The 55,702-nt window shown below is 69.1% G+C and carries 58 protein-coding genes (2 of these 58 running past the window's edge); 20 read left to right on the forward strand and 38 right to left on the reverse strand.

From position 1 onward, the window contains the following. Positions 1 to 25: the final stretch of a hypothetical protein gene (locus ACWCOV_RS18065; RefSeq protein ID WP_449830403.1), read on the forward strand. 425 nt of this gene lie to the left of the window's left edge; only the last 25 of its 450 coding nucleotides appear in the window; the start codon falls outside the window, past its left edge; its stop codon occupies positions 23 to 25. Positions 26 to 527: 502 nt separating this feature from the next. Here the strand turns inward: ACWCOV_RS18065 and ACWCOV_RS18070 are convergent. The 4 genes from ACWCOV_RS18070 to ACWCOV_RS18085 form a co-directional block, all read right to left on the reverse strand. Beyond that, on the reverse strand, positions 528 to 1,550 hold the full coding sequence (locus ACWCOV_RS18070) for a hypothetical protein (protein ID WP_449830404.1): 1,023 nt from the start codon (positions 1,548 to 1,550) through the stop codon (positions 528 to 530). Beyond that, on the reverse strand, positions 1,544 to 2,116 hold the full coding sequence (locus ACWCOV_RS18075) for a hypothetical protein (protein WP_449830405.1): 573 nt from the start codon (positions 2,114 to 2,116) through the stop codon (positions 1,544 to 1,546). The genes ACWCOV_RS18070 and ACWCOV_RS18075 overlap by 7 nt, the downstream gene beginning before the upstream one ends. A gap of 159 nt (positions 2,117 to 2,275) precedes the next feature. After that, entirely contained in the window at positions 2,276 to 2,671 is a 396-nt protein-coding gene (locus ACWCOV_RS18080; protein WP_449830406.1) for a hypothetical protein, read from the reverse strand. A gap of 213 nt (positions 2,672 to 2,884) precedes the next feature. After that, positions 2,885 to 3,244, reverse strand: a complete 360-nt coding sequence (locus ACWCOV_RS18085) for a hypothetical protein (RefSeq protein ID WP_449830407.1) — start codon at positions 3,242 to 3,244, stop codon at positions 2,885 to 2,887. A 362-nt stretch (positions 3,245 to 3,606) separates the two neighbouring features. Between ACWCOV_RS18085 and ACWCOV_RS18090 the strand changes: the two genes are divergently transcribed. Continuing rightward, positions 3,607 to 3,975, forward strand: a complete 369-nt coding sequence (locus ACWCOV_RS18090) for a hypothetical protein (RefSeq protein WP_449830408.1) — start codon at positions 3,607 to 3,609, stop codon at positions 3,973 to 3,975. Further along, positions 3,972 to 4,727, forward strand: coding sequence for a PIN domain-containing protein (locus ACWCOV_RS18095; protein ID WP_449830409.1), 756 nt, complete (start codon positions 3,972 to 3,974; stop codon positions 4,725 to 4,727). Before ACWCOV_RS18090 ends, ACWCOV_RS18095 begins: the two co-directional genes overlap by 4 nt. Here the strand turns inward: ACWCOV_RS18095 and recO are convergent. From recO to leuA, 12 genes are all read right to left on the reverse strand, one after another. Continuing rightward, positions 4,724 to 5,464, reverse strand: coding sequence for a DNA repair protein RecO (gene recO, locus ACWCOV_RS18100; RefSeq protein ID WP_449830410.1), 741 nt, complete (start codon positions 5,462 to 5,464; stop codon positions 4,724 to 4,726). The genes ACWCOV_RS18095 and recO overlap by 4 nt on opposite strands. A gap of 12 nt (positions 5,465 to 5,476) precedes the next feature. Next, the gene (locus ACWCOV_RS18105) at positions 5,477 to 6,301 is read right to left on the reverse strand and encodes an SDR family oxidoreductase (RefSeq protein ID WP_449830411.1); all 825 of its coding nucleotides are present in this window, start codon (positions 6,299 to 6,301) and stop codon (positions 5,477 to 5,479) included. Then, a complete protein-coding gene (locus ACWCOV_RS18110; RefSeq protein WP_449830412.1) occupies positions 6,298 to 7,287 on the reverse strand; it encodes an aldo/keto reductase in 990 nt (329 codons plus the stop codon). Before ACWCOV_RS18110 ends, ACWCOV_RS18105 begins: the two co-directional genes overlap by 4 nt. Before the next feature lie 67 nt (positions 7,288 to 7,354). Continuing rightward, positions 7,355 to 7,633 (reverse strand): SAV_915 family protein, encoded by a 279-nt coding sequence (locus ACWCOV_RS18115; RefSeq protein WP_449830413.1) that lies wholly within the window; start codon positions 7,631 to 7,633, stop codon positions 7,355 to 7,357. Between the two features lie 126 nt (positions 7,634 to 7,759). Beyond that, entirely contained in the window at positions 7,760 to 9,217 is a 1,458-nt protein-coding gene (locus ACWCOV_RS18120; protein WP_449830414.1) for a GNAT family N-acetyltransferase, read from the reverse strand. A gap of 94 nt (positions 9,218 to 9,311) precedes the next feature. Beyond that, entirely contained in the window at positions 9,312 to 11,171 is a 1,860-nt protein-coding gene (locus tag ACWCOV_RS18125) for an ABC transporter substrate-binding protein (RefSeq protein WP_449830415.1), read from the reverse strand. 64 nt (positions 11,172 to 11,235) lie between these two features. After that, positions 11,236 to 11,439, reverse strand: a complete 204-nt coding sequence (locus ACWCOV_RS18130; protein ID WP_449830416.1) for a hypothetical protein — start codon at positions 11,437 to 11,439, stop codon at positions 11,236 to 11,238. Then, positions 11,439 to 12,494 (reverse strand): ABC transporter ATP-binding protein, encoded by a 1,056-nt coding sequence (locus ACWCOV_RS18135; RefSeq protein WP_449830417.1) that lies wholly within the window; start codon positions 12,492 to 12,494, stop codon positions 11,439 to 11,441. The genes ACWCOV_RS18130 and ACWCOV_RS18135 overlap by 1 nt, the downstream gene beginning before the upstream one ends. After that, complete coding sequence (locus ACWCOV_RS18140; protein ID WP_449830418.1) at positions 12,491 to 13,567, reverse strand: ABC transporter ATP-binding protein; 1,077 nt, start codon at positions 13,565 to 13,567, stop codon at positions 12,491 to 12,493. Before ACWCOV_RS18140 ends, ACWCOV_RS18135 begins: the two co-directional genes overlap by 4 nt. Positions 13,568 to 13,581: 14 nt before the next feature. Then, positions 13,582 to 14,484, reverse strand: a complete 903-nt coding sequence (locus tag ACWCOV_RS18145) for an ABC transporter permease (RefSeq protein WP_449830419.1) — start codon at positions 14,482 to 14,484, stop codon at positions 13,582 to 13,584. Positions 14,485 to 14,488: 4 nt separating this feature from the next. Continuing rightward, the gene (locus ACWCOV_RS18150) at positions 14,489 to 15,586 is read right to left on the reverse strand and encodes an ABC transporter permease (RefSeq protein WP_449830420.1); all 1,098 of its coding nucleotides are present in this window, start codon (positions 15,584 to 15,586) and stop codon (positions 14,489 to 14,491) included. A 238-nt stretch (positions 15,587 to 15,824) separates the two neighbouring features. Further along, on the reverse strand, positions 15,825 to 17,498 hold the full coding sequence (gene leuA / locus ACWCOV_RS18155) for a 2-isopropylmalate synthase (RefSeq protein ID WP_449830480.1): 1,674 nt from the start codon (positions 17,496 to 17,498) through the stop codon (positions 15,825 to 15,827). Positions 17,499 to 17,841: 343 nt separating this feature from the next. Here leuA and ACWCOV_RS18160 point away from each other — a divergent pair, with 343 nt between their 5' ends. Further along, positions 17,842 to 18,510 (forward strand): response regulator transcription factor, encoded by a 669-nt coding sequence (locus ACWCOV_RS18160; protein ID WP_449830421.1) that lies wholly within the window; start codon positions 17,842 to 17,844, stop codon positions 18,508 to 18,510. A gap of 38 nt (positions 18,511 to 18,548) precedes the next feature. Beyond that, positions 18,549 to 19,793, forward strand: a complete 1,245-nt coding sequence (locus ACWCOV_RS18165; RefSeq protein ID WP_449830422.1) for an ATP-binding protein — start codon at positions 18,549 to 18,551, stop codon at positions 19,791 to 19,793. Between the two features lie 8 nt (positions 19,794 to 19,801). On the opposite strand, the gene ACWCOV_RS18170 is transcribed toward ACWCOV_RS18165, so the two are convergent. Together ACWCOV_RS18170 and ACWCOV_RS18175 are read right to left on the reverse strand one after the other, a co-directional pair. Beyond that, on the reverse strand, positions 19,802 to 21,052 hold the full coding sequence (locus ACWCOV_RS18170) for a DUF1501 domain-containing protein (RefSeq protein ID WP_449830423.1): 1,251 nt from the start codon (positions 21,050 to 21,052) through the stop codon (positions 19,802 to 19,804). Between the two features lie 9 nt (positions 21,053 to 21,061). After that, positions 21,062 to 22,330 carry a DUF1800 domain-containing protein gene (locus ACWCOV_RS18175; protein ID WP_449830424.1) on the reverse strand — a complete coding sequence of 423 codons (1,269 nt, stop codon included), beginning with the start codon at positions 22,328 to 22,330 and terminating at the stop codon, positions 21,062 to 21,064. Positions 22,331 to 22,441: 111 nt separating this feature from the next. Here ACWCOV_RS18175 and ACWCOV_RS18180 point away from each other — a divergent pair, with 111 nt between their 5' ends. Beyond that, positions 22,442 to 22,861 (forward strand): PPOX class F420-dependent oxidoreductase, encoded by a 420-nt coding sequence (locus ACWCOV_RS18180; RefSeq protein ID WP_449830425.1) that lies wholly within the window; start codon positions 22,442 to 22,444, stop codon positions 22,859 to 22,861. On the opposite strand, the gene katG is transcribed toward ACWCOV_RS18180, so the two are convergent. Together katG and ACWCOV_RS18190 are read right to left on the reverse strand one after the other, a co-directional pair. Then, positions 22,848 to 25,037, reverse strand: a complete 2,190-nt coding sequence (gene katG, locus ACWCOV_RS18185; RefSeq protein WP_449830426.1) for a catalase/peroxidase HPI — start codon at positions 25,035 to 25,037, stop codon at positions 22,848 to 22,850. The genes ACWCOV_RS18180 and katG overlap by 14 nt on opposite strands. A 22-nt stretch (positions 25,038 to 25,059) precedes the next feature. Beyond that, the gene (locus tag ACWCOV_RS18190) at positions 25,060 to 25,488 is read right to left on the reverse strand and encodes a Fur family transcriptional regulator (protein WP_449830427.1); all 429 of its coding nucleotides are present in this window, start codon (positions 25,486 to 25,488) and stop codon (positions 25,060 to 25,062) included. A 209-nt stretch (positions 25,489 to 25,697) separates the two neighbouring features. Here ACWCOV_RS18190 and ACWCOV_RS18195 point away from each other — a divergent pair, with 209 nt between their 5' ends. Together ACWCOV_RS18195 and ACWCOV_RS18200 are read left to right on the forward strand one after the other, a co-directional pair. Next, positions 25,698 to 26,249: a hypothetical protein gene (locus ACWCOV_RS18195; protein ID WP_449830428.1), complete on the forward strand. Its 552-nt coding sequence runs from the start codon at positions 25,698 to 25,700 to the stop codon at positions 26,247 to 26,249. Between the two features lie 26 nt (positions 26,250 to 26,275). After that, positions 26,276 to 27,262, forward strand: coding sequence for a GNAT family N-acetyltransferase (locus ACWCOV_RS18200; protein ID WP_449830429.1), 987 nt, complete (start codon positions 26,276 to 26,278; stop codon positions 27,260 to 27,262). A 53-nt stretch (positions 27,263 to 27,315) separates the two neighbouring features. Here ACWCOV_RS18200 and era read toward each other — a convergent pair whose 3' ends face one another. From era to ACWCOV_RS18225, 5 genes are all read right to left on the reverse strand, one after another. Next, positions 27,316 to 28,245 carry a GTPase Era gene (gene era / locus ACWCOV_RS18205; protein ID WP_449830430.1) on the reverse strand — a complete coding sequence of 310 codons (930 nt, stop codon included), beginning with the start codon at positions 28,243 to 28,245 and terminating at the stop codon, positions 27,316 to 27,318. Beyond that, complete coding sequence (locus ACWCOV_RS18210; protein WP_449830431.1) at positions 28,229 to 28,561, reverse strand: cytidine deaminase; 333 nt, start codon at positions 28,559 to 28,561, stop codon at positions 28,229 to 28,231. The genes era and ACWCOV_RS18210 overlap by 17 nt, the downstream gene beginning before the upstream one ends. 98 nt (positions 28,562 to 28,659) lie before the next feature. Continuing rightward, a complete protein-coding gene (locus tag ACWCOV_RS18215) occupies positions 28,660 to 29,964 on the reverse strand; it encodes a hemolysin family protein (protein WP_449830432.1) in 1,305 nt (434 codons plus the stop codon). Positions 29,965 to 30,006: 42 nt separating this feature from the next. Continuing rightward, positions 30,007 to 30,480 carry an rRNA maturation RNase YbeY gene (ybeY, locus tag ACWCOV_RS18220; protein WP_449830433.1) on the reverse strand — a complete coding sequence of 158 codons (474 nt, stop codon included), beginning with the start codon at positions 30,478 to 30,480 and terminating at the stop codon, positions 30,007 to 30,009. Next, a complete protein-coding gene (locus tag ACWCOV_RS18225; protein WP_449830481.1) occupies positions 30,477 to 31,403 on the reverse strand; it encodes a PhoH family protein in 927 nt (308 codons plus the stop codon). Before ACWCOV_RS18225 ends, ybeY begins: the two co-directional genes overlap by 4 nt. A 280-nt stretch (positions 31,404 to 31,683) precedes the next feature. On the opposite strand from ACWCOV_RS18225, the gene ACWCOV_RS18230 reads away from it, so the two are divergent. After that, a complete protein-coding gene (locus ACWCOV_RS18230) occupies positions 31,684 to 32,193 on the forward strand; it encodes a SigE family RNA polymerase sigma factor (protein WP_449830434.1) in 510 nt (169 codons plus the stop codon). Beyond that, the gene (locus ACWCOV_RS18235) at positions 32,190 to 33,320 is read left to right on the forward strand and encodes a Gmad2 immunoglobulin-like domain-containing protein (protein ID WP_449830435.1); all 1,131 of its coding nucleotides are present in this window, start codon (positions 32,190 to 32,192) and stop codon (positions 33,318 to 33,320) included. The genes ACWCOV_RS18230 and ACWCOV_RS18235 overlap by 4 nt, the downstream gene beginning before the upstream one ends. Before the next feature lie 4 nt (positions 33,321 to 33,324). On the opposite strand, the gene ACWCOV_RS18240 is transcribed toward ACWCOV_RS18235, so the two are convergent. Beyond that, a complete protein-coding gene (locus ACWCOV_RS18240; protein ID WP_449830482.1) occupies positions 33,325 to 33,549 on the reverse strand; it encodes a F0F1 ATP synthase subunit C in 225 nt (74 codons plus the stop codon). Between the two features lie 70 nt (positions 33,550 to 33,619). Here ACWCOV_RS18240 and ACWCOV_RS18245 point away from each other — a divergent pair, with 70 nt between their 5' ends. Next, complete coding sequence (locus tag ACWCOV_RS18245) at positions 33,620 to 34,189, forward strand: TetR/AcrR family transcriptional regulator (protein ID WP_449830436.1); 570 nt, start codon at positions 33,620 to 33,622, stop codon at positions 34,187 to 34,189. Here the strand turns inward: ACWCOV_RS18245 and ACWCOV_RS18250 are convergent. From ACWCOV_RS18250 to ACWCOV_RS18270, 5 genes are all read right to left on the reverse strand, one after another. Further along, positions 34,163 to 34,879 (reverse strand): 16S rRNA (uracil(1498)-N(3))-methyltransferase, encoded by a 717-nt coding sequence (locus ACWCOV_RS18250; RefSeq protein WP_449830437.1) that lies wholly within the window; start codon positions 34,877 to 34,879, stop codon positions 34,163 to 34,165. The two genes, ACWCOV_RS18245 and ACWCOV_RS18250, sit on opposite strands and share 27 nt — an antisense overlap. 3 nt (positions 34,880 to 34,882) lie before the next feature. Beyond that, positions 34,883 to 36,025 carry a molecular chaperone DnaJ gene (gene dnaJ, locus ACWCOV_RS18255; RefSeq protein WP_449830438.1) on the reverse strand — a complete coding sequence of 381 codons (1,143 nt, stop codon included), beginning with the start codon at positions 36,023 to 36,025 and terminating at the stop codon, positions 34,883 to 34,885. A gap of 24 nt (positions 36,026 to 36,049) precedes the next feature. Beyond that, positions 36,050 to 37,072, reverse strand: coding sequence for a heat-inducible transcriptional repressor HrcA (gene hrcA / locus ACWCOV_RS18260; RefSeq protein WP_449830439.1), 1,023 nt, complete (start codon positions 37,070 to 37,072; stop codon positions 36,050 to 36,052). A 106-nt stretch (positions 37,073 to 37,178) separates the two neighbouring features. Further along, positions 37,179 to 38,282, reverse strand: a complete 1,104-nt coding sequence (locus ACWCOV_RS18265) for a Gfo/Idh/MocA family protein (RefSeq protein WP_449830440.1) — start codon at positions 38,280 to 38,282, stop codon at positions 37,179 to 37,181. After that, positions 38,267 to 38,908 carry a ThuA domain-containing protein gene (locus ACWCOV_RS18270; protein ID WP_449830441.1) on the reverse strand — a complete coding sequence of 214 codons (642 nt, stop codon included), beginning with the start codon at positions 38,906 to 38,908 and terminating at the stop codon, positions 38,267 to 38,269. The genes ACWCOV_RS18265 and ACWCOV_RS18270 overlap by 16 nt, the downstream gene beginning before the upstream one ends. A 139-nt stretch (positions 38,909 to 39,047) precedes the next feature. On the opposite strand from ACWCOV_RS18270, the gene ACWCOV_RS18275 reads away from it, so the two are divergent. From ACWCOV_RS18275 to ACWCOV_RS18290, 4 genes are all read left to right on the forward strand, one after another. Continuing rightward, positions 39,048 to 39,398 (forward strand): EF-Tu/IF-2/RF-3 family GTPase, encoded by a 351-nt coding sequence (locus ACWCOV_RS18275; RefSeq protein ID WP_449830442.1) that lies wholly within the window; start codon positions 39,048 to 39,050, stop codon positions 39,396 to 39,398. A gap of 10 nt (positions 39,399 to 39,408) precedes the next feature. Then, positions 39,409 to 40,179, forward strand: coding sequence for an MBL fold metallo-hydrolase (locus tag ACWCOV_RS18280; RefSeq protein ID WP_449830443.1), 771 nt, complete (start codon positions 39,409 to 39,411; stop codon positions 40,177 to 40,179). Positions 40,180 to 40,284: 105 nt separating this feature from the next. After that, a complete protein-coding gene (locus ACWCOV_RS18285; protein ID WP_449830444.1) occupies positions 40,285 to 41,823 on the forward strand; it encodes an NCS1 family nucleobase:cation symporter-1 in 1,539 nt (512 codons plus the stop codon). Positions 41,824 to 41,848: 25 nt separating this feature from the next. Next, positions 41,849 to 42,673, forward strand: a complete 825-nt coding sequence (locus ACWCOV_RS18290) for a DUF3097 domain-containing protein (protein ID WP_449830445.1) — start codon at positions 41,849 to 41,851, stop codon at positions 42,671 to 42,673. Here ACWCOV_RS18290 and ACWCOV_RS18295 read toward each other — a convergent pair. Further along, positions 42,648 to 45,227, reverse strand: a complete 2,580-nt coding sequence (locus ACWCOV_RS18295) for a DUF3376 domain-containing protein (protein WP_449830446.1) — start codon at positions 45,225 to 45,227, stop codon at positions 42,648 to 42,650. The genes ACWCOV_RS18290 and ACWCOV_RS18295 overlap by 26 nt on opposite strands. Positions 45,228 to 45,366: 139 nt before the next feature. Here ACWCOV_RS18295 and ACWCOV_RS18300 point away from each other — a divergent pair, with 139 nt between their 5' ends. Then, complete coding sequence (locus ACWCOV_RS18300; RefSeq protein ID WP_449830447.1) at positions 45,367 to 45,981, forward strand: hypothetical protein; 615 nt, start codon at positions 45,367 to 45,369, stop codon at positions 45,979 to 45,981. Positions 45,982 to 45,984: 3 nt separating this feature from the next. Beyond that, positions 45,985 to 46,821 carry a hypothetical protein gene (locus ACWCOV_RS18305; protein WP_449830448.1) on the forward strand — a complete coding sequence of 279 codons (837 nt, stop codon included), beginning with the start codon at positions 45,985 to 45,987 and terminating at the stop codon, positions 46,819 to 46,821. Between the two features lie 3 nt (positions 46,822 to 46,824). On the opposite strand, the gene ACWCOV_RS18310 is transcribed toward ACWCOV_RS18305, so the two are convergent. The 6 genes from ACWCOV_RS18310 to ACWCOV_RS18335 all read right to left on the reverse strand — a co-directional run bounded on the left by ACWCOV_RS18310 (position 46,825) and on the right by ACWCOV_RS18335 (position 53,424). Beyond that, the gene (locus tag ACWCOV_RS18310; protein ID WP_449830449.1) at positions 46,825 to 47,832 is read right to left on the reverse strand and encodes a LacI family DNA-binding transcriptional regulator; all 1,008 of its coding nucleotides are present in this window, start codon (positions 47,830 to 47,832) and stop codon (positions 46,825 to 46,827) included. Positions 47,833 to 47,892: 60 nt separating this feature from the next. Continuing rightward, on the reverse strand, positions 47,893 to 49,212 hold the full coding sequence (locus ACWCOV_RS18315) for an ABC transporter substrate-binding protein (protein ID WP_449830450.1): 1,320 nt from the start codon (positions 49,210 to 49,212) through the stop codon (positions 47,893 to 47,895). Between the two features lie 190 nt (positions 49,213 to 49,402). Further along, positions 49,403 to 50,500: a LacI family DNA-binding transcriptional regulator gene (locus ACWCOV_RS18320; protein WP_449830451.1), complete on the reverse strand. Its 1,098-nt coding sequence runs from the start codon at positions 50,498 to 50,500 to the stop codon at positions 49,403 to 49,405. Continuing rightward, a complete protein-coding gene (locus tag ACWCOV_RS18325; protein ID WP_449830452.1) occupies positions 50,460 to 51,065 on the reverse strand; it encodes a hypothetical protein in 606 nt (201 codons plus the stop codon). The genes ACWCOV_RS18320 and ACWCOV_RS18325 overlap by 41 nt, the downstream gene beginning before the upstream one ends. Continuing rightward, positions 51,062 to 52,396, reverse strand: a complete 1,335-nt coding sequence (locus ACWCOV_RS18330) for a DUF2264 domain-containing protein (RefSeq protein ID WP_449830453.1) — start codon at positions 52,394 to 52,396, stop codon at positions 51,062 to 51,064. Before ACWCOV_RS18330 ends, ACWCOV_RS18325 begins: the two co-directional genes overlap by 4 nt. Continuing rightward, complete coding sequence (locus ACWCOV_RS18335; protein ID WP_449830454.1) at positions 52,393 to 53,424, reverse strand: hydroxyacid dehydrogenase; 1,032 nt, start codon at positions 53,422 to 53,424, stop codon at positions 52,393 to 52,395. The genes ACWCOV_RS18330 and ACWCOV_RS18335 overlap by 4 nt, the downstream gene beginning before the upstream one ends. Before the next feature lie 150 nt (positions 53,425 to 53,574). On the opposite strand from ACWCOV_RS18335, the gene ACWCOV_RS18340 reads away from it, so the two are divergent. The 3 genes in view from ACWCOV_RS18340 to ACWCOV_RS18350 are tightly spaced (at most 9 nt apart) and all read left to right on the forward strand, a layout consistent with a single transcriptional unit that may run on beyond the window. Then, on the forward strand, positions 53,575 to 54,528 hold the full coding sequence (locus ACWCOV_RS18340) for an ABC transporter permease (RefSeq protein WP_449830455.1): 954 nt from the start codon (positions 53,575 to 53,577) through the stop codon (positions 54,526 to 54,528). Continuing rightward, positions 54,525 to 55,418: a carbohydrate ABC transporter permease gene (locus ACWCOV_RS18345; RefSeq protein WP_449830456.1), complete on the forward strand. Its 894-nt coding sequence runs from the start codon at positions 54,525 to 54,527 to the stop codon at positions 55,416 to 55,418. The genes ACWCOV_RS18340 and ACWCOV_RS18345 overlap by 4 nt, the downstream gene beginning before the upstream one ends. A gap of 9 nt (positions 55,419 to 55,427) precedes the next feature. Then, a protein-coding gene (locus ACWCOV_RS18350; protein ID WP_449830457.1) for a hypothetical protein crosses the window boundary here: on the forward strand, positions 55,428 to 55,702 show its 5' end (the start). It continues 1,384 nt past the right edge of the window; only the first 275 of its 1,659 coding nucleotides appear in the window; it begins with the start codon at positions 55,428 to 55,430; the stop codon falls past the right edge of the window.

Consider the following 55,702-nt stretch of genomic DNA (forward strand, 5'->3'; position numbering starts at 1 on the left):
GACGCGTCCCGACCGCGATGCCTGAGCCGCTGAAGCGTGCGTTCCCTGATGTGACCGTCCTCCGCGGACACCTGCAGACCGATGTCCTGCTGACACTCGCGCATCCCGGCGCCTTTCAGCCCGCTGATCCGCAGAGGAACTGACGAAGTCGACAGTCCTGGTGACCGAGAACGTGAAGGACTTCAACCCGCCCGCCCCCCGGCCATGCCGGTCGAGTAGACGTCGCGGATCCTGAACTGCCTCCTGTGCGACAACCCCGGCCGCTGAGCCGGCGAGGTCGGCACACGCGGTCGCCCTCGACGACGTCTCGCCGTCGTCCGCCGCCGGCAGGCCGCGCGCCACCCCGCCGAAGGCCCGCAAGTCAACCCAGCGCAGAGTCCTCCGGCGAACGAGAGGTCTGAGCCGCAGCAACCGCTGGTCGATCACGCCGCCCCGCTGGCGAACGTCACATGACTGCAGTTGAGGACGCGGCTTCCATACCAGCGAGAGGTGGTCAGCGGCCGGCTACCGCGGCTCGTCCGCACACCTCACGAGCAAGGGCGTGCCGACAGCGGTGGTGCGGTCGCCGCGCCCTCCGGAGCAACCAGGACCGGGCGGAGGTCGGTAACGCGAAGGGAGGTTGAGCGGCTGAAGTTGAGGGGGATGTCGCCCTGGAGACCGCCGCCAGTCCAGTGGACGTTCCAGTAGGTGGTTGCTGTCACTTGGAACTTCCCGGTCGGCTCGCAGCGGGAGGTCTTGCGGTACTTGTGGCCGCACGTGGGGGACGGCGGGATCTCCTTCAGCGACTTGCCTTCCGCGTAGGAGCGGGTGAACGGCGTACCGCCGCCCTTGCAGGTCACCTTGTCGCCCGCACCCATGGTCCACTCGATCCGATCCACCGTCCCGGTAGCCACGATAGTGACCCCATCGAGCGTCGCCTGCTTGGTCAACGGACCAGTGGTGTTCTCCCCCGGATCCGTGACCCACATCCAGATCGGCACATTCACAACGCCATCACCCGCGGCACTCTGCACGTACGGCGACAACCCAAGCTGCGGCGCCCTGAACGCCATACTCTCCACCACCCGCCGAGCCACCACCCGAGGATCAGCCACCGCAGGCTGCCCCGGCTCGCGGACAACCGACTCGAACCGCTCGATACCAACCGGCCTTCCGTCGACCACGTCCAGCAGCACCCAGCAGGCGTAGAACCTGGTTCCCGGCGGATAGTCGCTAGCCGAGTTGACCAGGGAGCTCAGTTGCGCCTGCGGCGTCAAGTAGCATCCCGACGCCGCATCCCAGAACCCTTCCGCCATGCGACACGGAATCGGCTTCCCCTTGCCGACACATCCCGACGTGCCTGCGGGCTTCGATCCAGGAGCCTTCCCATCCGACCCCGCCCCCTCCTTCCCGTCATTACCGATGGCCACATCGCATTTACCAGTGAGAATGCTGATCGTGCAGTCCGGCGGCTGAATCGACGGAGTCGGCTGCCGCTCGCCGGCAACAGCGTGCGATGTCCCGAGGATCGCGAGAATGACCGAGGCCGCGAGGAGTCTAAGGGTCAGCATTTCCCGCCCTTCCTGCTCTGCGGGTAGTCCGCTTTCCAACTGCCTTGCAGGCGGCGCATCCGCATCTCGTCGATGATCTCTGTCGGAGTCCCGGGGACCTTGACGCTCTTGCCATTGGCATCGACGGCCGTGGCTTGCGAAGCGTCGACGCAAGCTTGCAGGGTCATCTCAGTGATCTGACCGCTTGCATCCGGCTTGCCCACCGTCAGTGGTTTGACCCACATCACCTGCTGGCGACCAATACTTCGCCACTTCTTGCCGCGGAACGTGTCCGCCTGATTGAGTTCCGCCGCCAACATCACTCCACTGGCGTACTTCTTCAGTTCGGTGACGTTCACACCCCCGCTGGCGCCAGCAACGTCAGTTGCAGCGATGAACTTGCGGTAGGCCTCAGACGCCGCCGACACTGCGCTGGCTTGTGCCGACTCCGTGGGGGTCGGTGTTGGTGAGTTTGTGATGGTTGATGGGGTGAAGGGTGGAGGCGTGGCGCTGTCGGTCGAGTCGCACGCGGGCAGGCACGTCAGAACTGCGAAGCCGGACGTTACTGCCACCAACTGCCTGATCATCCACTGCCTCCGGACCGTACGCGGAACTACTGAGAGTGCAACTGTTTCATACGTACGGTTCCCGCAGTCGAAGTTATCCACAGGGCTTCAGGCGATAGCTGGGTCGGCCGTGGACCGAGGTCTCACGACGGTGGCCGCGGCCGAGACCGAGCAGCGCGTTCAGCACTGTGCCCACTGGTTCTCGCCCTTGACGACCTTCCAGGATCCCTGGACGAGTTGCAGGTCTCGGTTGTCGAGCCAACGGGTTGGGGTGCCGGGTGGCCTGATGCTCTTGCCGGCTGCGTCGACGGCCTGAGTTTTGGACGTGTCCACACAGGCTTGGACAGACGCTGTCGTGAACTCTCCAGCAGTCGCTCCGCCGAGCTTGATCGGCTTGGCCCAGATGACGTCCGGGATCCCGATGGTCTTGATCTTTCGGCCTCGATAGTTCTCGGCCTGGATCTCGGAGACGCGGAGCTCGACGCCCGCCGCCACGGACGGCAGGTTCTCCACCTCGGTGCCCCCGCTTGCCGTCATCTCGTTGATGACCTGGATGTAGCGGCGGTAGGCGGCCACGGCTGCTTCGCCTGCCTGCTGGGATGGGTTGGCGGGGTTGGGGTGGTGCTGGTGGCGGGGGTTAAGGGTGAGGGTTTGGGGTTTTCGGGGGCGCAGGCGGGGAGGGTGGCGACTGTGGTGATGAGGGCTGCGGTCGCTAGTCGCCTGGGCATGCGGGAGACTCCGGAACCGGGGTGGAACTAGGTTTCTGTGCGAGGGCCGTGCCTGTTGCGATCACAATGGTTGGCACCGGGATCCCTGGTTGAGGCCCCTCGTGACCTTCCAGGTGCCTGCGATGAGTTGTAGGTCTCTGTTGTCGAGCCAGCGGGTTGGGGTGCCGGGGAGCTTGACGTTCTTGCCGGTTGAGTCGACGGCTTGTGTTTTCGAGGTGTCCAGGCAGGCCTGCACGGATGCTGTGGCGCCGGCTACCTGGACGGGTTTGGCCCAGACGATCTCGGTCGCTCCGATGGCTCGTATCTTCTGGCCGCGGTAGTTCTCGGCTTCGATCTGGGAGGCGCGGAGTTCGACGCCGGCGGCGACCGACGGGAGGTTCTTTACGTCGGTGCCTCCGCTTCTCATCATTGCGTCGGTCACCTGGATGTAGCGGCGGTAGGCGGCTACGGCTGCTTCGGCGGCCTGTTGGGAGGGGGTGGCGGGGGTTGGGGTGGTGCTGGTGGTGGGTGTGGGGGTGAAGGGTGGGGGCTTGGGGTTTTCGGGGGTGCAGGCGGGGAGGGTGGCGACTGTGGTGATGAGGGCTGCGGTGGCTAGTCGCCTGGGCATGGGGGGAGCCTCCGGGGACGGGTGGGGACTACTGAGGGTGTAACTGTTTCATACGTTCGGTTCCGGGTGGTGGGGGTTATCCACAGGTGAGCCGGTGGTTGAAATAGAGTTTGGGTGTGGCCGGGCCTAGTAGTGACTCGCGGATTTACCTGCTGGAGTCGGATGAGAGTCGGGTGGTGCCGAACGGGCCGGCTGTGGTGGGGCCGGATGGGGTGCGGGAGGAGATTCCGGCGCAGGTGTTCCGGGCGGTTCGGCATGTGATCGAGGCGATGCGGGCGGGGCAGGCGGTGAAGGTGACGCCGTTGCGGCCCGAGTTGCCGATCGACGAGGCGGCCGACGCGATCGGGATGGGCCGGGACGATCTGCGCGCGTACGTTGCCGAGGGCGCCGTTCCCTTCCGGTCGTCGGAGTACGTCGACTGGGTCCGCCTGTCCGACGTGATCGCCTGGGACACCAAGCGCCGGCAGGAACGGAGCGCGGCGCTGGACGAACTGCTGGACGACGAGCCTTGGGACGCGGCCGACGACGACGGACGGCAGTCGTGACCGAGTCGGCGCCTGGTACGCCGTCGCGGCCGGAGCGGGCGTTCCTCGACGCGAACGTGATTCGTGGTCAGCTGACCAACGACATCCTGATGTCGATGGCGCATCGGGACACCTTCGAGCCACGCTGGTCGCAGCATGTCCTCGACGAGATGCGCCGTAATCGGCCGCCCGGGGTGTCCGAGGAGAAGATCGACAAGCGCATCGCCATGATGAACAAGGTCTTCCCGCGGGCGATGACCAGCGGCCATGAGGGTCTGGAGCCGCAGATGCAGGCCGACCCGAAGGACAAGCATGTGCTCGCGGCCGCCGTACACAGCGAGTCGAGTGTGCTGGTCACCGACAACGTGAAGGACTTCCACCCGCCGTCGTCCGGGCCGCACGCGATGCGCGTCGAGAAGCTGTCCCAGTTCCTGAACCGCAAGCTGCAGGAAGACCCGCAGCGGGTGCAGTCGGCGCTGCAGGACATGGTCGATCGCAACAAGCGCGACCCGCGAACCATGTCCCAGCTCATCGACAAGATGGCCACCCAGCCGGAGCTGCGCTCGTTCGCCCAGAACCTGAACTCCGTCGTACCGCCCGACCAGCGGGGCACCGCCGAGGTGCTCACCGCCAACCAGCGAGGCTCGGCCGCATCGAAGGCCTTCAGCGGTCTGCCGTCGCCAGCGGCACAGGCCCCCACCACGACCCCCGAAGCCCGCAAGGGCACCCAGCAATCCACGGAACGCGCCAAGAGCTCCGAGCAGGAGGTCTAGGACCCCGTACTCAGGTCCAGGTGCGGCAAGGACCGGAGTTGGTGCTCCTGGTGGTAGGTGAAGAATGCGGCGATAAGACCGGTGGCCTCTCGGCGGGTACGGGGGTCGGCCTGAAGCGCAGTGGGCCAGTCGCCGGTCAGCAGGGCGGCCAGGTGCGTGACGGTGCCGGGCGACGGCATGGCCGAGGCCGGCGGGCGGCAGCTGGTGCAGACCATGCCACCGGCGGCGGGGTTGAAGGCCCGGTGGGGGCCCTCCTCGCCGCAGCGGGCGCAGTCGGCGAAGGAGGGTGCATAGCCGCTGATGGCCAGCGAGCGGAGGAGGAACGAGTCGAGAACCAGGGCTGGTTCGCGTTCGCCGGTGGACAGGACGCGGAGGGCGCCGGCCAGTAGCAGGTGCTGCTGGGTGGCAGGTTCCTTCTCCTCGACGACCAGGCGGTCCGCGGTCTCCAGCAGGACCGTGCCGGTCGTGTACCGCGCGTAGTCGTTGACGATCCCCTCGCCGTACGCCGCGATCGACACGGCCTGCGTGACCACGTCGAGGGTGCGGCCGGTGGCGAGTTGCAGGTCGACGTGGCTGAACGGCTCGAGGCGGGCGCCGAAGCGGGACGACGTACGGCGGACGCCCTTCGCGACGGCGCGGATCTTGCCGCGACCGCGGGTCAGCAGCGTGGCGATCCGGTCCGCCTCACCCAGCTTCTGGGTGCGCAGCACGATCGCCTCATCACGGTAGAGCGGCACCCGTTCAGTCTCTCACCCGCGGGCGACATACTCCTCGAGGCTGGTCGGCGGACGGCCGGTGATGTCCTCGACCGCCGACGAGACCCCGCTCAGCTCGCCGCTCGCGATCGCGGCGTACGACGTGACCCAGCCGGCGACCTCCCACGCGGGAGCGCCGTACCCCTCCCGGGACTGGTAGGCCTCGTCCAGCGTCTCCGCCTCGTACCGGACCCGCCGGCCCCAGGCGGACGACAGTACGGCGGCCGCCTCGGCCAGCGTGAACGAGGCCGGACCGGTCAGGTCGTAGGTCATCCCGGAGTGCCCGGGGTCCACCAGAACCCGGGCCGCCACCGCTGCCACGTCGTCACGGCTGACCGCGGCCACCCGGCCGTCGCCGGCCGGCCCGCGGATCACGCCGTCCTCGCCGACGAACCCGGTCACGAAGTCGAGGTACAGGTTGTCCCGCAGGAACGTGAACTCGACGTCGTGGGACCGGACGTGCTCCTCGGTGTGCCAGTGGTCCCGCGCGAAGGTGAACGTCGCCCCGGGCGACGCCCCCAGGAACGACGTGTAGACGATCCGCCGCACACCGGCCGCCACCGCGGCGTCGACCGTGGCCTTGTGCAACGAAACCCGATCCGCGGATTCCGTTGCGCTCAGCAACATCAAGGTGTCGACCCCCGCCAGGGCGTCGGCGAACGCCTGCTCGCCGTACGCCGCCTGCGCGACCTCGGCTCCGGGCAACGAAGGAGCCCGGCCCGGGTCGCGCACGATCAGCCGTTGCGGCACCCCGGACTCCGCGAGCAGGCGCGCGATCCGGGACCCGAGCTGACCGGTGGAGCCGGTGACGCCGATCACTTGCCCACCAGGTCCATCCCGCCCTGGGTGTACCGCTGACCGGACACCGCGTCCGGCGGGAAGGCCTCGTCCAGCGCCGCCAGCTCCTCCGCGGTCAGCTGGACGTCCACAGCACCGAGGTTCTCTTCCAGGTACTTGCGCCGCTTGGTACCCGGGATCGGCGCAATGTCATTGCCCTGAGCAAGCAGCCAGGCGAGGGCCAGCTGCCCGGCCGTGACGCCCTTGGCAGCGGCCAGTTCGCGGACCTTCTCGACCAGGTCGAGGTTGCGCTGGAAGTTCTCGCCGCTGAACCGCGGCAGGCCGCGCCGCATGTCGTCGGGCTCGAAGTCGTCCGGCGACTTGAGCTGCCCGGTCAGGAAGCCGCGGCCGAGCGGGCTGAACGGGACGAACCCGACGCCCAGCTCCCGCAGCGTCGGCAGTACGACGGTCTCCGGGTCACGGGTCCACAGCGACCACTCGCTCTGGACCGCGCTGATCGGGTGGACCGCATGCGCGGCCCGGACCGTGTCGCCGTTCACCTCGGACAGCCCGAGGTACCGCACCTTGCCCGCCTGGACCAGCTCGGCCATCGCGCCGACGGTCTCCTCGATCGGGATCTGCGGGTCCTTGCGGTGCAGGTACCACAGGTCGACGTGGTCCACGCCGAGCCGCCGCAGCGAGGCGTCCAGCGCCTGCCGCGCGTACGCCGGGCTGCCGTCGACCACCGTGGGCGGGTCGTTCGGGCTGGTCGGCTTCTTGAAGCCGAACTTGGTGGCGAGGACCACCTGGTCGCGGCGGCCGGCCAGCGCGCGGCCGACCAGCTCCTCGTTGGCGCCGTCGCCGTACACGTCGGCGGTGTCGATGAAGGTGCAGCCGGCGTCGATGGCGGCGTGCAGGGTGGCGATGGACTCGGTCTCGTCCGTCGTCACACCGTAGGACTGGGACATCCCCATGCAGCCGAGGCCGAGGCAGGAGACGTGCAGGTCACCGAGCTTCGATTCACGCATGCCCCGAACCTACCGCCGTCGGCCGTTGCTGTGGGCAAGACCCCTCCGGCGGTCACGGTGAGTGACCTCAGCGGACCAGCGCCGCCTCGGACCGTACGTCGGGGCCGACGAGCACCGGGTCGAGCTGGATCCTGGTGATCCCGCGCGGCGCCAGCAGGTCGCGCAGCGCCTCCTCGGACTGGCGGACGAACTCCTGCCGCGGTCCGGTCGCGGCCCGGAGCAGGCCGAGCGTGGTGAACGCGATGCCGACCCGAGCACCGTCGGGCAGCCGCCCGGTCTGCAGTACGGCGATGCCGTCGGTGGATCGAACCGGGACGAACCAGCCAGCGCAATGTCGAGGTCTCACCCCGCCGACGCTAGGCCCGAATCCTGCCCCACACCCGTTCCCGCACACACTTCGCACAGCCTTCTCACAGCCCCACGCGGACCGGGTGAACAGGCACGCCGTCGGTGGGATCCAGGATGAGGAGGTTCACAGGCCGAGTTGTGTGGGGGTGGTGGGTGGGCCGGAGCGTAGGAGCTCCTCGATCAGGGATGGGAGGTTCCGAGGGGCGAAGCGGCCCTCGTGCGACTGCAGCTCGGAGAGGGTCCACCAGCGGTGGCCGTGGACGTTCTCGGCCTGCAGCTCCTCGGCTGTCATGGTGCCGCCGACAGCGAACGGGTCGGTGCGGACGAGGAAGATGTCGTTGATGACGCCGTCGTAGCCGGTGGCGTGGCCCTCGGCAACTACTTCCTGGTGCCAGAGGTGCGGCGGCTCGGCGGGCGCGTCGAGGCCGATTTCCTCCTGCAGCTCGCGGTGCAGGCCGTCCCGCAGCGACTCCCCCGCCTCCAGACCGCCGCCGGGCGTCGCCCAGAGCGGTCCGTCGGCGAACTCGAACCGGACCAGGAGCACCCGATCGGCGGGATCCAGGACCACCGCGCGGGCAGCGGGACGGAGCCGCGGATAGGTCAGCTCGAGCTCACGATGTTCCTCGACCGACTCGAAGCCGAAGCGATTGTTGACAATCTGCATGGCGACATTCGACTGCGCTGTCCAGGTGTGCAGGTAGCGCTGCTTCGTCCGGTGCTTCGCCAGCAGATCCAGGTTGGCCAGCTTCAGATGTGTGCCCAGGTTGTGTCCGCGGTGCTCTCGCAGTACCAGGGTGTCGTCCTGCTGCGCATGCGACGCGTCAGCCCGTGGCAGATACATCAACGTGTAGCCGGCGGGCGCTCCCGACAATGTGTGGGCCATCGTGACTAGGGCCAGGTAGTTCCGGTCGATCCGCTGCTCACTCGCCTCCAGCTTCTCCACCGTCCACGGCACGACCTCGCGCGTCATCCCGCCGGTGGGCACGTCGCGATCCATCGCGGTGTGCAGATCGGCGTACGCCTGCTGGTGTGCCGGTGGACACACGCCGGCCCACGAGGTCAGTCGATACCCGTCCAGCACTCCCGCCGTACGACGCAACTCGTCCAGCCGCACCTCGTCGTACGGCAGCGGTACGACGAAGTGGTCCTCCACATGCTCGACGGCAAACCCGAGCTTCGCCGCAAAGGCCGCGCCCGGCCACGGCTCGGACGGAACGCCGAGCTCGGTCTGGAAGATGGTCCGCCCGAGCTGTGCGGCCCGCGTGACCGCCCACTGCCACAGCGCCGTGCCGATGCCGCGGCGCCGATGCTGCGGTGGCACGTCGATCTCGACCTCGACGGTGTCCAGGTTGTCGGTCAGCCGGTACTCGAACAGCATCGCGCCGAGCACCCGGTCGTCCTCGAACGCGCCGACCGCGAGCCGCCGCTTCAGCGGTCCCGGGTTGCGCAGCGAGAACCCGAGCGCCTCCCGGCCGACCACGATCGCGGCCTCGCGCCCCGCGACCACGCCGGCGCGCAGCGCGTCGTACCACTCGTCGAACAGAGCCAGGTCGGCCGGATCGATCTCGCGAACGCTGATCACCCCGCCGAGCCAACCAGCTCAACGGTTCACCCACCAGCGAATTCCGTCCGGCGAGCGCCGGAGGCCCACCCGGATGCGGGCCTCCGGCGCGTGCTCACGCGGGAGTGATCTTGCCCTGGTACAGGTACATGATCACGAAGTTGTCGGCGTACGGCGCGTTCTTCAGGATCGGGTCGTCATCGGCCGGGAACTTGGCGACCCGGCGGCCTTCCAGCGCCGGGTTGTTTCCGTAGCGCTCCCAGAGCGGGATGATCGGCAGCAGCTCGTTGAACGCCAGCGCCGCTGCCGTGATGTTCTTCTTCTGCTCGTCGAGGTTCAGGCCCTGGGCCGACTTGTCCACCACGGACTGCAGGTCGATCGGACCGGCCGAGGTGGTCTGCTTCAGCGGGAAGTTCATGCCCTTGCCACCCTGGTTCGCCGCCAGCACGTAGTTGAACCGGTAGAGGTCCTGGACGTACGAGAAGTACGGATGCGGATGGCTCGACGCGCCCCACGCCTGGATGGCGATGTCGAACTTGCCGGCGAGCACGTCCGGCTCCTGCTGGGTGAAGGTGACACCCCGCTTGGTGATGTTGAACCCGAACTTGTTGAGCTGGTCGGCCGCGTTGGTCGCCGCCGGGTTCCAGTCCGCGAACTCGGTCGGGAACTTGATGTCGTACGCCGCCGGCTTGCCGGACGGCAGCATCCACTTGCCACCGGACTGCTTCCAGCCGGCCTGCTGCAGCAGCTGGGTCGCCTTGTCGAGGTCCTTGTCGTAGGCGTTCAGCTTCCCCTGGTCGGCGTCGGAGATCCAGTCCGGCACGGTGATGTCGGAGAAGCCGGCCATGAACTTGCAGGCCTTGCCCGAGTCGCCGAGCGCGACGGTTCCGTTCTCCTTGCGGTCCACGACGTACGCGATCGCCTGCCGGACCCGGACGTCGGCCAGCTCGGGGTGCGTGGTGTAGTTGAAGTACAGCGCCGGTCCGGAGTACACCGGCGGACGGAGGACGCGGAACCCGTTGGACTGGAAGGTCTTCTCGCTGGCGACCGCGAAGCCGTGCGTCGCGTAGTCGACGTCCTTGTTCATCACGACCGGCGTGATGTCCGAGGTCTCACCGTTGTACAGCACGACCTTGGCGAAGCCGATCTTGTCGGCGAACAGGCCCTTGTCGTTCTTGACCAGCGTCATCTGCGAGTTGGTCATGCTCTTCGGGTCGTAGTTGAACGGTCCCGAGACGACCGGGTTCTCCGGGCGGAACTTCTGGAAGTCGCCGTTCAGCTTCTTGCCCTCGCCGTCGTCCAGGCCGGCCTTGGCCTTGCGCAGGGTCTCGGCCTTGGTCGCCCACTCCCCGTAGACCGAGGCGGGCAGGATCGGCGCCCGGAGGATGTAGCGCTCGAGCACCGTGGACGGGGTGCCGATGGTGAACACCACGGTCGTGTCGTCCTGCGCCTTGACGTCGGACAGGAACGTCCAGGACTGCTGGCGCATCAGCCAGTGCAGGTTGAACGTCGACACCACGTCCTTGGCGGTCACCGGCGAGCCGTCGCTCCAGGTCAGGCCGGACCGGAGCTTCATGGTGTAGGTCTTGTTGGCCTCGTCCAGCGAGCTGGACTCGGCCATCATGTACTCGTACTTCTTGTCGGCCCAGTAGTACATGGCGCCGCTCGGGTAGATCAGGTCGAGGTACGGACTCAGCTGCTGGACGCCGTCGAGAACGCCGGCGCCCAAGTTGAAGTGGCCCTTCGGCGGCAGCTGGTACGGGTACGCGCCGTGGAATTCCTTGTTACCGGAGCTGCCCCCGTTGCTGGTGCTGTTCGGCGAGCTCGGCGAACACGCCGCCAGCGCCCCGGCGCCGGTGACGCCGACGCCGGCGATGCCGAACAGCTGGAGCACTTGCCGGCGAGAGATCGCGTTGGTCAGGGCGCTCGCGCCCGGGGAGTTCGTGCCGGAATCGTTGGTGCCGGTGGGACTCATCCTTCGTCCTTTCCTGAACTGATCGCACGCCCGCGTGATCAGGCACTGCTGGTACGACGTACTGCTAACCCCCCTCGTGTTTGTCCCGGTGCCGGGTCCAGGCGAGCCCGGCGGCCACGAGCACGCCGAGGAGCAGGCCCAGGCACAACGTGAACAACGTGACGACGAACTCCGGCGTACCCGGCGTCAGCGTGATCAGCAGGACCACGCTGGCCAGCACCAGGAACGCCGCCCAGCCGAGCGCCGCCCGGCCGACCGCCGGTGGCATCAACGGGCCGCTCCGTCCGGGCTGTCGACGCCGGCGCCGTCGCGGGCCACCACGTGGCACGCGGCCGACTGACCGGGACGGATCTCGACGAGTTCGGGTCGCGCACCGTCGCACAGACCGTCCTCGAAGCTCGGGCAGCGCGGATGGAACGAGCACCCGGCCGGCAGGTTCGCGAGGCTCGGGATCTCCAGGCTGCGCAGCGATCCCGAGCCCTTGGTCCTGGTGAGGTCGGGATCGGGTTCGGGGATCGCGTCGATCAGCGCCCGGGTGTACGGATGCGTCGGCGCGTTGACGATCCTCGGCGTCGGGCCGAACTCGACGATCCGGCCCAGGTACATCACCGCGGTCTTGCCGTGCCAGCCGAAGTACTTCGCGATCGCCAGGTCGTGCGTGATGAACAGGAACCCGACGCCGAGCTCGTCGCGCAGCCGGCCCAGCATCGCCAGCACGCTGATCCGGATCGACACGTCGAGCATCGAGGTCGACTCGTCCGCGATGATGATCTTGGGGTCGAGGGTCAGCGCCCGCGCGACGGACACCCGCTGGCGCTGTCCACCGGACAACTGGTGCGGGTACTTCGAGAGGTAGTTCTCCGCTGGGCTCAGGTCGACCTTGGTCAGCAGCTCGGCCGCCCGCTCCACGGCGGCCTTCGCGCCCTTGACCACCTTGTGCTTGAGCAGCGGCGCGGTGAGCGTCTGCTGGACGGTCCGGGTCGGGTTCAGGGACGCGTACGGATCCTGGTGCACGTACTGCACGCTGCGCCGGAACGTACCGAACTCGCGGCGGTCCATCGACCAGATGTCGGTTCCGTCGAAGGCCACCGTGCCGTCGCTCGGCCGAGTCAGACCGGCCGCCGCCCGGGCGGCAGTGGTCTTACCGGAACCGCTCTCGCCGACCAGGCAGAGCACCTCACCGGGGTTGATCGACAGGTCTACCTGGTCGACCGCGCGGATCGGGCCGGCCTTGGTGTCGAACACCTGACTGACGCCGGCCAGCGTCATCAGCGGTGTGCGGCCCTCGGCGGCGGCCGCCGGGGCGGTTTGGGTCGCGGTCATGACGCCGTCCCCAAGCCCTCGGTCCGCACCTTCCCGGCCGGCTGCACGTCCTTCCAGTGGATGCACGCCGCCTCGTGGCGATCGCCCTGCAGGTCGGTCACCGGGACGAGCGGCGGGTCGGTCTCGGTGCATTCCGCGGTGGCGAACCTGCACCGCGGGTGGAACGTGCACCCGGAGGGCAACGCGGCCAGGCTCGGCGGCCCGCCCGGGATCGACTCCAGGTCCGGCAGGTCGCCGACGATCGGTGGGACAGCCTTGATCAGCCCGAGTGTGTACGGGTGCCGCGGGCGGTAGAACAGGTCGCGGACCCCACCGGTCTCCACGATGCGACCGGCGTACATGGTCGCGACCCGGTCGGCGAGCTCGGCGGCCAGGGAGAGATCGTGGGAGATGAAGATCATCGAGAAGCCGAGCCGCTCGCGCACCTCGTGCAGCACGTCGACGACCGATCGCTGGGTGAGGATGTCGAGCGCGGTGGTCGGCTCGTCGAGAATCAGCAGTTCGGGCTCGAGCAGCAGGCTCATCGCGATCAGCACCCGCTGCCGCATGCCGCCGGACAGCTCGTGCGGGTAGCAGTCCATCACCCGCTCCGGCTCCAGCCGCACCAGCCGGAGCAGCTCACCGGCCCGGTCCTCGATCTCCCGGCGGTTCGCCTTGGTGTGCGCACGCATCGTGTCGTGCATGTGCGCGCGGATCTTCAGCACCGGGTTGAAGGCGTTCATCGCGCCCTGGAAGACCATCGCCGCTTCCCGCCACCGGAACTGCCGCAGGTCGCGTCCGCCCAGACCGAGTACGTCGATCTCGGTACCGTCACCGCGGTTCAGAGTCACCTTGCCCCTGGCGTGTCCCAGCCGCGGCAGCAGGCGCAGCAGGCCGAGACCGAACGTGGTCTTCCCGCACCCGCTCTCCCCCACGAGCGCGAGACTCTCGCCCGGGTAGAGGTCGAGGTCAATCCCGCGGACGGCCTGCACTGTGGTGCCGGAACCGGTCCGGTACTCCACCGTGAAGTCGCGGACGGACAGCAGCGGCTTGTCCCGGCCGCCGCGCATCGTGCGGGCCGGGTCCGAAGACATCGTCGTCACCATGCTCACCCGTCCCGGAGGCGCGGGTTGAGGATTTCCTCGAGGGATCTCGTCATCATCACCAATCCGAGCAGGAGCAGGACGATCGCGACGACGGGAGCGAGGATCCAGGCCAGGCTCGCGTCGTTGAAGACGGCGCCCGCGATCCAGGCGCGGTTGAGCATGATGCCCCAGTTCGATCCGGTCAGCGGCGCCAGACCGAGCAGGTAGAGACCGACCAGCTGGTAGATCGCGTTCGTCACGCCGATCATGAAGTTCATCAGGATGAAGCTGGCCATGTTCGGAAGGATCTCGACGAACACCACCCGCATCGTGCCGAGGTCGAGCAGCCGGGCCGCCTCGACGAACTCGCGTTCCTTCAGCGACAGGACCTGCGCCCGCACCGCCCGGGTCAGCACCGGCCAGGACAGGCCGCCGACCAGCAGCGCGAGCAGGATCGGCGAGTCGAGCCTGAACATCGCCCCCAGGACCGCGAGCAGGACGATCTGCGGGATCGTCAGGACGACGTCGGCCGCGGTCACGACGGCCGAGTCGCCCCAGCCGCCGAGGTAGGCGGCCAGCGAACCGAGGACGATCGCCACCGCGGTCGAGATCGCCGCGGCGAAGAACCCGACGAAGATGACGGTCCGGCCGCCACCGATCATCTGGATCAGGACGTCCTTGCCCTCGTTGTCGGTCCCGAGCAGGTGGCCGGGCGATCCGGCCGGCAACAGGATCTCCTGCACGTTCGGCGTCACCTCCGGCGTGAAGAACGGTCCGATCGCGGTGACCAGCACCAGGAACACCACGATCACGAAGCCGATGAAGCCGGCCGGACTGCGCCGCAGCGCACGAAGGATTCCGCTGAAGCGGGAGACACTCGTCGTACCGATGGCGGTGACGTCTCCGGCGGTCACAACGTCGGCCATGGCGTCACCCCTTCGCCTTTGAGCCGACCCGGATCCGCGGATCCAAACGGCTGTAGAGGACGTCGGCGAGCAGGTTGGCCACCACCACCGAGATCGTGACGACCAGGAAGATTCCTTGCAGGACGGGATAGTCGCGCGCCGAGACCGCGTTGTAGAGGCTGTACCCGATGCCCTGGTAGCCGAAGATCCGCTCCACGAAGATCGAGCCGCCGACGACGAAGCCGAGTGACACCGCGAGAGCGCTGAACAGGGGCAGTACGGCGTTACGCCCGACGTACCCGGTCCGGATCCGGGAGTCGGTCAGGCCACGCGCCCGCGCGACGGTCACGTAGTCCTCGCCGAGCGTCTCCACGGTCGACGACTTCATCACCAGCGCCCAGGACCCGACCGTGGTCAACGTGTAGGCGAGGATCGGCAGCATCGCGTGGTAGAAGATGTCGTTCAGGAAGCTCAGGCTGAAGGCCGGCTCGACGCCCGGGGTGTAGGAGCCGCGCGCCTGGGTCAGGTTGAAGACCTGCAGCTTCACGCCGAGGAACACGACGATCAGGATCGCCAGGATGTAGTTCGGGATCGCGTGCAGGAGGGCTCCGATCGAGCTGAGCGTGTGGTCGATCCAGCTCTCCCGGCGGTAGGCCATGATCATTCCTGCCACGATGCCGATGACGAAACTGACGATCGTCGCGACGCCGACCGAGAACAGCGTCCAGGGCAGGTAGGTCTTGATGACCTGGGCGACGGTGGTGCCCGGCGACAGCAGCGAGTTCCCGAAGTCGCCGTGCAGCAGGTTGAGCATGTACGTGGCGTACTGCTGGATCAGCGGTTCGTCCGGGTCGAGCGAGAACAGGTTGCGCGCCTGCGCGGCGGCGTCCTGGTACGACATGCCGGTCTGCGCGATCGTGGTCTGGATGTAGGTGTCGACCGGGTTGCCCGGGAGCAGCCGGACCAGGAAGAACGTGCCGGTCGTGACGATGAAGACGGTCAGGACCGCCTTCGCGATCCGGCGGACCAGCCAGGACTGGACGAACCGCTTCGCGACCGGGGGCCGCACCCGGATCGGCCCTTCGATCAGCTTCCCAGCCGGTGTTTCGACCGCACCGCCCACACAGCTCACCTCCAGCGACTACCGACGAGCAGGCCCCCGGTTCGCGCTTTAGTAAGGCTCGGTGCCTTACACGGTTCTGTGCGCAGTGACGATAGTGTGCGCATTCACAGACAAGGAGTCAACGGATTCTGACAACGTTGCCCACAGTGAGCAATCCAGCGGTCACCGCACGCCAAATCGCCCGTCACCCCTTGCGAAGGGTGACGGGCGATGAGCGACGGCCGGCGGGTGCCGGTGCCTAACGCGTCGCGCGGTTGATGGCGGAGACGACTGCCTTCAGCGAGGCGGTGAGGATGTTGGCGTCGCGGCCGACGCCCCAGTAGACCTCGTCGCCGACCTCGCACTCGACGTACGCCGCGGCCAGGGCGTCACCGCCGGCCGAGAGCGCGTGCTCGTGGTAGTCCAGCACCCGGACGTCGTACTTCAGCGGCCGGATCGCGTCGACGAACGCCGACACCGGGCCGTTGCCCTCGCCGACCAGCTCGTGCGGCACGCCGTTCGAGTACACCTGCACGCGGAGCTGGTCGCCCTGGCCCTCGCCGGACGACGAGTTGACCGTCAGCAGCGACAACTTGCCCGGCGCCAGGTACTCGGCCGCGAAGATGTCCCACATGTGCTGCGGGTTCACCTCGCCGCCCTCGGAGTCGGTGTGCTGCTGGATCACCCGGCTGAACTCGATCTGCAGCCGGCGCGGCAGGTCGAGCCGGTGCTCCGACTTCATGATGTACGCGACGCCGCCCTTGCCGGACTGCGAGTTGACCCGGATGACCGCCTCGTACGACCGGCCGACGTCCTTCGGGTCGATCGGCAGGTACGGCGCCTCCCAGGCGATCTCGGAGACCGGCCGGCCCTCGGCCGCGGCCTGCTTGTCGAGCGCCTCCAGGCCCTTCTTGATCGCGTCCTGGTGCGAGCCGGAGAACGCGGTGTAGACCAGGTCGCCGGCGTACGGCTGCCGCTCGGGCACCCGCATCTGGGTGCAGTACTCGACCGTACGGCGGATCTCGTCGATGTCGGCGAAGTCGATCTGCGGGTCGATGCCCTGGCTGAACAGATTCATCCCCAGCGTGACCAGGTCGACGTTGCCGGTCCGCTCGCCGTGGCCGAACAGGCAGCCCTCGACCCGGTCGGCGCCGGCCATCAGAGCGAGCTCGGTCGCGGCCACCGCGGTGCCGCGGTCGTTGTGCGGGTGCAGGCTGATGGTGCTGTGCTCGCGCCGGGTCAGGTTGCGGCTGAACCACTCGATCTGGTCGGCGTACACGTTCGGGGTGGACATCTCGACGGTGGCCGGCAGGTTCAGGATGATCTCCCGGCCCTCGGCCGGCTGCCACTGGTCGCTGACCGCCTCACAGACCTCGAGCGCGAACTCCAGCTCGGTCCCGGTGAAGATCTCCGGGCTGTACTGGTAGCCGAACTCGCAGTCGCCCAGCATGTCGTCGGCGTACTTCATCACCGTCTCGGTGCCGCGGACCGCGATGTTCAGGCACTCGGCCTTGTCCACGTTGAACACGACCCGGCGGAACAGTGGCGCGGTCGCGTTGTAGAGGTGGATGGTCGCCTTCGGCGAGCCCTGCAGCGACTGCACGGTGCGCTCGATCAGCTCGTCGCGGGCCTGGGTCAGCACCGAGATGGTGACGTCGTCGGGGATGACGTCCTCTTCGATCAGGCTGCGGACGAAGTCGAAGTCGTACTGGCTGGCGCTCGGGAAACCGACCTCGATCTCCTTGTAGCCCATCTTCACCAGCAGGTCGAACATCCGCCGCTTGCGGGCCGGCGACATCGGCTCGACCAGAGCCTGGTTGCCGTCACGCAGGTCGGTGGACAGCCAGCGCGGGGTCTTGTCGACCGACTTCGCCGGCCAGGTGCGGTCCGGCAGGTCGATCGGGGGAAACGCGCGGTAGCGCTGGATCGGCATCCCGGACGGCTGCTGGACGGGCTTGGGCTGGTTCTTCGGTGCCACGGGGGTTCTCCTCGGGAGGTGCTGTGCTCAATCGAAACGGGCTCTGGGTCGCAGGACGACCGGCGTACGACGAGACTCCGCGGCGAGGGAACCGGCCTTGTCAGGCCTCGCCGCGGCAGCGAAGGAGGAGAAGCTGGTGCCGCATGATGCCAGTGAGTCTAAGCACAAACCCCCTGGCCCGTCGAACCCGGGGTCCGCCGGGCGAGACACGCAGAGTGACGAGCCCGGCCTGAAGATGTGCTGAAGAACCCGGCAGAGCGGCTGCGGACCGGGCCCGCGGCAGTGCGAGGATGACCGGATGGCGGCCCGGGTGCTGGTGGTCGAGGACGCGGAACCGATCCGGACCGGCGTCGGGATCGCGCTGGCCGAGGCCGGTCACGCGGTCCGGACCCGGGCGGACGGCGACGGGTTCGAGCGGGAGCTGGCGGAGTACCAGCCGGATCTCGTGCTGCTCGACGTGATGCTGCCCGGGCGGGACGGGTTCGAGTTGCTGACGGTCACTCGGGAGACGTCGAACGCCGGGGTCATTCTGCTGACCGCGCGTGACGGCGTCGAGGATCGGCTGCACGGTCTACGGACCGGCGCCGACGACTACGTGGTGAAGCCGTTCGTGCTGGCCGAGCTGATCGCTCGGGTGGAGGCGCTGCTGCGGCGGATGGGCCGGCTCCGGACCGTGCTGGAGGTGGGTGACCTGGCGGTCGACGTCGAGGCGGGCTCGGTACGGCGTGCCGGCGAGGCGATCGAGCTGACGGCGACGGAGTACAAGTTGCTCGCGTTCCTCGCCGGGCGCAGCGGCAAGGTCGTCGGCAAGACCCAGCTGCTGACAGCAGTCTGGGGGTACGACGATTATGCGGCCAACCTGGTCGAAGTCCACGTGAGCGCCCTCCGCCGGAAGCTGGAGGCGCACGGCCCGCGGTTGCTGCACACCGTCCGTGGCTCCGGCTACGTCTTGCGGCCGCCGTCGTGAGGCCGCTGCGTACTGCGTCCCTGCGCTTCCGAGTGACGATGACGGCGATCGCCGTACTGCTGGTGGTGCTGCCGGTGACTGGGTTGACGGTGAAGGCGGTGTTCGACGCGCAGGCCGAGCGGAGCCTGGACTCGCTGCTGACCGGGCGGGCTCAGCTGGCGCAGCAGCTCGCCCGGCAGAACGTTGCGCCAGGCAACCTGGTACGGCGGATCGACGCGGACGGGGTCCGGGTCACGCTGATCCTGCGGTCGGGGCAGCAGCTCGGCGCACCGCCGGTGGATCCGGGTGGGACCGTGCGGCAGGTGCGGACGACGTTGCAGGCCGGGCAGCGGACTCGTGGCGCGACGTTGCTGCTGTCGGCGGACACGGCGTTGCTCGCGGATGCGAGTGCTCGGCTGCGCAATGTGTTGCTGGTGTCTGGTGCGGCAGCGATCCTGATCACTGCGCTCGCGCTGGTGATCGGGATGCGGTTCGCGCTCGCGCCGCTGGATGCGATGACCGGTCTCGCTCGGTCGATCGCTGCAGGTCGGCGCGGTGGGCGGTTGCAGCCGGAGCGCGCCGACACCGAGCTCGGGCGTACGGCGGCCGCGTTCGACGAGATGCTGGACGCGCTGGAGGGCGCGGAGCGGACTGCCCGGCGGTCGGAGGACCGGATGCGGGAGTTCGTTGCTGATGCCGCGCACGAGCTGCGAACCCCTGTGGCCGGTCTGCAAACCGCAGCCGAGACCCTGATCCAGCTCGGACCGGACGCTACCGCTTCCCGCCGGGAGGAGCTCGAGCTCCTCCTGGTTCGCGAATCCCGCCGAGCGGGCACCCTGGTCGCGGACCTCCTCGAACTCAGCCGAATCGACGCCGGCCTCCAACTCCATCTCGCGCCCGTGGATCTCCGGCACTTGGCCGACAGCCAAGCAACCCGCCTCAGCCTGGTTGCCCCCGACCTCACCATCAACGTCACCGGCACCGGCACGGTGACCGCGGACCCCGAACGCCTGGCCCAAGTCCTGGCCAACCTCCTCGACAACGCCCGCCAGGTAGGCGCCCGGTCGGTGCAGATCTCGGTCGCCCCGACGGGCGTGTTGGTGGAGGACGACGGCCCGGGAGTCCCCGTGGAGGTCCGCGAACGAATCTTCCACCGGTTGGTCCACGGTCCCCAGAGCAACGGGGCAGGCTTGGGCTTGGCAATTGCCCGAGGCATCGTTCGCGCCCACGGCGGCGACCTGACAGTCGCCGACCGAGCGGACGGCCGCCGCGGTGCGGCGTTCCACCTGAACCTCCCCAGCTGACCCGTCGCTTACACCTTCAGCAGGCCGTTGATGGTCGTTTGGTGGTTGGCGAGGATTTGGCCGGGGTCGGCGCCCAACACGTCTTGGAGGACGGTGGCATAGATGTCCCGGAAGTCGGTTGATGCTTTGAGGTCGCCGTGGGACAGGTCCGTCAGGCTTGGTTGGGTGCCGTAGAAGCCGCCCGCGACCTTGTCGCCCAGGAGGAAGACTGGGCCGGCGGTGCCGTGGTCGGTGCCGTCGCTGCCGTTTGCTTGGACTCGGCGGCCGAATTCGGAGTAGACGAGGACCACTGCGTTGCGGCCGCGGTCTGTCTTGTGTAGGCGTTGGGTGAAGGGGGTCAGGGCCTTGTCCAGCTCGGTGAGAAGGCGTTGCTGGGTGCTTCGTTCGTCGGCGTGGGTGTCGAAGCCTCCCAAGGAAGCCGAGTAGGCCCGAGTGGGGACGCCGGCCTCGATCAGGCCGGCGATCAGGTCGAGTTGGGCGCCGAGCTGGGAGGTGCCGCCGGCAGACGCGCCCTGCGTGCGTTGCTCGTCTTCCTCTTCCTCCTGCTCGTGTCCGGTGCGGACTGCCTGGCCCAGCACGCGCGTCGCGTCCTGCAGCTCCTGGACCGCCTTCGCAGCTCGCGCCTGCCAGCGCCCCTCCCCCGGACTCGGCTCGCCCAGCGCGGCGTACGCCGTACCGACCGCGCCCTTCGGCAGGGCCAGCCCACGCAACGGCAGCGACGCAGCAGCAGTCGTCTCGCCTGCCAGCAAAGGTGGCAGCGTCGGCTCGACTGAGACGGCTCGCAGCGGGTCGGCGCCGGTCGCGTCCAGCCACCGCCCGAGCCACCCGGACGGCACCGGCGACTTCGGCGCCGCCGTCTGCCAGATCGCCATCGACCGGAAGTGGCTGCGATCAGGTTCCGGATAGCCGACGCCGCGCACGATCGCGAGCCGCTTGTCGTCCCACAGCCCCTTCAGTCCAGTCATCCCCGGGTTGAGCCCGAGCCCATCACCCAGCTCGAGCACCTCATCCGGCTGATAAGCGAGCTCGGGCCGCGCCTTCTGGTACGCCGGATCGCCTGCAGGCACAACCGTGTTGAGTCCGTCATTGCCGCCGTACAAGGTGATGACCACCAACACGGACTGATCGCTCGGCAGCGGATCGTCGACCGCCGCGGTCAGCAGATCGGACCAGTTCACCTGGGTCGCCCCTGCGGCCAGCGCACCGGCAGCAGTGACGCCACTCAGGGTCAGGAACCGCCGTCTGGTCAGGTTGTCCATCGGTCCTCCTTATCCGCTGACCACGTACTCGGGTGCGCAGGCGGCGACAGCCGTCAACTGCGCGGGGTCCTTCACACCGGCCAGCGCCGCCTTCGTCCGAGCGGACCAACCATCGACGCCGAGCAGGGCGGCCACCCCGTCCACGGACAGTGCGGGCAACTCCGCCTGCTTCGCCAGGTGCTGCGCGAGTTGCAGCCGCGTCAGCCCCGCCGACGTCGTCAGCCAACTCGCACCGGATGGCCAGCCACCAACACTCGGCGGCCGAAAAGGCAGCTGCCCCATCCCGCGAAGCCCGGCCAGCAGCTTCGTCTGCTCCTTCTCGGGCAGCTTCCCCGGTTGGATGCGCAGCGCCCGCATCAGGCCGATAGCCCACTCCACCGGCTGCTTCACCAACGCCGACTCCGAGTCCCGGAACGCCGGCTCGCCAACCATTGCCGTCAGCAACGACCGGACATCGCGCTCCGGTCCGTAGGCCTTCGCCAACCGCGCGACAGTCCCCGCGTCCGGCGGCGTCGACGACACCAGCCGGAACCACAGCCGCCCGATCACAAATCCCGCCGACGCAGGCTGACTCAACGCGAGGACGGCGAACCCCTTGGCGTCGAAGCTGCCCGTCGTACCGAACAGGGTCTTGGAGCCGGCGTCGAAGCGCCGCCGCTGCAGCGTCGCCTTCGGTCTGAGCACCCAGCCGGTCAGGCAGCGCGCGCCCTCGGCCACGTCTTTCTCGGTGTAGTGGCCGATGCCGAGGGTGAAGAGCTCGAGGAACTCGCGGGCCAGGTTCTCGTTCGGCGTCCCGCGACGGTTCCGCTGCCCGTCGAGCCAGCGGATCATCGCGGTGTCGACGACCATCGCCTGGGCCAGATCGCCGAACCGGCCGAGCGCGTGCGTCCGCTGGGTCTGGTTCTGGGCCAGCATCCAGGCGGCGTTGCGGACCTTCTGGTTGCTGGTCGCGAAGTGCCCGTGCCAGAACCAGGTCAGTCGCTCGCCCGCCGTCCGGCTCGCCACCATCCGGTCGAGCCACCAGACGGCCAGCTTCCGCTCCTGCCCGGCCCGCGCCCGCGCCGCCGCCTTCCGCTCCTCCTTCGACTTCGACGCGACCTTCCCCGGTGGCTCGAGCCCGGTCGGTGGCGCGAAGGCACCCGCGGACGCATCAGGTCCCGGTCCCAGCAGCCGCCGCACAGTCTCGTCGTACCCGGCGCTCAGCTCACCGGGCGCCGGCCCGAACCCGAGCCGATCGTTCAGCCGCCGCGCCGCGGCCCGCTCGCTGATCTCGCTCATGCCCCCGATCGTTTCCGGCGGCCCGCGCCCGGACCAGTTTCGGCGGCCTTTCTTCAGCCAACCCACAGGTCGAGTTGCCTTCAAGCGTGCTTGAATTCTTAAGCTTCCGGTATGACTCGAAACCTCGCCGACCGGATCGGCACCCACGGCCTCGGTGTGCTGGTCACGCTGAAGCGCGACGGCAGGCCGCAGCTGTCGAACGTCACCTACGTGTTCGACGGCGAGCGGATCCGGGTGTCGCTCACCGACGGCCGGGCCAAGACGAAGAACCTGCGCCGCGACCCGCGCGCCAGCCTGTACGTCGACGGTCCCGGTGGCCGCTCGTACGTCGTACTCGAAGGCAAGGCCGAGCTCAGCCCGGTCGCCGCGGACCCGTACGACGAGGTGGTCGAGGACCTCGTCGACTACTACCGGACCGCATCCGGCGAGCACCCGGACTGGGACGAGTACCGCCGGGCGATGGTCACCGACAAGCGCCTCGTCCTGTCGATGACCATCGACCACGCCTACGGGATGCCTACCCCTTCTTGAGGTCGAAGCGGTCGAGCTCCATCACCTTGACCCAGGCGGCGACGAAGTCGGCCAGGAACTTGTCCTCCGCGTCCGCGCTGGCGTAGACCTCCGCCAGCGACCGGAGCTGCGAGTTGGCGCCGAAGACCAGGTCGACCGGAGTCGCCGTCCACTTGAGCTCGCCGGTCGCGACGTCGCGGATCTCGAAGACGTTCTCCTCCGACTCCGACGTCTTCCACTCGGCCCCGGGGGCGAGCAGGTTCCGGAAGAAGTCGGTGGTCAGCGCACCGGGCCGGTCGGTGAAGAACCCGTGCTGCCCACGACCGACCCCCATCGCCCGCAGGCCGCCGACCAGGACGGTCAGCTCCGGCGCGGTCAGGGTCAGCATGTACGCGCGGTCGAGCAGCAGCGTCTCCGGCGCGAGCTTCTCCCCGGCCTTGAGGTAGTTGCGGAAGCCGTCCGCGCGCGGCTCGAGGACGGCGAACGAGTCGACGTCGGTCTGTTCCTGCGAGGCGTCGGTCCGGCCCGGGTGGAACGGGACGGTGATGTCGCGACCGGCGTTCCGCGCAGCCTGCTCCACTGCAACGCCACCGGCGAGCACGATCAGGTCCGCCAGCGACACCGGCTTGCCGAACTCCTGCTGGATCTGCTCGAGGACCTGCAGCACCTTTGCCAGCTCGGCCGGCTCGTTGACCTCCCAGTTGCGCTGCGGCTCGAGCCGGATCCGGGCGCCGTTCGCCCCACCGCGCTTGTCGGTGCCACGGAAGCTGGCCGCGGCCGCCCAGGCGGTGGACGCCAGCTGCGCGACGGACAGGCCGGAGGCCAGGATCTTCTCCTTGAGCGCCGCGACGTCCTCGGCGCCGATCAGCTCGTGGTCGACGGCCGGGACCGGGTCCTGCCAGAGCTGCGGCTCCGGAACCCAGGGGCCCAGGAACCGCGAGACCGGGCCCATGTCGCGGTGCAGCAGCTTGTACCAGGCCTTGGCGAAGGCCAGCGCGAACTCGTCCGGGTTCTCGAAGAACCGCCGCGAGATCGGCCCGTAGATCGGGTCGAAGCGCAACGCCAGGTCGGTCGTCAGCATCGTCGGGCGGTGCTTGAGGTTCGGCACGTGCGCGTCGGGCACGGTCTCCTCGGCGTCCTTGGCGACCCACTGGTGGGCGCCGGCCGGGCTCTTCGTGAGCTCGTACTCGTAGCCGAAGAGGTTCTCGAAGAAGCCGTTCCCGAACTGGGTCGGCGTACTCGTCCAGGTCACCTCGAGACCGCTGGTGATGGTGTCCTTGCCCTTGCCGGTGCCGAAGCCGCTGTGCCAGCCGAGCCCCTGCGACTCCAGCGGCGCGGCCTCGGGCTCGGGCCCGACCTGGTCGGCCGGTCCGGCGCCATGAGTCTTGCCGAACGAGTGGCCGCCGGCGATCAGCGCGACGGTCTCCTCGTCGTTCATCGCCATCCGGGCGAACGTCTCGCGGATGTCGCGCGCGGCGGCGAGCGGGTCCGGATTGCCGTTGGGCCCCTCGGGGTTGACGTAGATCAGACCCATCTGGACGGCGCCGAGAGCGCCACCCAGTTCGCGGTCACCGCTGTAGCGCTCGTCGCCGAGCCAGGTGTCCTCCGGACCCCAGTAGATCTCCTCGGGCTCCCAGATGTCCTCGCGCCCGAAGCCGAAACCGAACGTGCGGAAGCCCATGTCGTCCAGGGCCACGTTGCCGGCCAGCACCAGCAGGTCGGCCCAGGAGATCTTCCGGCCGTACTTCTGCTTCACCGGCCACAACAGCCGCCGCGCCTTGTCGAGATTGGCGTTGTCGGGCCAGCTGTTCAGCGGCGCGAACCGCTGGGATCCGTCGCCGCCCCCGCCGCGGCCGTCCTCGATCCGGTAGGTGCCGGCCGCGTGCCAGCTCATCCGGATGAACAGCGGGCCGTAGTGGCCGAAGTCGGCCGGCCACCAGTCCTGCGACGTCCGCATCACCTCGACGATGTCGGCCTTCAGGGCGTCCACGTCGAGCTTGGCGAACTCCGCGGCATAGTCAAAGCCGTCCTCCATCGGGTTCGACTTCTGCGCGTGCGGGTGCAGGATGGACAGGTCCAGCTGGTTCGGCCACCAGTCCTGGTTCGTCCGCGGCCGGGTCGCCCGTGGAGTCGGGGCGTCGATGACCGGGTTCTCGCTCTCACTGCCGTGCTGGGTAACACCCGACGTGTCGGACATGCTCAACCTTTCGGTGCTGCTGTCAGGAATCGGTGGCGGCACAGGCGGGGCACAGGCCCCAGTAGACGACCTCGGCCTCGTCGATCAGGTAGCCCTGGTCGTCGGACGCGGTCAGGCACGGCGCATGGCCGACCGCGCAGTCGACGTCGACGACGGCGCCGCACGACCGGCAGACCAGGTGGTGGTGGTTGTCGCCCACCCGGGCCTCGTAGCGTGCCACCGAGCCGGCCGGCTGGATCCGCCGTACCAGGCCGACGTCGGTCAGGGCGCGCAGTACGTCGTACACCGCCTGGTGGGACACGTCCGGGAGGTCCTCCCGGGCGGCCCGGATGATCGCGTCGGTGTCGGCGTGCGGATTCGCGTGCACAGCGGCGAGTACGGCCACCCGCGGCCGGGTGACCCGGAGCGCAACGCTGCGCAACGACTGGTGGAGATCGCCGTCGACGTCCACGTCTCGCAGTCTTCCGCCCGATCTGGAACCGGTCAAGATCTCCGCACGGATGTCGGATACCCGCGGAAATTGGCAGGATCTTGCCGCCTGACTGGATCCGGTCATGACGGGTCTTGGTCAGCCCGCACCATGGAACGGGCCGGAGGCAACTGTCAGGGGTTCTGAACCGAGTGTCCTGCGCCCGTCAGATCCTCGGAAGGTTTCTCATCGTGCCCCGATCACGGCTCAGCGCCGCGCTGGTGGCGCCCCCACCACCTCCTGGCGAACCCGGGGACAACGCCCAGACCTACCGCATCACCCTGGTGCCCGGCGACGTCGCCCAGTACACCACCCAGCCCGGCGGACGGCACTCCGCCCGGCTGCTCGGCAACGCCGGCTACTTCACCAGCGAGAACGGCGGCGAGCTGACCGTCGTACCGGCGGCGGCCTACCGGCACGTCCAGGCCGGGGCGGTCGACTCGCGGCTCTTCAACCTGACCCAACTCGTTGCCCAGGGCTACGACGACGCGCACACCAAGCGCCTGCCGGTCATCAACGCAGCAGCCGAGAAGTCGCAGGCGCGCGGGTTCTGGAAGTCGTTCGCCGCCAAGCGGTCGCCGGGCAAACTGTGGCTCGACGCCCGGACCCGCGCGGCAACCACGAGCTCAACAGGTGCTCGAGCGAAGGCAGCACAGGCCAGGGGCAGCCGGTACGACGGCAGCGGATCGACCGGGCCTGGCACGTGCGGTGACTTCCCCACCGCGATAAATCACTCGCGGTAAACGGCGCCGATGGGGAAGCTGTGGTCGTGGAGATCACGAGACTGCTTCCCGACGACGAGGTCGGGTGCGCCGATGCGGTGGCGGTGCTGAGTGCCGGCGCCAAGGTGGACTGTCCGGAAGTGCTGCTGCCGACACCGCGCAGCTACGCGAACGGACTGCGGTACGGCTGGGACCTCAACCCGGGCCAGACCTACCTGGCCCGGGTTGACGGCTCGGCGGTGGGGATCCTCGAGACCCATATGCCGACGTACGACAACACCAACCTGGTGTGGACCGACGTCCAGGTCCATCCCGATCACCGCGGTCGAGGAATCGGGTCGGAGCTGGTCGGTTACGCCGAGCGGCTGGCCGCCGAGCTGGGGCGGGACTCGATCGGGATGAGCACGTTCGACCTGCCGAAGGCGGACGCGTTCGCCCGGCGGCACGGGTTCGAGCGCAAGTCGATGGAGGTGAACCGGCGGCAGGACATCGCCGGGCTGGACTGGGCGGTCGTGCAGAAGCTGTACGACGACTCGGTCGCCGCCTCCTCGGCGTACGAACTGCTGAAGGTCACCGGGGAGCTGCCGGACGAGCTGCTCGAAGGCATGGTCGCGGTGACCGAGTCGATCAACGATGCGCCGAAGGACGACCTCGACATCGAGGACGACGTCTACAGCCCGGAGCGGTTGCGGGCCTACGAGCAGGCGCAGCTGAAGAGTGACCGGACCCTCTACCGGGTGATCGCTCGGGAGAAGGCGACCGGCGAGCTGGCCGGCCACACCACCATCACGGTCGAGCGGGAACGCCCGCACATCGCCGAGCAGAACGACACGGCCGTCGCCCGCGCCCACCGGGGTCACCGCCTCGGCGCGCTGGTCAAGTCGGCGATGCTGTTGTGGATGCGCGAGCAGGAGCCAGCCCTGACCCAGCTCGACACCTGGAACGCCGAGTCCAACGACCACATGATCGCCATCAACGAGGCGCTCAACTACCGCATCATCACCCGGATCCCGGACTACCAGAAGACCCTCTAGACCGGCGTGGCTGCCCATCGACTCGTTGGGCAGCCACCGCTCGGATCGGTCGTTCAGAAGCCCAGTTTGCGGAGGTGCTTCGCGTCGGTCTGCCAGTTCTTGGCGATCTTGACGTGCAGGTCGAGGTACACCGGCGTCCCCAGCAGCGCCTCGATCTGGCGGCGGGCGGCCGCGCCGACCTCGCGCAGCCGGGCGCCCTTGTGGCCGATCACGATGCCCTTCTGGCTGTCCCGCTCGAGGAAGATGTTCGCGTACACGTCGAGCAGCGGCTTGTCCTCCGGCCGCCCCTCGCGTAGGCCCATCTCGTCGATGGTGACCGCGATCGAGTGCGGCAGCTCGTCACGCACACCCTCCAGCGCGGCCTCGCGGATCAGCTCCGCGACCAGGGTCTCCTCGGGCTCGTCGGTGATGTCGCCGTCCGGGTAGAGCGCGAAACCCTCCGGCAGCAGCTTCACGAGCTCGTCGGCGACCACGTCGACCTGGTAGCCGGACGTCGCCGACACCGGCACGATCGCGGCCCACTCGATCCCGGCCGACTCCCCCAGGGCCTGGATCTCGGCCAGGTGCTCGACCATCCGGTCCGGCTCGACCAGGTCGGCCTTGGTGGCCAGCGCGACCTTCGGGGTCTTCGCGACCTTGGCCGCCTCGGTGACCAGGAACCGGTCGCCCGGGCCGATCTTGTCGCTGGCCGGCAGGCAGACCGCGATCACGTCGACCTCGGCCCAGGTGGTCCTGACCAGGTCGTTCAGCCGCTCGCCGAGCAGCGTCCGCGGCTTGTGCAGACCGGGGGTGTCGACCAGCACGAGCTGCGCGTCCGGCCGGTGCACGATCCCCCGGACCGCGTGCCGGGTGGTCTGCGGCTTCGAGGACGTGATGACGATCTTCTTGCCCACCAAGGCGTTGGTGAGAGTGGACTTGCCCGCGTTCGGACGGCCGACGAAACAGGCGAACCCGGACTTGAAGGGCTCAGGTGTGGACGACATCGCGGACCTCTCCGGTGCCATTGGCAACGACTACGGGAATGGCGGCGCCGGCGAAGTGCCGGACGACGTTCACGTCGACCGGCTCCGACTCCGTCACCACCGCGGCGGCCTCCAGGCCCTTGACCCCCGAGGACAGCGCCATCGCGACCGCCAGCTGCAGCGCGGTCAGGTCGACCGTGTCGAGCGCGACCGTGCAGGCCGAGTACGTCCGGCCGTCGGTGTCCCGTACGGCGGCGCCCTCGGCGGCCCGGGTCCGGGCGCGGGCCGCGCGGGCGAGCGTGACGAGTTTGGCGTCCTCGGCCGACAGGTCTGACAAGAAAACTCCAAAGAACTTGAACTGCGACAGCTTGTGGGATCGGGTCAGTGGGGGATGGATGGACGGCGATGTGGTGCTGCGAGGTGGGGCTGGGGCGGTCAGGCGTGCTGGTGGTTCTGGTCGGGTGACGGGTGGGCGGTCTCCTCGCGCCGTACCAGCACAGTACCGACCTGGTTGCGGCGGCCGGACGGGCGCTCCGCGGTCAGCGACAGGCCGGCGATCTCCACCTCGGCGCCGGGGATCGGCACCTTGCCGAGCAGCTTCGCCATCAGGCCGCCGACCGTGTCGACGTCGTCGTCGTCCAGCGGGACGCCGAACAGCTCGCCCAGCTCGTCGATCGGCAGCCGGCTCGACACCCGGTAGGCGCCGTCGGACAGCTCCTGCACCGAGTCGGGCACCTCGTCGTACTCGTCGGTGATCTCGCCGACGATCTCCTCCAGGATGTCCTCGATGGTGACCAGTCCGGCGGTTCCGCCGTACTCGTCGACGACGATCGCGACGTGCATCCGGGCCGCCTGCATCTCGCGCAGCAGCTCGTCGATCGGCTTGGAGTCCGGGATGTACATGCACGGCCGCATCACCGACTCGACCCGTTCGGTCGACTCGGCCTGGGCGTTGTCGTACACCCGGCGCATCACGTCCTTCAGGTAGACGACGCCGAGGATGTCGTCCAGCGACTCGCCGATCACCGGGATCCGCGAGTACCCCGAGCGCAGCGCCAGCGAGGTGAGCTGGCGCAGCTTCTTGTGCTTCTCGATGTAGACCATGTCGGTCCGCGGCACCATCACCTCGCGGACGATGGTGTCGCCGAGCTCGAACACCGAGTGGATCATCTGCCGCTCGCCGGACTCGATCACCGCCGACTTCTCGGCGTAGTCGACCAGCGCCCGCAGCTCGGCCTCGGTGGCGAACGGGCCCTCGGCGAACCCCTTGCCCGGGGTGAGCGCGTTGCCGATCATGATCAGGAACTTCGGCAGCGGCCCGAGCACCCGGGTCAGCGCCATCACCGGACCGGCCGAGATGATCGCGAACCGGTCCGAGTGCTGCCGGCCGAGGGTGCGCGGCGCGACCCCGATGATCACGTACGAGACCAGCACCATCACCACGGCGGTGATCAGGATGTGCTCCCAGGTGACCGGGAACACCTCCGACAGCGCCTGGGTGACCAGCACGATCGCGGTGATCTCGCACATCAGCCGGACCAGCAGCAGCGAGTTCAGGTAGCGCGGCGCGTCCGAGAGCAGGTCGCGCAGCCGGACCGCGCGCAGGTTGCCCTGCTCGACCTGCTCGTTCGCCCGCACCTTCGAGTACGACGACAGCGCCGCCTCCGCACCGGCGAACAGGCCGGCGAGCAGGACGAGCCCCGCAGCCACAACCAGCAGAACGAGGTCGTGGGAGGTCACCGCAACGTCACTCCTGTCCTTGGGGTGTCCGATGGAAGACCATCAGACACCCTCCAGCCGGTTTCCGGGAGCCCGCCATGCTTCCAGAAGGCGGCCCTGGACGTCCCACATCTCCGCCTTCTCGGCGGGTTCGGCGTGGTCGTACCCGAGCAGGTGCAGGATGCCGTGCACCGTCAGCAGCTCCAGCTCGGCCCAGGTGCCGTGGCCGGCCTTGGCGCCCTGCGCGGCCGCCACGGTCGGGCACAGCGCGATGTCGCCCAGGTGGCCGAGCGGCGGCTCGGCGTCCTCCTCGGCGCCCGGCCGCAGCTCGTCCATCGGCCACGACATCACGTCGGTCGGGCCCGGCAGGTCCAGGAACTCGACGTGGTAGCGCGCCATGGTGTCCTCGTCGACCAGCTTGATCGACAGCTCACACTCCGGGTGCAACCGCAGCGACGACATCACGAACCGGCTGAGCCGCATCAGTCCGTTCGCGTCGATCTCGACCCCGGACTCGTTGTTGACCTCGACGTTCATCTCTTGCTGTCAGAGCTGCCTTCGTAGTTCTCGTACGCCGAGACGATCCGGCCGACCAGCTTGTGCCGGACGACGTCGTGCGAGGTGAGCCGGCAGAACGCCAGGTCCTGGACGCCCTCCAGGATGGCCTGGACGACCCGCAGGCCCGAGTTCGTCCCGGTCGGCAGGTCGACCTGGGTGACGTCGCCGGTGACCACCATCTTGGAGCCGAAGCCGAGCCGGGTGAGGAACATCTTCATCTGCTCCGGCGAGGTGTTCTGCGCCTCGTCCAGGATGATGTAGGCGTCGTTCAGGGTCCGGCCGCGCATGTAGGCCAGCGGCGCGATCTCGATCGTGCCGGCCGTCATCAGCCGCGGGATCGACTCCGGGTCCAGCATGTCGTGCAGGGCGTCGTACAGCGGCCGCAGGTACGGGTCGATCTTCTCCGACAGGGTGCCGGGCAGGAACCCGAGCCGCTCGCCGGCCTCGACGGCCGGCCGGGTCAGGATGATCCGGTTGACCTCCTTGGCCTGCAGCGCCTGGACCGCCTTGGCCACCGCCAGGTAGGTCTTGCCGGTGCCGGCCGGGCCGATCCCGAACACGATGGTGTTCTTGTCGATGGCGTCGACGTACCGCTTCTGGTTCAGCGTCTTCGGCCGGATGGTGCGGCCGCGGCTGGACAGGATGTTCTGGGTGAGCACGTCGCGCGGGCTCTCGGCCGTGGCCGCCTTGATCATCGCGATACTGCGCTCGACCGAGTCCGCGGTCAGCCCGTGGCCGGTCCGCACCACCGCGATCAGCTCGTCGATCAGCCGCTCGGCCAGCGCCAGCTCGGCGGGCTCACCGGTCAGCGTGATCTCGTTGCCGCGGACCATGATGTCGGCGGCGAACTCCTTCTCGACGATGCGGAGGAACTCGTCCCGGGCTCCGAGCAGGGCCACCATGTCGATGCTGTTCGGCACGACGATCTTGTGCGACGCCTGCGTGGCGGTGGCAGCGCCGTTCGCGCGCGCCTCCGGTTCGATACTGCGTGGCCTGGACAGGCTCTTCCTCCTGATGCCGGTGATATGACCTCCCCATGCTAGCCCGCTCCACCGACAGCCTCACTTGTAATTCCTTCGAACACGCCCGAGCCCTGATCTTCTTGCGGGCTGTTGTCAACCTGGGACGGGGTCTTTGCGTCGTCTTTTCGTGGCGCAACCGGCAGTGGTGTACGAAGAGGTCGTGACACACGAGTCCTCGTGGGATGCCGACGAGGCGCTGACGGCTGTCTACACGGCGCACTACACGTCGCTGGTCCGCCTCGGCGCCTTGTTGCTGCGTGACACCGGCACAGCGGAGGAGATCGTGCAGGACGCGTTCGTCGCGATGCACAGCCGCTGGAACCGGCTGCGCGACCCGCACAAGGCTCTGGCCTACCTGCGCACCACGGTGGTGAACCGCTGCCGCTCCCGCCAGCGCCACCTGGTGGTGGTGGACAAGCACACGCCCCGCTCGCTCCCGGACGAGCCGAGCGCCGAACACGCCGTACTGCGAACCATCGAGACGGACCGGGTGATCGAGGCCATGCGCACCCTGCCGGAGAAGCAACGCACCGTGATGGTGCTGAGGTACTACGGAGACCTGTCCGAGGCGGAGATCGCCGACGCGATGGGGATCAGCCGGGGCTCGGTGAAGAGCCACGCCGCGCGGGCGAGCAAGTCGCTCCGCCAGCTCCTGGAGCAGACGCCATGAGTGACCAGCAGAACGACCCGTTCGACGAACTGATGCGGCGGGCGCTGGCCGAGGAGGCCGACCGGATCGAGCCGTCCGACGCCCTGCCCGAGATCCAGGCCCGGGTCCGCGGCCAGCGCCGGCCGGCCATCCGCCGGCCGTGGGTGCTGACCGCCGGCGCGGCCGCGATCGGCACCGCCGCGGCAATCGGCGCCTTTACTGTCTTCGACGACAACGCCACGACCGCCGGCAACGACCAGGTCGCCGGCCCAGGTGCTACGACCAGCGCGACCGGCCCGATGACGCCCGACCCGACGACCGGCCCCGACAGCCCGGTTCCGACCCCCAGCACGCTGCCGAGCGCGCCGCCCACCACCGCACCCGAGGAGAAGACCCCGCCGACCGTCCGAGGTACGGCGGGGCCCAGCAAGTCGGCCGCCGTACCGGTCTACTGGCTCGGTGAGAAGGTCGGCTCGACCAGCGCCGAGCCGACGGTCCGGCTGTACCGCACCTGGATCAAGGTCGTCGACCGCCAGCCCACGCTCGAGGCGGTCCGGATGATGACGTCGAAGGACGCCGGCGACCCCGACTACTACTCCCCCTGGCGCGGCGCCCAGGTGAGCTCGGTGACCCGGGCCGGCGGGGTCGTCACGGTCGACTTCAAGCAGCTCCCGCAGACCAAGCTGGACGCGGCAGCTGCCGCCGTCGCGACCCAGCAACTCGTCTACACGGTCCAGGGCGTGCTGAGCAACACGACCGAGCCGATCCGGATCACCCAGCAGGGCCGGGCCGGCGGCCCCCTGTTCGGCCACGTCGACACCAGCCGGCCGATCGCCCGCGCCCAGGCGAGCAAGGTCCAGGCGCTGGTCTGGATCGACAACCTCGCCGACGGTCAGGTCACCAAGAGCCCGCTCTCGGTCACCGGCATCGCGGCCGCCTTCGAGGCCACCGTCAACTGGCGCGCCACCAACCTGAAGACCCGCGCGACCCAGGCCAGCTACGTCAACACCAAAGAGGGCCAGACCTTCTCCCCCTTCGTCATCCCGCTCAAGCTCACCCCCGGCGAGTGGCGGATCGAGGCCTACCTGATCTCCGCCGAGAACGGCGCGATGACCGACACCGACTCGAAGACGATCTACGTCAAGTAGCGCCTCAGGTACGGAACACGAACGAGAGTGCGATGCCGATGACGGCGAGCACCTCGACCACGCCGAAGCCGATCCAGGCGATCGACATCAGCGACTCGCGGGCCTCGGGCTGCCGGGCGGTGCCGTTGATGACGGCCATGAACATCAGCCCGACGCCGATCCCGGAGCCGATGGCGGCCAGTCCGTAGGCGAGCACGGCCAGGTTGCCGGCGGTCTGCAGAGCGAGCATCGTCGATCCCTTCGTATACATTTGTCTATGACAATCGTATACGACAATCGTCTACGCTAGGATCCGGGGCGTGGGCAACCGGGACAAGCTGCTGGCGAGCGCGAAACGGCTGATCGCCGAGAAGGGGTACGGCGAGATCACCGCACGCGACCTGGTCACCGCATCCCAGACGAACCTGGCCTCGATCGGGTACCACTTCGGCTCGAAGGACGCGTTGCTGACCGAGGCGGTGCTGGACTCGTTCACCGACTGGGGTGACGACGTGACCGGCACGATCGGGGCGATCACCGCGACGGACCCGGTCGAGCGGCTGGCCGCCGTACTGGATGCGCTGGCCGAAGCGTTCGCGCAGGACCGGTCGACGACGATCGCGAGTGTCGAGGCGTTCGCGCGGTCGCCGCGGTCGCCGGAGGTCCGGGAGCGGCTGGCTGCGGTGTACGCGAGCTTCCGGAGTCAGGTGGCCGCGGTCATCCTCGGCACCGAGGCGGACGGCGACGAGCAGCACATCGGGTCGCTCGGGCTCGCGTTGGTCGACGGGGTCGCGCTGCAGTGGCTGGTCGATCCGGAGAACGCCCCGTCCGGCGCGGACATCGCGACGGCGCTGCGGGCGTTGTCAGCTCCAGCGCGAACGGGCGAGTAGGGCCGCCGCGGCGGCGACGCCGGCCGTCGAGGTGCGGAGGACGGTGTCGCCGAGGCGGACCGGCTCGACGTCGAAGGTCTCGAGCTCGGCCGGGGAGATGCCGCCTTCGGGGCCGATCACGATCACGATGTCGCCGTCGGCGGGGACGTCGAGGCCGGCCAGCGGTGTCTTGGCATCTTCGTGCAGTACGACGGGGAGCGCGGCGGCTGTGATCAGGTGGGCGACCTCGGCCGTGGTCGCGATCGGAGCCACCTCGGCGAACCACGCCCGCCGCGACTGCTTGCTTGCCTCGAAAGCCCACGCCTGCCACTTGGCCAGCGTCTTCGCGGAGCGCTCCGGGTTGCTGCGGAACTGGCTGCGCTCCGCGTTCCACGGCACGATCACGTCCGCGCCGACCTCGGTCAGCATCTCCACCGCGAGCTCGGCCCGCTCCCCCTTGGGCAGCGCCTGCACGACGACCAGCCGCGGCCGGCTCGCCGGCACACTCCCACGGCTGTCGACGGCAACCGTCACCCCCGCCTTGGAGGCAGCCGTCACCGCACCTTCAGCCCAGGCCCCGCGCCCGTCGGTCAACCGGATGCGTTCCCCCGGCGCGATCCGCCGTACCACCGCAGCATGCCGGCCCTCCGGACCGTCGAGCGCGAGCTCGTCACCAGCCAGTTCCGCGCAGAAGAAGACTGCGACGCCCATCTCCTAGTGGGCGCCGAAGGCGTCGCGCAGGCGGCCGAAGACACTCTTGTGGGTGGCTTGGACCTGGCCCTGGGGGCGCTCCTCGCCGCGGATCCCGGCCAACTGCCGGAGCAGGTCGGCCTGCGAGTCGTCGAGCTTGGTCGGGGTCTCGACCACGATCTGGACGATCAGGTCACCACGGCCGGCGTGCCGCAGCCGCGGGACACCACGGGCCGTCAGCGTCATCGCCGTACCGGACTGGGTGCCGGGGCGGATCTCCAGCGGGGTCGTCTCGCCCTCCAGCGTCGGCAGGTCGATCGTCGTCCCGAGCGCGGCCGCCGTCATCGGCAGCGTGACCGTGCAGTGCAGGTCGTCGCCGTTGCGGGTGAAGATGTCGTGCGGCTCGACCTCGATCTCGACGTACAGGTCGCCGGCCGGGCCGCCGCCGGGACCGACCTCGCCCTGGCCGGACAGCTGCACCCGGGTGCCGGTGTCGACGCCGCCGGGGATCTTCACGGTGACGGTCCGGCGGGACCGGACCCGGCCGTCGCCGGAGCACTCGACACACGGGTTCGGGATGATCGTGCCGAAGCCGCGGCAGTTCGGGCACGGCCGCATCGTCCGCACCTCGCCGAGGAACGACCGCTGGGTGTGGGTCACCTCGCCGCGGCCGTGGCAGATGTCGCAGGTGACCGGCTCGGAGCCGGCCGCCGCGCCGGAGCCCGAACAGGTCGGGCACAGCACCGCGGTGTCCACCTTCAGCTCCCGGGTGGTGCCGAACGCGGCCTCGCCGAGGTCGATCCGCAGCGGGATCAGCGCGTCCTGGCCGCGCCGGGTCCGCGGCCGCGGCCCGCGGGTCGCCCCGCCGGTCTGGCCGAAGAAGGCGTCCATGATGTCGGTGAAGGTGAAGGCCTGGCCGAAGCCGCCCGGCCCGCCACCCGCGCCGGCGGCCGCGAACGGGTCACCGCCGAGATCGTGCATCTGCCGCTTCTGCGGGTCGCTCAGCACCTGGAAGGCGCGGCCGATCTCCTGGAACTTGTGGTGCGCGTCCTCGGAGTCGTTCACGTCCGGGTGGTACTGGCGGGCCAGCTTGCGGTACGCCTTCTTGATCTCGTCCGGTGTCGCGTCGCGGCTGACACCCAGGACGGCGTAGTAATCGGTGCTCATACTCCAGACCAGGGGTTGTATTCGTTAGGAGTCGGCCAGGATCTGGCTGACGTAGCGCGCGACGGCCCGGACAGCGCCCATCGTGCTCGGATAGTCCATATGGGTCGGGCCGACGATGCCGAGCGTGGCCAGCGCCTCCGACTTGGACCCGTACGTGGTCGCGACCACCGAGGTGGTGGCCAGTTCCTCGAACGGGTTCTCGTGCCCGATGCGGACCGTCAGGGTCTGCGGGTTGGTCGCCTCACCGAGCAGCTTGAGCAGAATGACGTGCTCCTCCAGCGCCTCCAGCACCGGCTTCACGTTGCGCTCGAAGTCGTCGCCGTACCGGGTCAGGTTGGCGGCGCCGCCGACCGCGATCCGCTGCTCGACGACCTCGTCGGTGAACGCCTCCAGCAGCGTGGTGACGATCGACGCGACCAGCGAGCGGTCGGCCGGGGCGAACAGCTCGGGTACGGCGGCCAGCGACGTGGTCGCCTCCGTCAGCCGCTGCCCGGCGAGGACCGTGTTGAGCCGCGACCGCAGGTCCGCGATCAGCTGCTCGTCGACGTCGTTCGGGTGCTCGACGATCCGTTGCTCGACCCGGCCGGTGCTGGTGATCAGCACCAGCAGCAGCCGGCGCGGGCTCATCGTGACGACCTCGATGTGCCGGACGCTCGACCGGTTCAGCGACGGGTACTGCACGATCGCGACCTGGCGGGTGATCTGGGCGAGCAGCCGCACGGTCCGGCGGACGACGTCGTCCAGGTCGATCGCTCCGGCCAGGAAGGAGGTGATCGCCTTCTTCTCGGCCGGGGACAGCGTCTTGACCGTGCTCAGCTTGTCCACGAACAGCCGGTATCCCGCGTCGGTCGGGATCCGGCCGGCGCTGGTGTGCGGCTGGGTGATGTACCCCTCCTCCTCCAGCGCGGCCATGTCGTTACGCACGGTGGCCGGCGACACTCCGAGGTTGTGCCGGTCCACCAGCGTCTTCGAGCCGACCGGCTCGTGGGTCGCCACGTAGTCCTCGACGATGGCGCGGAGAACATCCAGCTTGCGTTCGTCCAGCACGCGCACCACCCTCTCTCAGCGTCGACCCTTGGCACTCAGCTCATTCGAGTGCCAGTCTACCGAGCCGTAGTAGCCGCCAGTGCCAGCTTGCGGCGTGGGGCGGGTCTCACGCGACTTCGGGCGATGCCCCCAACGGTACGGCGGCCGGGCGGGCGACCGTACTCGCGACATCGACAGGCTGGTCCTGCGCGGCCGCCTCGAGCACCGACTCGAGGACGTCGAGCACGTGGTAGGCCAGCGCGCCGTCGGCCCGGTGCGGCTCACCGTTGCGGATCGCCCGGGCCATGTCCGCGACCCCGACCCCACGGCCGGCTCCGGCGTACCCACCGGCGACGGGGAGCTCGATCCAGTCACGGTTCGTGGCGGTGGCGATCTCGACCTTGCCGTCGAAGCCGTTCGGGTCCGGCACCGACAGGCTGCCCTCGGTCCCGTGCACCTCGATCCGCGGCGACCGCGCGGCCCACACGTCGAACGACATCAGCAGCGTGGTCAGCGCACCCGACTCGTGCTCGAGTACGCCGGTCACGTGCGTCGGCACCTGGACCGGGAAGGTCGTGCCGGCGCGCGGACCGGTGTGGATCTTCCGCTCCTGCTGCGACTGGCCGGCGCGTGCGACCACCCGCCGTACCGGACCGAGCAGGGTGACCAGGCTGGTCACGTAGTACGGGCCCATGTCGAGCACCGGGCCGCCGCCGGGCTGGTAGTAGAACTCCGGCGCCGGGTGCCACAGCTCGTGGCCGGGCGTGACGAAGGACGCGGTCGCAGCGGTCGGCACACCGATGTCGCCGCGGTCGATCGCGGCACGGGCGGTTTGGGTGCCGGTGCCGAGCACGGTGTCGGGTGCGCAGCCGACGCGCAGGTTGTTGGCGGCGGCGTACTTCAGCAGCGGCTCGGCCTCGGCGCGGTCGACGGCCAGCGGCTTCTCGCCGTACACGTGCTTGCCGGCTTCCATCGCGGCCTGGTGCACCGCCGCGTGCGCGGCCGGGATGGTCAGGTTGAGCACGATGTCGACGTCGTCCGCGGCGTACAGGTCGCCGGACGACAGGGCGCGGATGCCCGGGTTCTTGTCGGCGATCGCCTGGGCGCGGCTGACGTCGAGGTCGGCCACCGCGACCACCTCGACGCCGGGCAGCTTGTCCAGGTGGTCCAGGTACGTGCCGGAGATGACCCCGGTGCCGACGATGCCGACGCGCGTCACTTGCTCGCCCACAGCAGCCCCCGCTCGATGATGGTCCGGACCTCGGGCACCTCGAGGTCGTCCAGCTTGTGGCCGACGGTGCAGACGAACACCTTGCCCGCACCCCAGGTCCTGGTCCAGACGGCCGGCATCACGGCGCCCTCGATCCACGGGTAGTCCGGGTGCGAGCGGAACGTGGTGGTGGCCAGCACGGTGTTCGTCGGGTCGTAGTGCACGTAGTACTGCTCGGTGTGCACGTCGAAGTGCGTGATGCCCTCGACGATCGGGTGCTCGGCGACGATGTCGACCCGGTAGTCGGTGAACCCGTGCGGGTGCGAGATGAACTGGCCGCCGGTGATGAAGCTGTAGTCGGCGTTGTTCCGGAACGAGTCGCAGATCCCGCCGTGCCAGCCGGCGAACCCGGTGCCCTTGCGGATCGCCGCGTCCAGGCCCTTGAAGTGCTCGGGCTCGATCTGGCTCATCGTGACGCACTGCAGGACCAGGTCGGTGCCGTCCAGGTCGAGGTAGCTCTCGGTCGTGTCGGAGACGGTCACCTCGTACCCGTTCTCACGCAGGTGGGGAATGAACAGGTCGGTCGCCTCGACCGGGGAGTGTCCTTCCCACCCGCCCCGGACCACCAGTGCACGTCGTGTCGTCACGCCGTCCGCCCTTCGAAAGTTTCGGTTCCAGGCTCGGAAAGATTGCGGAATCGCCACCGCGACACTAAGCGCCACCCGACCGGCCTTCAAGTGCGATTCCGTCCCGTGGATAGGGCTTCCCCGCGTCTAGGGTCGGTGTATGGGATGGAAGTTCTGGAAGCGCGACCGCGAGCCGCCGGCGAACACCTCCCCCGGGACGCGGCCGCAGGACCGTGTGCCGCCGGGCGCGTTCGAGCTGACCGTCGAGGATGTGTTCTCGATCACCGGCCGCGGGACGATCGTCACCGGCCGGGTGATCGCCGGCACGGTCGCGGTCGGCGACCAGGTGCTGCTCAGCCGCGCGGGTTCGCCGCTGCTGCAGACCGAGGTGACCGGTCTGGAGATGTTCCGCAAGACGGTGCAGGTCGCGAACGCCGGCGACAACGTCGGCCTGCTGCTCCGCGGCGTCGAGCGGGAGCAGGTGGTCAGGGGCGATGTGCTGAGCAAGTAACCTCGGCCTCATGAGTACGTGGACCGAGGTCGGGGATCGTTGCTGGGTCCGCCGGTACGACGAGTGGGACCTCAACGTCGGCCTGGTCGTCGGCGCGGACGGCGCCCTGGTGGTCGACACCCGCGCGACCGCCGAGCAGGCGTCCGAGCTGCTCGGCCACATCCGCGAGCTCACCGACGCGCCGGTCCGCTGGGTGGTGAACACCCACGCCCACTTCGACCACGTGGTCGGCAACAGCGTCTTCACCGACGCCACCGTCTACCTGCACGAGAACGCGGCCGCCGAGGAGAACCTCGCCGGTACGACGTTCGCCGTCGCGAAGGTGATCGACCTCGGCGACCGCCGGGTCGAGCTGCTGCACCTCGGCAACGCGCACACGTCCGGCGACACGGTGGTCGTCGTACCGGATGCCGACGTGTACTTCGTCGGCGACCTGGTCGAGGAGTCGGCGCCGCCGTCGTACGGCACGGACTCCTTCCCGCTCGAGTGGCCGGACACGATCGACCGGGTGATCGGCATGCTGTCCGGCACCGCGAAGGTCGTCCCGGGACATGGGGCCGTGGTCGACGCCGAGTTCGTCCGCGACCAGGCCGGTGACCTCGGCACGGTCGCCAACACCATCTCCGGCCTGCACCACGCCGGCACGTCGCTGGACGACGCGCTCACGCACACCGACGACTGGCCGTGGCCGCTCGAGCACCTGCAGGACGCGATCAAGCGCGGCTACGAGGCACTGGGCACTCCGCGCAGGCCAACACTCCCCTTGCTCGGCCCCAGCTGACCTGCCTCACAACGCAACCTCGTAGTTGTCCGTTGACAGCACGTCACCTGAGGGCGCAACTTGTTGCGAAGCAACGACCTCGATGCGGATCGGGTGGTGGGGTTCATGGCTACGGTTGAGCAGACGGTGCACCCCGACGGACGGGTCGAGCTGACCGATCCGGAGGCGGTGGCCAACAGCCCGTACGGGAACGCTGAGCTCGCGCCGACCCGGTTGCCCGAGCGGCACTGGACGACGTACAACTACGCGGCGCTGTGGATGGGGATGGCGCACAACATCCCCAGCTACCTGCTCGCGGCCGGCCTGGTCGCGCTCGGGATGAACTGGCTGCAGGCGTTCATCACCATCACCCTCGGGAACCTGATCGTCCTCATCCCGCTGCTGCTGAACAGCCACGCGGGCACCAAGTACGGCATCCCGTTCCCGGTCTTCGCGCGCGCCTTCTACGGCGTCCGCGGCGCCAACTTCCCGGCGTTGCTGCGGGCCTTCATCGCCTGCGGCTGGTTCGGCATCCAGACCTGGATCGGCGGCCAGGCGATCTACGTGATCGTCGGCGAGCTGGCCGGCGACAGCTGGACCAACGCGTCCGCGGCCGGCGGGCACCCGTGGACGCTGTGGCTGAGCTTCGCGTTCTTCTGGGTGATCCAGATGGTCCTGATCTGGCGCGGCATCGAAGGCCTGCGCCGGTTCGAGAACTGGGCCGCGCCGCTGGTCACGGTCGCGTTCCTGGCGCTGATGATCGCGATCCTGGTCAAGGCCGGCGGCCTCGGCCCGATCCTGGACCAGCCGTCGAAACTCGGCTGGGACGCCGACTTCTGGAAGATCTTCGCGCCGTCGCTGATGGGCATGATCGCGTTCTGGGCCACGCTGAGCCTGAACATGCCGGACTTCACCCGGTTCGGCAAAGGCCAGCGCCAGCAGGTCTGGGGCCAGATCATCGGCCTGCCGACGACGATGTCGTTCATCGCGCTGGTCTCGATCATCACCACGTCCGGCACCGTGCTGCTGTACGGCGAGGCGATCTGGGACCCGGTCGAGCTGACCCGCCGGTTCGAGAACCCGGTGGTGGTCACGATCGGCCTGGTGATGGCGATCCTGGCGACGATGTCGTGCAACGTGGCCGCCAACGTGGTCAGCCCGTCGTACGACTTCGCGAACGCCGTGCCGCGGTGGCTGAACTTCCGGACCGCGGGCCTGCTCACCGGCGTGATCGGGATCGTGATCCAGCCGTGGCGGCTGATCTCCGACCCGTCGATCTACATCTTCGTCTGGCTGTCCTTCTACGGCGGGCTGCTCGCGTCGGTGGCCGGCGTGCTGATCGCGGGCTACTGGCTGCTCGACCGCACCAACCTGTACCTCGCCGACCTCTACCAGGCCGGCGCCCGGTACTGGTACTCCGCGGGCTGGAACTGGCGGGCAGTGGTCGCGACCGTGTTCGGCTCCCTGCTCGCGGTCGGCGGCGCGTACTCGAACCCGGGCGCCGGCCCGTTCCCGGAGGAGGGCCTGATCCCGTTCCTCAAGCCGCTCTACGACTACTCGTGGGCGGTCGGCCTGGTGGCCGGCTTCCTCGCCTACGTCCTGCTGACCAGGCTGTCGCCGCCGGTCCGCGAGCCGAACGCGAGCCACGCCGCTCCCATCTTCTAGGCCGGCCACGACATACGGTTGTCCGGTGGCTGATCGGTATGGGAACGACGTACTGGCTGGGGACTGGCGCAAGCCCAAGAACGGGCGGACCGTCGAGGTGGAGCTCGAGAAGGGGATGGTCGTCGAGGAGCCGAGCTCGGGGTTCGTCGGGGCGGTCGTGCGCTGGGAGCACGGCGTGGTCGACCTCGAGGACCGGTTCGGCAAGATCAGGACCTACCCGCTCGGGCCCGGGTTCTGGCTGGACGGCAAGCCGGTCAGCCTGAAGGCGCCGAAGAAGGCCGGACCGGCCAAGAAGACGCGGACGGCGTCCGGCTCGGTGGCGGTCGACAACGTCCGGGCGAAAGTGGCGCGAGCGAGCCGGATCTACGTCGAGGGCCGGCACGACGCCGAGCTGGTCGAGAAGGTCTGGGGTGACGACCTGCGTATCGAGGGCGTCGTGGTCGAGTACCTCGAAGGGGTCGACGACCTGCCCGGGATCGTCAACCGGTTCCAGCCCGGTCCCGGCCGCAGGCTCGGCGTCCTGGTCGACCACCTGGTCGAGGGCTCCAAGGAGTCCAAGATCGCCGCCCAGGTGACGAACAAGCACGTCCTGGTCGTCGGGCACCCGTTCATCGACATCTGGGAGGCGGTCAAGCCGTCCTCGGTGGGGATCAAGGCCTGGCCGAAGATCCCGCACGGGCAGGACTGGAAGAAGGGTGTGCTGCAGGCGTTCGGCTGGCCCGCGACCGACCAGGCCGACGTGGCCGCGGCCTGGAAGCACATCCTGTCCAAGGTGACCAGCTACGCCGATCTCGACCCGGCCCTGCTCGGCCGGGTCGAAGAGCTCATCGACTTCGTGACTCTGGACTGATCTTCGGGATCTTCTGGGCGATCCACCCCTGGATCCGGTCGCGGACCCGTCCGACGTACCAGGTCACCACGCCGAGCGTCAGACCCGCGGCCAGGACGAGCCCGGCGAGCAGTGCCGCGATGATGCGTACGGCGGCTACGTCCACGACGCCCGCGACGACCAGTAGCGCGATGCTCAGCCCGATGGCTGCCAGCGGCAACCACCGTTGGAAGAGCAGCGGCTGCTTGGCCGGCGTCAGCTTGGGGTTCCGGATCAGCCGCTCCCACAGCGTGGTCCGGGCCGGCTCGGTGAACCACCGTGCGGCCCGCAGCAGCCACGACTTCGGCTGGTGCTTGCGGTCGGCCATGGCTTTGACCCAGTTGCTCGGCTGATCGCCGAGCGCCACGGAGACCTGGACCATCCGGTCGGCCAGGCCCTTCGTCGTCGCCCGCCCCTCGGCGGACTGGTTCAGCTCGTCGCGCATGGTGGTGAGCGCGGACAGCACGGACGCGTCGCGGAAGTCGTCGGCCAGCCGCTGCACCCGCTCGGCGACCTTCTCGACCTTCCAGTCCTCGGCCAGCAGCACCTGCTGCTGGGTCTCGCGGATCCAGTCCGGATCGGCGCCGAGCAGGGCGCCGAGGTGCGCGACGCAGTGCAGCCGGCCCATCAGCCAGTCCCACCGCCGCCAGTCCGCCGCGCCGAAGGCGCCGAAGTGCCCGACCTGGGTGCCGTACAGGATCCGGTCCTTAAGCAGGTTCGCCACCGACCCTTCCTGCAGGTCGTCCAGCAGGGTCAGCGGGATGTCCGGTCCGAGCCGGACGAACTGGAACGGCGCACTGCGCTGCTGCGGCGTCCTGGCCGACGTACACCGCGACACGATCTCCACCTCGAGCGCGGTCTCGACCAGATCCCAGCCGACGGCCACGATCAGGTCCGCGAACGCCTCCCCGAGCGCCCGCTGCACCTGCAGGTCCTCGAACATGTCGCTCAGCGCGACCGCGACCGTCTCGGCGCCACCGGGCAGCTTCAGCTCCAGCTCGGCGTTCGCCAACTGTCCGGACAACGCGTCCCGCACCGCCTGCGTCTTCAGCAGGCAGTCGCTCGTCGCCTGCAGCCGGTGCTCCAGCTCTTCGCGCTGCGGCACGCCGGCGCTGTCCAGCTTCGTCCGCAACGAGCGTAGCACCAGCCGTACGACGCGCTCCGCCGCACCGGTCCCCCACAGCCAGCTCGGTTTGCCCTCCGCATCGGTGCGCAGCGGCTTGGTCGAACCGTCCGGATCCGGGACCCAGGGGTGCTCGGTCGCCAGGATCTCGTCGATGTCCTGCTCCGACAGGGAGGTCGCGGCGTCCAGCACAGTGGTCTGGTCCTGACTGGCGATGGTCACCGCCTCCCACACCTCACCGGCCGCCCGGCCTCGCGAGTACGTCGGCTGCAGGGCCTTCGCCGCCTCCCGCAGCCGGTCCCGCTCGGCTGGTTGCTCCATGCAACGGTCGAACAGCCGCTGGGTGTCCGACCAGGACGCGTCCGCCTCCAGCAGCAGCCGCTCGAGCTGCTCGACGTCGGACCGGAAGTCCACCTCGCGCGGGAACTGCACGGCGGACAACGCCGCCTTCCGCCAGCTCGGCGCGTCGGTGCCGACCAGCTCGGTCGCCGCATGGCCGACGCCTGCGGACGGTACGACGTACAGCACGTAGCGGCTCGCGCGGCCGGCGACCGGGCGGCGGGCGACGACGTCGAGGACCGGCCCGAACGGCGCGTTGTCGAGAACGCCGCCGTCGACCAGCCAGGCGCCGGACTCGGCGGTCTTGGGCTGGAGCCGCGGCGGTGAGCCGGCCAGCTTGGGCGTCTCCTGGACCGGCCCGAACGCGGCCGGGAACGACGCGGAGGCCCGGGCGGCGAGCGCGAGTAGCTTCGTGTTGGCCAGCTCGTTCTTGTCCGCGACCGAGAACGTCCGGGTCCGGCCGTCGTACGTCGCGGCCTTCTCACTGGTGAACCGGAAGAGGTACCGGTGGTCCGGGACGACGAAGCACTGCCCGGCCGCGTCGGTCGCCTCGAACTGCTGAACGCCGAGACCGGAGGCGGTGACGAACAGCGTGACCGCTCCCTCGGCGGTCGAGTCGCCGGCCTCCGCGACGCCCTTGATCAGCTCGTCGAGCTCGTCCAGGAAGTAGTCGCCGTCCAGCACCGAGCTCGGCTTGTCGACCGACGGGACCAGCTTCCCGACCTCGAGCGACCCCAGCCCGACCCACTTCTGCCGCAGCCAGGGCCCGTGCTCGCCATCGGGGTCGAGCGTCGACCCGTTCGAGATCGCTGTCGCCAGCAACGACCCGTTCAGCCCGCCGGCGCTCGTCCCGGCGATCACGTCGACCACGACCCGCCGCCGTTCCTCGCCCCGGTGGCACAGCTCCCGCCACCGCTCCGCAAGCACCTCGTCGTACTGCTGCGGCGCCGGTGAACCCTCCGGGCCGGACGCACGCCGGATCAGGTCCAGCTCGTGCGTCACCCCACCCATCCACACCGCCAGGCTGACCCCGCCGTTCAGCACCAGCGCGATCCGGATCTCATGATCGGTCATCCAACCCCCTCGTTTGTGACAGGGATACCAAATGGTGACGAGCATGGACAGTCGTCGCAGCGGAGAGTGAACAAATGGGTGCCATCAACAGTTGTCGGAGGCACCATGCGGCGTCATTCTGTTGCTGGGGGTGGTCGTCATGCGCAGAGTTGCTCTGGCGGTCGCAGTCGTCGTCCTGGTGATCGGCGGCTGTGCGGACACGCCCAACGGCGGAGGTACGCCGTCACCCGCGCCGGAGACCACCGGTGAGCCTTCGTTCGAGCCGACCACGCCGGAGACGACGCAACCGACGCGCCGGCAACCGGCGATCTCGATCGCCACAGCTCCGATCGGCGGCGGCAGCCCGGAGGAGGACGGCGTCAAGCACTGCGCGCAGGTCAACTGGCTCGGCCGGAACCCACTGCCCGACGGGACGAGCCTCAAGCTCGGCTCCCCGAGTCTCGAACCCTCGGGAGTCTTCGAGCTCGACCAGTCCGCGTGCGGCGACCAGCGGGCCTGCGCGAACCTCGAGTGGCAGACCGGCAATCTCAGCACCTGCTACGTCGGCGCCCGGCAGGTTGCCAACGGCACCGGCGAGGTCCGCCTGATCATCCCGATCGAGGCGACCTGCCAGACCCAGGACGACTGCGACAGCCTGGTCGAAGACGACCAGGACAAGGTCGTCTTCGAGCCCGACGTCCTCGAGACCCCCACGACCGAGCCGACGACCGAGCCGACCACCGACCCGCCCACCGAGACGCCGTCGGGTGGCTGACGGATGGCGGAGCAGGAGTCCCAGGTCGAGCGCTGGGTGTCGTTCGCGGCGAAGTTCGTCACGCCGGTCACGTTGATCACCGCGCTGCTGTTCTACTTCGGCTACGTCTCCGCGCGATCGCAGTACGAGTACTTCGGGATCGACGTCGACACGATCGGCCTGAGCACGCAGGAGTACGTGATGCGCAGCCCGCAGCCGCTGCTCGTCCCGCTGCTGGTCATGACGCTGCTCGCGGTCGCGGGGCTGCTCGTGCACAACGCGATCCACCCGACCGAGACCGGCGTACGGCGCGCCTCGCGGGCGACCGTCGTACTGCTGCTGATCGGTGTCGCCGGCCTCCTCGCCTTCCCGTTGATCGGGCAGCTTCCGTACTACGCCCTGGTCGTGCCGGGCGTGATCGGCCTGGCGGCGGCCACCCTGGCGTACCTCACCTACCTCCGGCGCCGGCTGAGCCCGCCGCAGAGCGGCCAGACGGCGCTGATCGTGCTGCTCGTGGTCGTCACCGTCACGTGCGCGTTCTGGGCGACGGCGACGACGGCGCAGTACTCCGGCCGCGGGCTGGCCAAGGCGGACGCGGAGAACCTGGACAAGTTCCCGGTCGTGATCCTCGACACCAAGGAGAAGCTCGCCCTGCGATCCCCCGGGCTCGAGGAGACCGCGTTGCGTCCGGGCCTGGGCCAGACCTTCAACTACCGCTACCGCGGGCTACGCCTGCTCGTGGTCGGCGACGACCGGCTCTTCCTGGTGCCGCAGAACTGGACCGCGTCCAACACGACGGTCGTCGTACCGCTGGACAACTCGGTCCGGGTGCAGTTCCAGTTCCAGAACGATCCGCCGTAGGGCTCAGGCCGAGTCGCGGATGATCAGCTCGGTGCCGTAGATCTCCGGGCTGGTCAGGTTCGCGCCGCCGATCTTGGCGAGCAGGATCTCGGCCAGCCGGGCGCCGAGCTTCTCCACCGGCTGGCGGACCGTGGTCAGCTTCGGGGTCGTGGTGGTCGCCATCACCGAGTCGTCGAACCCGACCACCGCGACGTCGTCCGGCACCCGCCGGCCGCGCTGCGACAGCACCCGCAGCGCCGTCGTCGCCATCAGGTCGTTGGCGACGAACAGCCCGTCCAGGTCGGGGAACTCGTCGAGCAGCCGGAGCGCGGCCTGCTCACCGCCGTCCGCGGTGAAGTCGCCGAAGGCAACGGCCTCGGTCAGCCCGGCCTCCCTCACCACCTCCTGGTACCCGGTCAACCGGTCCAGTCCGGCGGTCATGTCCAGCGGGCCGGCGATCGTCCCGATCTTGCGGCGCCCGATCGACAACAGGTACTCCACCGCGGTCCGCGCGCCGGCGACGTTGTCCACGTCCACACTCGCGACCGGTACGTCGACGCCCAGCGGCCGGGCGCTGAACACGATCGGCAGCGGCAACTGCGCCAACTCCTGCAGCACGTTGTCGCGGCCGTGGTGGCTGACGATGATCGCTCCGTCGACGTGACCACCGCGCAGGTACCGCAACAGGCGCTGGTCGTCGCCCTCGGCCGGCTCGATCAGCAGCACGAGCTGGGACGAGGTCGGCGCGAGCGTCAGGCTCACGCCGCGCAGGATGCCGGCGAAGAACGGGTCGGAGAAGACCCGGCTGTCCGGCTCCGGCACGACGATCGCCACCGAGTCGGTCCGGCGCGTGACCAGGGCCCGCGCGGCGCGGTTGGGCACGTAGCCGAGCTGCCCGATCGCCCGCTCGACCGCGGCCACCGTGTCCGGCAGCACCTTGGGCGACCCGTTCACCACCCGCGACACCGTGGCACGCGAGACTCCCGCGAGCGCCGCGACCTGCTCCAATGTCGGAGAACCAGAGTCCTTCATCGGTCCTCCTCTGGACGACTGACTGATCTTCACACCGTATTACTTTCCCGCTGTATTCGCTCAGCCTTTCGTTCTCGTGTTGGCGGCTTTGTCGGCCAGGTCGAGCGCCTGTTTCCAGGCGGCCTGCGGGGCCTGTTCGCCCTCGTCGACCCGGGCCAGCGCGGCGCTGAAGACCTGGTTGATCTCGCCCTCGCGCGGGCCCTTGTGCTGCTTCAGGAACACGTTCTTCGCCCGGTTGACGAAGATCTCGCCGACCGGCGCGTTGTTGAAGTACGCGTTGACCTGGCTCTTCACCTGCGGGTCGTCGTACGCGTCGAGCGTGGACGGGAACGAGCCGACCTTCTTGAACACCTTCACCTGCTGCTCCGGCGCGGTGAGCCAGGCGGCCAGCCGGGCTGCCTCCTCGGGCTGCGGCGACTGCTTCGGCACGGTGAGGTACGAGCCGCCCCAGTTGCCGCCACCGCCGGGGAACACATCCGCGACGTCCCACTTGCCCTTGCCGTAGGTGCCGGCGTTGTCCTGGATCACGCCGAGCATCCACCCCGGGCAGGCCATGGTCGCGAACGCGTCTGTGCGGAACGCCTTGTTCCAGGCGTCGCTCCAGGCCGGCAACTTGGCCGACAGGCCGTCCGCGCTGCCCTGGACGATCTGGTCCCAGGTCCGCTTCAGCAGCTCGTTCTCCGCGCCGAGGTAGCGGTCCTGGTTCGAGTAGTACGCCTGGATCAGCTGGTTGCGCATCGCCTCCCAGGTGAGCACGGCGGAGTCGTACCAGGCCGAGCCCGGCACCCGCTGCTTGAACTTCCGCCCGGTCGCGAAGTACGACGACCAGTCCGGGAACAGCTTGGCCACCTGGGCCCGGTCGGTCGGCAGCCCGGCCTTGGCGAACAGGTCCTTGCGGTAGCAGATCGCCTCCGGCCCGATGTCGGTGCCGTAGCCGATGATCTTGCCGTCGGGCGTGGTGGCGCCGGACACCTTCCAGTCCAGCCAGCGGTCCTTCAGCTCGTCGGCGCCGTACTCGCGCAGGTCGACGAACTTGTCCGCCTTGGCCAGGTAGTTGTAGATCCAGCTGATCTCCATCGCCTCGATGTCGGCCAGCCCGGACCCGGCGGCCAGGTTGGTGTCCAGGTTCTTGACGTGCGCGTCGACCGTGGGGGCCTTGCGCTGGACGATCTTGATGTTCGGGTGCATGGCCTCGTACTCGCGGTACAGGTCGTCGTACCCGAACTCGTTGAAGGTGGCGATGGTCAGCTCGATCCGCGGACCGTTCGTTTCGTTGCCACTGGCATCGTTCTGGCCGGTTCCACCGCAGGCGGCGGCGAGCAGGACGACGCCACAGGCGAGGAGTGCCGCGACGGGGCGGCAGCCGGCACTGGGCCGCATGGAAAGCTCCCTGGAACTGGACGGAGTTGAGAGCGCTCTCGGATCGCGAAAGTGTGCTGAGTTTCGAGTGTCCCAACCTGTTATGTCAAGCACCCCGTCGTCACGCTGAGATACTGGCGTGTTCAGGTCAGTACATACCAGTCCGCCTGGTCACGGAACGAACCATGCCGGTCACTCACAGAGAGTAGCGTCAGGCTCTGGGTGGCCCGACGGAGTCGCGGACCACGACGACCGTGCCCAGGGTCACCACGGGCTGCTGGTGGGCGAACGGGTCGGCGTTCTTGTCCTGCCCGGACAGCCCGGCCCGGACCGCGGCCCGGCCGAGCTCCTCGAGCGGGACCCGGACCGTCGTCAGGGCCGGCTGCAACTCGGTCGCCACCGGGACGTCGTCGTACCCGACCACGGAGACGTCTTGTGGGACCGAGAGGCCGCGGTCGCGGAGGGCGGCGTAGACGCCGGCCGCGACGATGTCGTTGGCCGCGAAGACCGCGGTGAAGTCGAGGCCGTCGTCGAGCGCCCGCAGCGTCTGCTCGTACGACCATTGTCGGCCGAAGGCGCCGGTGCGGACCAAGGCCGGGTCGAACGGGACCTTGCGTGCTTGAAGCGCCTGCTCGAACCCACGCAGCCGGGCGGTCGTCGTCGACAGCGCAGTCGGACCGCCGAGGTACAGGATCCGGGTGTGCCCCGCGTTCAGCAGGTGATCGGTGATCGCCGCGGCTCCACCGGCGTTGTCGTACTCGACCGCGTACGCCGACGGGTCCGAGGACAACCCGGGTCGGCCACAGAGCACCAGGCTCGAGCCGGCCGCCTTGAGTTGCCGGGCCCGCTGACTGACCGCGGTGAAGTACTCCTTGTCCTCGACCGCGCCGCCGACCAGGATCACCGCGTCCGCCCGCTGCTCCAGCAGCAGGTCGACGAACCGTAGCTCCGCCGACTGGTCGCCCTGTGTCGAGCAGACCAGGCAGAGCCGGCCGGAGGCGACGGCCTCGGACTGGACGCCGCGGGCGATGTAGGCGAAGAACGGGTCGACGATCTCGTTCACCACGATGCCGACCACGCGGGTGGTGGATCCGGCCAGGGCGCGGGCGTGCGCGTTCACCACATAGCCGAGCTCACGCATCGCGCGTTCGACCGCGGCCCGGGTCGCGGCCGCGACCGGATAGTTGCCGTTGACAACCCTGGAGACGGTGGCCGTGGACACGCCGGCGCGTTCGGCCACGTCGCGGATGGTCCGGGCCGCGTCGGGGTCACGCCGTTTCGCCCGCGGCCGAGGGGGGTCCGCCGCCATCCATCACCACCTCCTCCTCGTGTCCTCCCGCCATCCGGATGACGCAGCGCAGCCCGTCCACCTCGACCTCGATCGCCTCGGCCAGCGCCTCGGGCCACACCGTGTCGCCGGACAGTACCACCGCCGACACCAGCAGCAAGGGACCGCCGGGATGCGACCGGCGGACCAGGTACGGCGTCGCCGAGTGCGGACCGAACGCGTTCGTGTCCAGGCCCCGCCGTACGCCGGCTTCGTCGTACCCATGGAGTCCGACCACGACCGAGGTGAGGCGATCGGTGCGGACCGCCTGGGCCCAGTTGCCGGTGGTGGTCGTCCGCGGCTGGTGCTGGTCAGCGATCGCATAGCCGCCGTGGCGAATCGTCACTCCCCCAGGACCGTCGACCAGGACGCAGCGCACTTCCACCCGGCCGAGAACGACCGACGCAACCTCGATCCGCCCGGCGCCTGCCTTCCACCAGGAGGCTGCGCGGCGGCCGTCCATCGCGATCCGCCGAATCCTGCCCCGCTGGCTGGTCCCTTCTGGGCCGACGAGGGCCACATGGTTGTCGATCCGGTCGGGCGTCAACTCCGGCCCGGTGCGACTCGAGTACGCGAGCCGGTCGTAGTGGTGGTCGGCAGGCGGCTCGCGTTCGCCAGGCGCGGCGTGGTCACTGCCGTGGTTGAGCAGCCGCACGATCCCGTCGTCTCGTGTGCCCTGCACCAGGAAACCCGGCGCCGGCATTGCCCGGACCTGGTCGTCCTCGTCGATCGGCAGTGCTGCCTCGCGGTCGGTCCACACCGGATGCTCGGCCGGCAGCAACAGTCCCAGGAAGCCTTCGACGCCCAGTACGGCGACCCCGGTCCGGAGTAGGGCTGCGTCATCGGCAGGAAGTGGTGATGCCACCCGAGCGACAGCAGCCCACGCTCGTCCGGCACTCCGTGATCCACGAAGTGCCGCAGCATGCCCGAGCACAACCGCCGCGTCTGCCCTGGCGTCAGCGGCGAGGCGTCCAGCAGCATCCCCATCCAGTACGGCGCCGCCGCGGCGAACCGGTAGCACAACGACCTGCCCTGGTGGACCGGCGCGCCATCGGCGCCGACGAGGTGGACCGCGTCCTCCAGGAACCGCCGGAGCCGGTCGCGATAGACAGTCAGCCGCTCGTCGGCCGCCGTACCGGCCATCCGGGCCCAGAGACCTGGGTAGAGGTGCATTGCCCAGCCGATGTAGTGGTCGAAGTTCTGGCCGTCGCCGTCGGTGTACCAGCCGTCGCCGACGTACCAGTCCTCGATCCGGTCGAGGCCGCTGTCGATGTCGTCCTGCGAGTACGGCGCTCCGACCGACGCGAGGAACTGCTCTCCGACAACCTGGAACAGCCGCCAGTTGTTGTCCCAGGTCCTGGAGCCGACGAACCCGGAGAGCCAGTCGACCACCTTCTGCTGGTCCGGTCCGTCCAGCCGGTCCCACAGCCAGCCGCGCGACTCGTGCAAGCCGACCGCGATCGCGGCGGCCTCCACCATCTGCTGCGAGCACGGCGTCAGCCGCGGCCACTCGCCGGCCGCCCCGGCGACGAGACCCGGGGCATAGCGCTCGACCAGTCGATCGTCGCCTTGGGTGGCGGCGATCCGGAACGACGCGAGCAGGAAGCTTCGCGCGTAGCCTTCTAAGCCGTCGCAGTCCGCTCCCGACCAACTCCCCCGGCCCGGCAACCGGATTTGCGCACCGCTGGGCGAGAACCAGGGGTTGAGCGAATCCAGCAGGTGATCGGCGACCGCCAGCCAAGTCTCCCGGGTATACCCCGTCCGCGACGACAACAGCCGATCCGCCCCCGGCAACCGCAGCCCGGCCGACGACGGCAGGCCGTCCGACGACCGCAGCCCCTCCGGCGACGGCCGCCGCCTTTGGGCGCCGGTTGTCATGCGATCCGTCCGAGGTCCGCCCACTCGATGCCGTGGGCCAGGTCGAGACCGGCGGCCAGCCGCTCGATCTCCGCCACCGCGGCCTCCCCCAGCCTGACCACTTCGTTGCCCATGGCACCTGCAATGTGCGGGGTCACGAAGACGTTGGGGAGCTGGAGGAGTTGCGAGCTCGCCGGCAACGGTTCGGGATCCGAGACATCGAGCACCGCATCGATCCGCCCCGATGCACACTCCCGCGCGAGCGCGTCGTGGTCGACCAACGCGCCCCGAGCCGTGTTGATCAGCACGGCGCCATCCGGCATCGCGGCCAGCAACTCGGCGGAGACCATCCCCCGGGTCTCCGGAAGCAGCGGCGCATGCAGACTCACGATGTCGCTGGCGCTGAACAACGTCTTCAGGTCACACCACTTCGCCCCGAACGCAGCTGCCTCGGCCTCACTCAGGTAAGGGTCGTTCACCAGTACGTCGACGTCCAGGCCACGCAACCGCTCGAGGACGAGCCGGCCGGTCCGCGATGCGCCCAGCACGCCGATCGTCGTACCGAGGTTGCCGCTGATCGGTACGCCCGGCAACGGGCGGCTGCCGTGGACGGTCCGGTACCAGTCGCGGAGGCGGAACGCGCGTTTGCCCGCCAGCACGATCGCGGCCAGCGCGAACTCCGCGACCGGGATCGCGTTGGCCGCTGCCGCCGAGCTCACGGCGATGCCGCGCTCGAACACGACCGGGTCGACGAAGGTCTTGATCGTGCCGGCCGCGTGCACGATCGCACGCAGCTTCGGGGCGGCGTCCAGGAGGTCCGCGGTGATGGGCGGGCAGCCCCAGCCGGTCAGCAGGACCTCGGCCTCGGCCAGCTCGGCATGCACGGTCTCGAACGACTCGCGCAGTACCGGAACGCCGTCGCGCAGGCCGAGCGGCTCCGCGACTCGCTCGAGGCGGTCCCACACCGGCGGGGTGACGACTTGCGCCCAGGTCGCTTCCGGCATCGCCACGAGGGTGGGTATCCGGGCGGCGGCGTGATGGTTCGGCACGAATCACTCCTAGTAAACGGTTACGCAAACCGTAGACGCGCCGTCGCAGACCGGTCAAGGTTGATCGACCGAAAGCCTTGACACCAGGCGAAAACCGTCCCTAGGTTGTGTCCTCATCCAGACAGCAAACGGTTACTACAGAGGAGGGCCATGCACCGCCGACGCCTCGCCCCGGCTCGCTCCACCCCCGACACGGGACGGCTTCCGTTGCGGGTGCGGTTGCGGCGGGACCGGACGATGCTGCTGCTGGTGCTGCCCGGGTTCTTGTTCTTCGTGGTGTTCCACTACGTGCCGTTGCTGGGCAACGTGATCGTCTTCCAGGACTACCAGCCGTACCTCGGCTTCCGCGGCAGCCCGTGGGTCGGCCTCGGCAACTTCGCGGTCTTCGCCGAGCCGGACTTCTACCGCGCCCTGCTCAACACCCTGAAGTTCGCCCTGCTGCAGCTCGTCCTGTTCTTCCCCGCCCCGATCGGCCTGGCGCTGCTGCTCAACAGCATCCTGAGCTCGAAGGTCCGCCGGTTCGTGCAGAGCGTCGTCTACCTGCCGCACTTCATCGGCTGGGTCATCCTGATCTCGATCAGCCAGCAGCTGATCGGCGGCACCGGCCTGCTCCCGCAGGTGCTCGGCTCGGTGGGTCTCCCGAGGGTCGACCTGATGACGAGCCCGGAGTTCTTCCCGTGGCTGGTCACCCTGCAGCTGATCTGGAAGGACGCCGGCTGGGGCACGATCATCTACCTCGCCGCCCTGCTGAACATCGACACCGACCACTACGAGGCCGCCGCCATCGACGGCGCGAACCGCTGGCGCCGGCTCTGGCACGTCACCCTGCCCGGCATCGTTCCGGTCACCTTGCTCCTGCTGATCCTCAACCTGGGCAGCATCCTGTCGGTCGGCTTCGAGCAGATCCTGCTGCAGCGCGACGCGGTCGGCGCGGACGCCGCCGAGGTGCTCGACACCTACGTCTACTTCCACGGCGTCCTCGACGGCCAGTGGGGACCGGCCGCCGCCGTCGGCTTGGTCAAGGGCGTGATCGGCCTCGTCCTCATCCTCGGCGCCAACAAACTCGCCCACCGCTTCGGCCACGAAGGGATCTACCGCCGATGAAGACCTCTCAGCGGCCGCCGTGGATGGAGCCGCCGTCGCGGCTCGGGCTGGCGTTCAAGGCGCTGGCGATCGTGATCGTCTGCCTGCTGGTGCTCTACCCGTTCGTGAACATCATCGCGACCAGCTTCGCCAGTGAGCCGGAGATCGTCCGCCGGGGCGGGATCATCCCGCTGTTCCCCACCGAGCCGACACTGGCGGCGTACCGGACCATCTTCGCCGGCGGCGTGGTCAGCCACGCCCTGCTGGTCAGCGCCGGCATCACGGTCATCGGTACGGCGCTCAACCTCGTCGTCACCATCGGGCTCGCGTACGGGCTGAGCCGGCCGATCGTCGGCGGGCGGTTCGTGCTGACCGCCGTACTGTTCACGATGCTGTTCGGCGCCGGCATCATCCCGAACTTCCTGCTGGTCAAGCAGCTCGGCCTCTACGACACGTACGCAGCCCTGATCGTGCCCGGCCTGGTCAGCGCCTTCAACTTCCTGGTGCTGCGCAACTTCTTCCAGAACATCCCCGCCGAACTGATCGACAGCGCCCGGATCGACGGCGCGGGTGATGTGGCGATCCTGCTGCGGATCGTGCTGCCGCTGTCGAAGGCGGTGCTGGCCGTGGTCGCGCTGTTCTACGCCGTCGGCCACTGGAACGCGTTCTTCAACGCGTTGCTCTACCTCAGCGACACCGACAAGTGGCCGCTGCCGCTCGTACTGCGGCTCTACGTGCTGCAGGGGCAGCCGGTCGGCGCGGGCGCCGAGTCGCCCGGCGAGGCGGTGGCGTCGATCCAGGCCGTGCAGATGGCGGTCGTCGTCGTGGCGCTCGTCCCGATCCTCTGCGTCTACCCGTTCCTTCAGCGCTACTTCACCAAGGGCGTCCTCACCGGTGCCATCAAGGGTTAGGAGAAAACCGTGACCACCTCATCGGCCGGCCTCAGCCGCCGGAGCTTCCTGCGCAGCGCGGTCGGAGTCGCCGTGATGAGCGCCGCCGGCGTCCCCACGCTGGTTGCCTGCAGCAACGGCAGTACGGCGTCCGGCACCGCCCGGGCCTCGTCGCTGACACTGCCGTCGTACATCGCCTTCGCCGGGCCGGAGCCCGACCTGCCGGGCACCGCGGAGGGCGTGCCGCCGGCGTTCCGCAGCTACCCGAAGAACCTGGTCAAGACCGTCGCGCAGCCGCCGCTGAA

It is taken from the genome of Kribbella sp. NPDC002412 (genome assembly GCF_053592935.1).

Coding starts and splice junctions, on each gene's coding strand:
- ACWCOV_RS18070 (WP_449830404.1), bottom strand. CDS start 1,550: ATGCTGACCCTTAGACTCCTCGCGGCCTCGGTCATTCTCGCGATCCTC.
- ACWCOV_RS18075 (WP_449830405.1), bottom strand. CDS start 2,116: ATGATCAGGCAGTTGGTGGCAGTAACGTCCGGCTTCGCAGTTCTGACG.
- ACWCOV_RS18110 (WP_449830412.1), bottom strand. CDS start 7,287: ATGCGTGAATCGAAGCTCGGTGACCTGCACGTCTCCTGCCTCGGCCTC.
- ACWCOV_RS18125 (WP_449830415.1), bottom strand. CDS start 11,171: ATGAGTCCCACCGGCACCAACGATTCCGGCACGAACTCCCCGGGCGCG.
- ACWCOV_RS18130 (WP_449830416.1), bottom strand. CDS start 11,439: ATGCCACCGGCGGTCGGCCGGGCGGCGCTCGGCTGGGCGGCGTTCCTG.
- ACWCOV_RS18135 (WP_449830417.1), bottom strand. CDS start 12,494: ATGACCGCGACCCAAACCGCCCCGGCGGCCGCCGCCGAGGGCCGCACA.
- ACWCOV_RS18140 (WP_449830418.1), bottom strand. CDS start 13,567: ATGTCTTCGGACCCGGCCCGCACGATGCGCGGCGGCCGGGACAAGCCG.
- ACWCOV_RS18145 (WP_449830419.1), bottom strand. CDS start 14,484: ATGGCCGACGTTGTGACCGCCGGAGACGTCACCGCCATCGGTACGACG.
- leuA (WP_449830480.1), bottom strand. CDS start 17,498: ATGCCGATCCAGCGCTACCGCGCGTTTCCCCCGATCGACCTGCCGGAC.
- ACWCOV_RS18160 (WP_449830421.1), top strand. CDS start 17,842: ATGGCGGCCCGGGTGCTGGTGGTCGAGGACGCGGAACCGATCCGGACC.
- ACWCOV_RS18165 (WP_449830422.1), top strand. CDS start 18,549: ATGACGGCGATCGCCGTACTGCTGGTGGTGCTGCCGGTGACTGGGTTG.
- ACWCOV_RS18170 (WP_449830423.1), bottom strand. CDS start 21,052: ATGGACAACCTGACCAGACGGCGGTTCCTGACCCTGAGTGGCGTCACT.
- ACWCOV_RS18175 (WP_449830424.1), bottom strand. CDS start 22,330: ATGAGCGAGATCAGCGAGCGGGCCGCGGCGCGGCGGCTGAACGATCGG.
- ACWCOV_RS18180 (WP_449830425.1), top strand. CDS start 22,442: ATGACTCGAAACCTCGCCGACCGGATCGGCACCCACGGCCTCGGTGTG.
- katG (WP_449830426.1), bottom strand. CDS start 25,037: ATGTCCGACACGTCGGGTGTTACCCAGCACGGCAGTGAGAGCGAGAAC.
- era (WP_449830430.1), bottom strand. CDS start 28,245: ATGTCGTCCACACCTGAGCCCTTCAAGTCCGGGTTCGCCTGTTTCGTC.
- ybeY (WP_449830433.1), bottom strand. CDS start 30,480: ATGAACGTCGAGGTCAACAACGAGTCCGGGGTCGAGATCGACGCGAAC.
- ACWCOV_RS18225 (WP_449830481.1), bottom strand. CDS start 31,403: ATGGTGGCCCTGCTCGGAGCCCGGGACGAGTTCCTCCGCATCGTCGAG.
- ACWCOV_RS18235 (WP_449830435.1), top strand. CDS start 32,190: ATGAGTGACCAGCAGAACGACCCGTTCGACGAACTGATGCGGCGGGCG.
- ACWCOV_RS18240 (WP_449830482.1), bottom strand. CDS start 33,549: ATGCTCGCTCTGCAGACCGCCGGCAACCTGGCCGTGCTCGCCTACGGA.
- ACWCOV_RS18250 (WP_449830437.1), bottom strand. CDS start 34,879: ATGGGCGTCGCAGTCTTCTTCTGCGCGGAACTGGCTGGTGACGAGCTC.
- dnaJ (WP_449830438.1), bottom strand. CDS start 36,025: ATGAGCACCGATTACTACGCCGTCCTGGGTGTCAGCCGCGACGCGACA.
- ACWCOV_RS18275 (WP_449830442.1), top strand. CDS start 39,048: ATGGGATGGAAGTTCTGGAAGCGCGACCGCGAGCCGCCGGCGAACACC.
- ACWCOV_RS18280 (WP_449830443.1), top strand. CDS start 39,409: ATGAGTACGTGGACCGAGGTCGGGGATCGTTGCTGGGTCCGCCGGTAC.
- ACWCOV_RS18285 (WP_449830444.1), top strand. CDS start 40,285: ATGGCTACGGTTGAGCAGACGGTGCACCCCGACGGACGGGTCGAGCTG.
- ACWCOV_RS18295 (WP_449830446.1), bottom strand. CDS start 45,227: ATGACCGATCATGAGATCCGGATCGCGCTGGTGCTGAACGGCGGGGTC.
- ACWCOV_RS18300 (WP_449830447.1), top strand. CDS start 45,367: ATGCGCAGAGTTGCTCTGGCGGTCGCAGTCGTCGTCCTGGTGATCGGC.
- ACWCOV_RS18305 (WP_449830448.1), top strand. CDS start 45,985: ATGGCGGAGCAGGAGTCCCAGGTCGAGCGCTGGGTGTCGTTCGCGGCG.
- ACWCOV_RS18310 (WP_449830449.1), bottom strand. CDS start 47,832: ATGAAGGACTCTGGTTCTCCGACATTGGAGCAGGTCGCGGCGCTCGCG.
- ACWCOV_RS18315 (WP_449830450.1), bottom strand. CDS start 49,212: ATGCGGCCCAGTGCCGGCTGCCGCCCCGTCGCGGCACTCCTCGCCTGT.
- ACWCOV_RS18320 (WP_449830451.1), bottom strand. CDS start 50,500: ATGGCGGCGGACCCCCCTCGGCCGCGGGCGAAACGGCGTGACCCCGAC.
- ACWCOV_RS18330 (WP_449830453.1), bottom strand. CDS start 52,396: ATGACAACCGGCGCCCAAAGGCGGCGGCCGTCGCCGGAGGGGCTGCGG.
- ACWCOV_RS18340 (WP_449830455.1), top strand. CDS start 53,575: ATGCACCGCCGACGCCTCGCCCCGGCTCGCTCCACCCCCGACACGGGA.
- ACWCOV_RS18345 (WP_449830456.1), top strand. CDS start 54,525: ATGAAGACCTCTCAGCGGCCGCCGTGGATGGAGCCGCCGTCGCGGCTC.